Consider the following 57,671-nt stretch of genomic DNA (forward strand, 5'->3'; position numbering starts at 1 on the left):
GACCGACGTCACGGGCGTCTGCACGCTGCCGGAAGGAACCGAGATGGTGATGCCGGGCGACACGGTTCAGCTCCAGGTTACGCTGATCATGCCGATCGCCATGGACGAAGGCCTGCGCTTCGCCATCCGCGAAGGCGGCCGAACGGTCGGCGCCGGCGTCGTCAGCAAGATCACGGAATAGACGGAACAACGGCAGAAGGACGAGATCTGACTTTATGATGTCCGAACGCATTCGCATTCGCCTCAAGGCCTACGACCATCGTGTACTCGACCAGTCGGTGCGCGATATCGTCGACGCGGTTCGCCGCACCGGCGGCCGTGTCGCCGGCCCCGTCCCCATGCCGACCCGTATCGAGCGTTTCACCGTGAACCGCTCGCCGCACGTCGACAAGAAGTCGCGTGAGCAGTTCGAGATCCGCACTCACAAGCGGCTCCTCGATATTCTCGAGCCCACGCAGCAGACGATCGATTCGCTCGGCAAGCTCGACCTGCCCGCCGGCGTCGACGTCGAAATCAAGCTGCACTGAAGCAAGTAGCAGGAACGGAGAACGCAGATGCTCGGCCTCGTTGGCAAGAAAATCGGAATGACCCAGCGCTTTGTCGAAGGCGGCAACCTGGTTCCGGTCACGGTGATCGAAACCGGTCCGTGCACCGTCGTGCAGGTGCGCACCACCGGCACCGACGGCTACGAAGCGCTGCAGGTCGGATTCGGAACGCGCCGCGAAAAGAACCTGTCGAAGGCGGTTCGCGGCCACATGAACAAGGGCGGGCGCGCGACATTTGCCTCGCTCCTCGAGTTCCGTCTGCGCGAGCCTGGCGAGTACCAGGTCGGCCAGGAGATCCGTCTCGCCGACCTCTTCAAGGTCGGCGACCAGGTCGACGTGTCCGGCACGAGCAAGGGCAAGGGCTTCCAGGGCGTCATGAAGCGCCACAACTTCGGCGGACACCGCGCCACGCACGGTACGCACGAGTCGTTCCGCGGACCGGGCTCGATCGGCTGCCGCTCGTATCCGGGTCGCGTGTTCAAGGGCAAGCGCATGGACGGCCACATGGGCGCCGAGACCTGCACGACGCAGAACCTTCGCATCGTCGAAGTCCGTGCCGACGAGAACCTTCTGATGGTCAAGGGCGCGATTCCGGGAGCACCCGGCTCGCAGGTCGTCGTCAAGCCCGCCGTCAAGCGCCAGCGCACGCAGAAGCGCGTGATCGTCGCCGCCCAGTAAGGGCCGCGTAGAAAGTATCGGTTCAGTAAGAGGAAGAGATGGAAACGCCCGTCGTCAATCGCAACAACCAGTCCGTCGGCAACGTCACGTTGCCTGCGGCCTTCGACACCCGTGTCAACGACGCGGTGCTGTTCGACCAGGTGCTCGCGCAGCTGGCGTCGCGCCGTGCCGGAACGAGCGCCACCAAGACGCGCGCGTTCGTCCGCGGCGGCGGCAAGAAGCCGTTCAAGCAGAAGGGCACCGGCCGCGCACGCGCCGGCTCCAATCGCTCGCCGATCTGGAGAGGCGGCGCGACGATCTTCGGACCGCAGCCGCGCTCGTACGCGTACCGCCTGCCGGCGTCGACCCGTCGCAACGCGCTCGCGAGCGCGCTCGCGCAGAAGGCCCGCGACGGTGAAATGAAGGTCGTCGACAAGATCGAGCTCGCGCAGCCGAAGACCAGAGAGTTGCTCGCGCTGCTGGCCGGGCTCGCGGTGGCCGACAGCACGCTGGTCGTGATCGGCATCCGCGATCGCAACATCGAGCTGGCCGGCCGCAACCTGCCGCGCGTGCTCGTGCTGCCGGTCGAAGGCCTCAACGTGTACGACATCCTGCGGCACAAGAACCTCGTCGTCGCACAGGATGCGCTGGCGCTGATCGAGGAGAGGCTCGGCTGATGGCAAATCCGCTGCAAATCCTGAAGTCGCCGCTGATCACCGAAAAGGGAACGCTCGTCGCCGAGCACAACCAGGTGATCTTCCGCGTTCCGCGCAGCGCGACGAAGCACGAGATCCGCAGTGCCGTCGAAGCGCTGTTTTCCGTCAAGGTTTCGGCCGTGCGCACCTCGAACCTGCTCGGCAAGAAGAAGCGCGCCGGCAAGATCCTCGGCACGCGGCCGGCCTGGAAGAAAGCCTACGTGACGTTGGCGAACGGGCAGGCCGTCGACCTGCTCGAGAAGATTTAGGAGACCGAGGACCGTGGGAGTCAAGAATTTCAAACCGACCTCGCCCGGACGCCGTTTCATGACGGGGTTCGACTTCGAGGAGGTCACGCGCACTTCGCCGGAGAAGTCGCTGCTCAGCCCGATCAAGAAGAGCGGCGGCCGCAACACCAACGGACGCATCACGTCGCGCCATCGCGGAGGCGGCCACAAGCGCCGTTACCGCATCATCGACTTCCGCCGCATGAAGGACGGAATCCCGGGCAAGATCGCGACCGTCGAGTACGATCCGAACCGCTCGGCGCGCATCGCGCTGCTCGTCTACGCGGACGGCGAAAAGTCGTACATCGTGGCGCCCGAAGGCTCCAAGGTCGGCGACGCGATCTACTCGGGTCCCGATTCGGACATCAAGCCGGGCAACACGCTGCCGCTCGATCGCGTCCCGGTCGGCACCACGGTGCATTCGATCGAGATCAAGCCCGGCGCCGGCGGCAAGATGGCCCGCAGCGCAGGCTGCGGCGCGCAGCTCGTCGCCAAGGAAGGCGACTACGCGCTGCTTCGACTGCCTTCGGGCGAGCTTCGCAACGTGCGTCGCGAGTGCCGTGCGACGATCGGCCAGGTCGGCAACGCGCAGCACGAGAACATCCGCGTCGGCAAGGCCGGTCGTGCGCGCTGGAGAGGCGTTCGCCCGCAGACTCGCGGCATCGCGATGAACCCGGTCGATCATCCGCATGGCGGCGGCGAAGGCCGCGCCAAGGGCAATCATCCGCAGACCCCGTGGGGCAAGCCGACCAAGGGCGCCCGCACCCGTCACAATCCGCGCACTGACAAGTACATCGTCACGCGCCGGAAGAAGAAGTAACGAGGAGACGACGCAGTGCCGAGGTCAGTAAAGAAAGGCCCCTTCGTGGACGCCAGCGTGCTCAAGAAGATTTCCAATCAGAGCGTGGACGATCGCCGTCCGATCAAGACGTGGTCGCGGCGCTCGACGATCGTTCCGGAAATGATCGGCTATACGTTCTCGGTGCACAACGGCCGGCGTTTCATGCCGATCTACATCAACGAGAACATGGTCGGCCACAAGCTCGGCGAATTCTCGCCGACGCGCACGTTCCAGGCGCATTCCGGTGCCCGCAAGACCGAGTCGAAGAAGTAGGTTGGTGTCATGGAAGTGAAGGCCATCGCCCGTTACCAGAGCATCTCCCCGCGCAAGTGCCGGCTCGTCGCCGACATGGTGCGCGGCCAGGGTGTCGAGGACGCTCTCGCGGTCCTCGATTTCACGCACAAGAAGGCGGCGCGCTTCGTCGCCAAGACGGTGCGCTCGGCCGTCGCGAACGCAGAGAACAACAACAACCTCGACGTCGATTCGCTCTTCATCAAGACGATCATGGTCGATCCCGGGCCGACATCCGGACGCTTCCGTCCGCGTGCACAGGGCCGCGCAACAGCTATCCGCAAGCGAACCAGCCACATCACCGTGGTTGTGGATTCGCGCAACTAACGGAGCGAATTTTCGTGGGACAGAAAACACATCCAAGAGGCTTCCGCCTCGGCGTGACCGAAACGTGGGACTCGCGCTGGTTCGCCGGCAAGACCTACGCCGACCTGCTCCAGCAGGATCTCGCCATCCGCAAGTTCCTGAAGAAGCGCCTCTCGCACGCCGGCGTGCCGCGCATCGAGATCGAGCGCGCCGCCAAGAACGTGCGGGTGCACATCCACACCGCGCGTCCGGGCATCGTGATCGGCAAGAAAGGCGCCGAGATCGAGAAGCTCAAGCAGGACATCGTCAAGCTCGCGGGCAAGGACAGTTTCGTCGAGATCCACGAGATCCGCCGTCCCGACCTCGACGCGCAGCTCGTCGCCGAGAACATCGCGCTCCAGCTCGAGCGCCGCGTGATGTTCCGCCGCGCCATGAAGGAAGCCGTCGCGCGCGCCATGCGCATGGGCGGCCAGGGAATCCGCGTGCAGTGCGGCGGCCGCCTCGGCGGACACGAGATCGCCCGCACCGAGTGGTACCGCGAAGGCCAGGTTCCGCTGCACACGCTGCGTGCGGACGTGCATTACGGCACGGCCGAAGCGCGTACGACGTTCGGCGTCATCGGCGTCAAGGTCTGGGTGTATCGCGGTGACGGCACCGTGCGGCTCCAGGACGAGCGCAAAGATCGGCGCCAGGAAGCAATGTAGGAAAGCGCCATGCTGCAGCCGAAAAAGACCAAATTTCGCAAGATGCACAAGATGAAGGGCCGCAACAAGGGGCTTGCCTACACGGGCAATACCCTGGAGTTCGGCGACTTCGGCTTGATGTCCACTGCCTGGGGTCGTCTGACCGCACGGCAGATCGAAGCGGCCCGAATTGCGATCACGCGCCACATCAAGCGCGGCGGCCGCGTGTGGATCCGCATTTTCCCGGACCTTCCGATCACCAAGAAGCCGGCCGAAGTGCGCATGGGAAAAGGCAAGGGCTCGCCCGAAGCCTGGGTGTGCCCGGTTCAGCCCGGCCGCGTGCTGTTCGAGATGGAAGGCGTCGAGGTCGAGCTGGCCAAGGAAGCGATGCGCCTTGCGGCCCACAAGCTGCCGGTCTCGACCCGCTTCTGCCAGAGAGAGGATGCGCATCATGCAGCCCAGTGACGTTCGCAAGATGGGCGCCGACGAGCTCGGCAAGAAAGCAGGCGAGCTGCGCGACCGGGTCGCGCGCCTGACGCTCAAGCGCAACGCGCGCCGGCTGGATAAGCCGTCGGAGCTGATTGCTGCGCGTCGCGATCTCGCGCGGGTGCTCACGATCCAGAACGAGAAGGGCGGCGCAACGGTCAAGGCCGTCAAGCCTGCGAAGGCCGCCGCGCCGGCCAAGGCCACGAAGCAACAGGCGAAGCCGGTTAAGAAGGACAAGAAGAAATGAGCGACACGCAGGAAACCACTGCGACGCCGGACAGAGCGCGCGCGAAAACGCGCGAAGGCATCGTCGTCAGCAACAAGATGGACAAGACCGCGGTCGTCTCGGTGGCCCGACGTGTCCGTCACGGCAAGTACATGAAGACCGTCGTGCGTCACAAGCACTACATGGTCCACGACGAGCAGAACGAGTGCCGTCCCGGTGACCGCGTCGTGATCGCCGAGACGCGTCCGATGAGCCGCCTCAAACGCTGGAGGCTCCAGCGCGTTCTCGAGAAGGCCGTCCAGATCACCGTCGGGGTGAAGGACGTCGAGGGAGTGCCGTCATGATCGGCCAGGAAGCCGTAGTCGATGTTGCCGACAATTCCGGCGCTCGCCGGCTGCTGTGCATCCGCGTGCTCGGAGGCACGGGCCGCCGCTATGCGCGCATCGGCGACGTGATCGTCGGCAGCGTCAAGGAAGCGACGCCCGGCGGAAAGATCACCAAGGGTCAGGTCGTCAAGGCCGTCATCGTGCGGACGACGCGCGAGACGCGCCGGCCGGACGGATCGTACATCCGCTTCGACACGAACTCGGCGGTGATCCTCGACAACCAGGGCGAGCCGATCGGAACCCGCATCTTCGGACCGGTCGCCCGCGAGCTGCGCGCGAAGAAGTTCATGAAGATCATCTCGCTCGCGCCGGAGGTTCTCTGAGGGCGAGAGCCCGAGGAGGAATGGAAAGCCATGGCAAAAGCCAACATTAGAAAAGGCGACACCGTCATCGTCATCGCCGGCAAGGATCGCGGCAAGACCGGCAAGGTCGTCAAGGTGATCGCCGAGGACAGCAAGCTCGTCGTCGAGCGCATCGCCGTCGTCAAGAAGCACATGAAGCCGCGCGGCAACAATCCGGGCGGAATCTCGGAGATCGAAAAGCCCATTCACGTGTCCAACGTGATGCTGCTGTGCCCGAACGTGCACAAGCCGACGCGGGTCGGCCGCAAGCAGCTCGACGGCGGCAAGCGAGTCCGGGTAAGCCGCGTCAGCGGCGAAGTCATCGACGCGCGCTGAGCGCAGAAGAAGTGAGGGCGAGAGCCCGAACGTCAGATGTATGAAAAGTGAGGGCGAGAGCCCGAACGTAAGAGTGAGGGCGAGAGCCCGAACGCCAATTGGATAGAGGAAGAAGACAATGGCTGTAGAGAAACCGACGCTCCAGCGGCGCTATGAGGAGACAATCCGACCCGTGCTGCAGAAGGAGTTCGGAATGAAGAGCGTGATGGCGATCCCTCGTCTCGAGAAGATCGTCATCAACGTCGGACTCGGCGACGCGGTGCAGAATCCGAAGCTGATCGACGGTGCCGTCGAGCAGATCGGCCGCATCACCGGCCAGCGTCCGGTGATCACGCGTTCGAAGAAGGCGATCTCGAACTTCAAGCTGCGCGAGAACATGCCGATCGGCGTGGCGGTCACGCTGCGGCGCGAGCGCATGTACGAGTTCCTCGAGCGCTTCATCCGCGTGGCCCTGCCGCGCGTACGCGACTTCCGCGGCCTTCCGAACAAGGGCTTCGACGGCCGCGGCAACTTCAGCGTGGGTCTTCGCGAGCAGATCATTTTCCCCGAGATCGACCTCGACAAGATCGAGAAGATTCACGGGATGTCGGTAACGATCGTGACCACGGCGCGTGACGACGCGCAGGGTCGTGCGCTGCTCACGCAGCTCGGGATGCCGTTCCGCGAGCAGACCGCCGGCAAGCAGCAGCAGCAGTAAGGACGGAGCAGAAGCACGTGGCCAAGAAATCGATGATCATCAAGTCCGAACGGAAGCCCAAGTTCACCGTTCGCGGATACACCCGCTGCAAGCAGTGCGGACGTCCGCGCAGCGTGTACCGGCGCTTCAAGCTCTGCCGCATCTGCGTGCGCAACCTTGCCCTGCAGGGCCTGATTCCCGGGCTCGTCAAGGCGAGCTGGTAAGGAGGATTCGACGATGATGACCGATCCGATCGCCGATCTTCTCACCCGCATCCGCAACGCGTGCAGCGGGCGGCGCGACCAGATCACGCTTCCGCACTCGCGCACCAAGGAAGCCATCGCGCGCCTTCTGTGCGACGAGGGCTATCTTCGCGAAGTCGAAGTCACCGGCGAGGGCCCGAAGAGATCCATCGTGATCCACATTCGCTACGGCGAAGGCGGTGACCCCGTGCTGACCGGCATCCGCCGCGTGAGCCGGCCGGGCCTTCGTCGCTATTCATCGTCGGCCGATGCGCCGCGCGTTCGCGCCGGCCTCGGTGTGAGCATTCTCAGCACTCCGGTCGGGCTCCTGTCCGATCGCGAAGCGCGCCGTCGCCACGTTGGCGGCGAGGTAATCTGCGAGGTCTGGTAACGTGTCACGGCTCGGTAAAGTTCCTCTTCCCGTTCCGAAGGGCGTCAACGTGACGGTCGCGGGCGACGTACTGCGCGCCAAGGGTCCGCTCGGCGAGATGGCCGTGGCGATGGATCCCGCAGCGCCCGTCAAGATCGATTCGAATGGCGTGCTCGTCACGCGTGTCGCCGACGGCCGTCATGAGCGCGCGCGCCAGGGCCTGGTCCGGCGCATGGTCTCGAACGCGATGACCGGCGTCTCGACCGGGTTTACGCGCAAGCTCGAGATCACCGGCGTCGGATACCGCGCCGATGCACGCGGCCAGGAAGTGCACCTGACGCTCGGGTTCTCGCATCCGATCGTCTACCAGCTTCCACCGGGCGTGAAGGCGAGCGTCGAGAAGCAGGTGTCGATCACGCTGACCGGACCCGACCGCCAGGTCGTCGGCGAAGTCGCAGCCGGAATTCGCAAGCTCCGTCCACCCGAGCCGTACAAGGGCAAGGGTGTCCGTTACGGAGATGAACACGTCCGCCGCAAGGCCGGAAAAGCCGGCAAAGCCGGCGGTAAATAGGTCCGGCAAGGCGGGCGGGAAATAAGTCATGGATATTTCGAGAGAGAAACGCATCAGTCGCGGACACCGTCACGTTCGCGTTCGCAAGAAGGTTCGTGGAACCCCGGGACGTCCGCGTCTCGCCGTCTTCCGTTCGAATCGTTACCTGTACGTGCAGGTGATCTCGGACGACACCGGTCACACGCTGGCCGCGGCTTCCACGCTCGGCACCAAGGGCAACCTCGGCGCCGCGCAGCAGCTCGGCCGCGACATCGCCGAACGTTGCAAGCAGCTCTCCATCGCCGAGGTCGTCTTCGACCGCGGCGGCTACAAGTACCACGGGCGCGTGCGAGCGATCGCCGACGCAGCCCGCGAAGCCGGCCTCAAGTTCTGAGCCGGACGAAGACGGAACACAGGTAAACAGTGGCACGACGCGATTCTCAGCAAGGACAAGCCGCCGACTCCGAATTCAAGGAGAGGGTGGTGCACATCAACCGTGTGGCCAAGGTCGTCAAGGGCGGCCGGCGCTTCAGCTTCAGTGCGCTCGTCGTCGTCGGTGACGGCGGCGGACGTGTCGGCTACGGCGTCGGCAAGGCAAAGGAAGTGCCCGAGGCGATCCGCAAGGCGGTCGAGCGCGCACGCAAGGGCATGGTCCGCGTGTGGATGGCCAAGGGAACGATTCCTTACGCCGTGCAGGGCGAGTTCGGCGCCGGCAGCGTCTTCCTTCGTCCCGCTTCGGACGGTACCGGCGTGATCGCCGGCGGTGGAATCCGTGCGGTCGTCGAGCTGGCCGGCATCCAGAACGTGCTTACGAAGTGCCTCGGCTCGCACAACCCGCACAACATGGTCAAGGCGACGATGGCGGCGCTCGCGCAGCTCGAAGATCCGCAGAACATCGCGTCACGACGCGGCAAAGACCTCGCGCAGCTCACGCACTGACGAGAGCGGCAGGAAGAAACGGCAAAGAGGACATGGAAGTGGCGGACAAGATGGTAAGGCTCACGCTCGTCGGCAGCTATCGCGGGTGCACCGAGCGCCAGCGCGCAACGCTGCGCGGTCTCGGACTTACGCGCGTCGGGCGCACGGTCGTCCTGCGCGAATCCGCGCCCGTTGCCGGCATGATCACCAAGGTGCAGCACCTGGTGAAGGTAGAGGGCTAAAGCGATGCAGCTCGATTCAATGAAACCCGCACCGGGCTCGCGCACCAAGAGGAAGCGCCTCGGACGCGGCACCGGCTCCGGCCTCGGCAAGACGTCCGGCAAGGGCCACAAGGGCCTGCTCGCCCGATCGGGCGGCAACAACTCGCCCGGATTCGAAGGCGGACAGATGCCGCTCGCGCGCCGTCTTCCGAAGTTCGGCTTCAAGAACCCGAGCCGCGTACCGTTCCAGGTGATCAACGTCGGCGAGCTCGCCTCGCGCTTCGAGCCCGGCGAGACGATCGACCGCGAGTCGCTGCAGGCACGCGGCCTCGCAATCCGCGCGCTGCCGATCAAGATCCTCGGAAACGGCACGATCGACCGCGCGCTGACCGTTCGCGCGGACGCGTTCTCGGCTTCGGCAAAGGCTGCGATCGAAAAGGCCGGCGGCACCGCCGACACGATCGCCGAGCTCGCCGAGAGCGGAGACTGAGCGCGAGAGCGCCAAGACTACGCAAAGACGAGAGGTGTAAGCGATGTACTCAGGCTTCCAGAATCTTCCCCGCATCCCGGAGCTCCGGCGGCGTCTCGGCTTTACGCTGATGATCCTGGCCGTCTACCGGCTCGCGGTGGCGGTTCCGACGCCTGGCATCAACGGCGAGGCGCTGGCGGATTATTTCCACACCGCGTCGGCCAGCGTGTTCGACATGGTGAACCTGTTTTCGGGCGGCGCGCTCGAGCGGTTCAGCGTGTGCGCGCTCGGCATCATGCCGTACATCTCGTCGTCGATCATCCTGCAGCTCATGACGATGGTCGTGCCGGCTCTCGAGCGGCTGTCGAAGGAAGGCGAGCAGGGGCGCCGGCGCATCACGCAGTACACGCGCTACGGCACCGTGGTGCTCGCGTTCGTGCAGGGCTTCTTCATCTCGCTCGGCCTCGAGCAGATCACCAGCCCGACCGGTGCAGGCATCGTCTATGAGGGGGGCTGGGCTTTCCGGCTGCTCACGATGACTACGCTGACTTCGGGCACCGTGTTCCTCATGTGGCTCGGCGAGCAGATTTCCGAGCGCGGCATCGGCAACGGGATCAGCATGATCATCTTTGCCGGTATCATCGCGAACCTTCCGTCGGCGATCGGGCATACGCTCGAGTTTGCGCGCCAGGGCGAGCTCAGCCCGTTCAAGCTGATCGCGGTCGGCGTCGTGATCATTGCGACCATCGGCGCGGTCATCTTCGTCGAGCGCGGCCAGCGCCGCATTCCCGTGCAGTACGCCAAGCGCGTCGTCGGCCGCCGCATGATGAGCGCGCAGGCCACGCACCTGCCGCTCAAGATCAACATGGCCGGCGTCATTCCGCCGATCTTCGCGTCGTCGCTGCTGATCTTCCCGGGCACGATCGCGCAGTTCACGCCGTACGAGCCGGTCAAGCAGATGGCCACGCTGATCTCGCCCGGCAGCCTGCTGTACAACCTGCTCTACATCGGCGCGATCATCTTCTTCGCGTACTTCTACACGGCGGTCACGTTCGACCCGAACAACGTGGCGGAGAACCTCCAGAAGGGCGGCGGGTTCATCCCCGGCATCCGGCCCGGCAAGCGCACGGCCGAGTACATCGACCACATCCTGACGCGCCTGACGATCAGCGGCGCGCTGTACATTGCGGCCATCTGCGTGCTGCCGACGCTGCTGATCCAGCAGTTCAACGTGCCATTTTTCTTCGGCGGAACGTCGCTCCTGATCGTGATCGGCGTTGCGATCGATACGGTGGCGCAGATGCAGGCGCATCTGATTCAGCGCAACTACGACGGATTCCTCAAGAAGGGGAATCTGCGCGGAAGGCGGTAAGGTTGGCGAATGCGTGTGGTGCTCGTCGGACCTCCCGGAAGCGGCAAGGGCACGCAAGGCGATCTGCTTCAGAAGCGGCTCGCGGTGCCGCACATCTCGTCCGGAGACCTGCTGCGGGAATCGGCATCGACGGGCGCGACCGAAGGCCTGAAGGCCAAGGAGTTCATGGATCGCGGGCAGCTCGTTCCCGATGAGCTCGTGATCGGACTGATCAAGTCGCGGGTATCCGCGCCGGACTGCAAGAAGGGGTTCGTGCTCGACGGGTTTCCGCGCAATCCGGCGCAGGCCGAGAAGCTCCAGGAGGTTCTCGGCAACGGAGGCGTCGACCACGTGGTCGCGCTCGAGGTGCCGGAGCAGACAATCGTAGGGCGGCTCGGCGGCCGCCGCACGTGCAGCGTATGCGGCCGGCTGTACCACGTGAAGTTCAATCCGCCGCGCGTCGAGGGCCGCTGCGACAACTGCGGCGGAGAGCTCTTCGTGCGCGAGGACGACAGGGAAACGACGGTGCGCGAACGCCTCGCGGTGTACACGCGCCAGACAGAGCCGCTGATGGGTTACTACGCCGGCCGCGGACTGCTGCGGCGGATCGACGGCGCGGCCAGTACGGAGCAGGTGACCGAAAGGATCATGGCGGTGGTTCGTGGATGCGATGATTGAGCTGAAGACCGAAGCGGAGATCCAGCGCATGCGACGTGCAGCGCGCATCACCGCGGAGATTCTGGCGGCCCTTCGGGAGAAGGCGCGTCCCGGAGTCACCACCGGCGACCTCGATCGGGAAGCGGCACGACTGATCGCGAAGGCCGGAGCGCGCTCGGCGTTCAAGAACTACCGCGTCGGAAGCGCGGTGTTTCCCGCGGTGCTGTGTGCATCGCTGAACGACGAGATCGTCCACGGCATTCCGTCCGAAAGGCGGGAGCTCGCCGAGGGCGACATCATCGGTCTCGACTTCGGTGTCGAGATCGACGGTTACTTCGCGGACTCGGCCGTGACGGTGGCGATCGGAAAAGTCGACGAGGAGTCGGCGCGGCTGATCGAGGCAACCGAAGCGAGCCTTGCCAAGGGCATCGAGCACGCGTGCGAAGGTGCGCACCTCGGTGACATCGGCTCGGCGGTGCAGGAGCGGGCCGAGGCGGCAGGTTTTTCGGTGGTGCGCGATTTCGTAGGGCACGGCATCGGCCGCGCGCTGCACGAGGATCCCCAGGTGCCGAACTTCGGCAAGCGGGGACGCGGGCGCACGATCACGGCGGGCATGGTGCTCGCGATCGAGCCGATGGTGAATGCCGGCTCGCCGGCCGTTCGGGTCGACGAGGATGGATGGACGGCGCGAACGGCGGATGGACGCCGCTCTGCGCATTTTGAACACACGGTGGCCGTGACCAAGCGCGGCCCCGAGATCTTGACCAGAGTTTGAACGGGAAATGTCATGAAAGTCAGAGCGTCGGTCAAACCCATGTGTCGCGACTGCAAAGTCATCAAGCGCGAAGGCAAAGTCCGCGTGGTCTGCAAGAACCCGCGTCACAAGCAGCGGCAAGGCTAATCGGCGCGAGCCGGTAGAGAGAAGGTAACGGTATATGGCACGAATTGCTGGAGTCGATCTGCCGCGCAACAAGCGCATGGAAATCGCTCTGACCTACATTTACGGCATCGGCCGCACGGCGTCGCTCAAGATCCTGACGGCGGCGCGCGTCGATCCCGCCAAGAAGAGCGACGAGCTGACGGACGGCGAGATCAACTCGATCCGCGGCGCGATTGATTCGATCGCCAAGGTCGAAGGCGACCTGCGGCGCGAAGTGGCGATGAACATCAAGCGCCTGATGGACCTCGGCTGTTACCGCGGCGTCCGTCACCGCAAAGGCCTGCCGGTCAACGGACAGCGCACGCATACCAATGCCCGCACCCGCAAGGGACCGCGGGTCGCGATTGCCGGCAAGAAGAAAGCGACCAAGAAGTAGGTCAAGGAAACGTAGATTATGGCGACCAGACAGCAAGCGACCGCAGCCACCAGAAAGAAGAAGAGCCGCCGCGTACCGCCGGAAGGCGTGGCGCACATCCAGGCGAGCTTCAACAACACGATGGTCACGCTCACCGATCCGCAGGGCAACGTCGTATCGTGGGCAAGCGCCGGACAGACCGGCTTCAAGGGCTCGCGCAAAGGCACGCCGTTTGCCGCACAGCAGGCCGCCGAGAAGGCGGGCCGCACGGCTGTCGACATGGGCATGCGCACGGTGACCGTGCTGGTGCGCGGCCCCGGCGCGGGACGCGAGTCTGCGGTTCGTGCGCTCGGCGCAGCGGGCCTTCAGGTGATGGCAATCAAGGACGTGACACCGATTCCGCACAACGGATGCCGCCCGCCCAAAAAGCGGCGCGTCTGATCCGGTAACGGCGAACGGTTCCACAGGACAAGAGAAGATATGGCACGTTATACAGACCCAGTTTGCAGGCTCTGTCGCCGGGAAGGGATGAAGCTCTTCCTCAAAGGCGACCGTTGCTACACCGACAAGTGCGCGATCGAGCGGCGCAACTATCCGCCCGGCCAGCACGGCCAGGGCCGCCGCCGCAAGGTGTCGGAGTACGCGGTGCAGCTTCGCGAGAAGCAGCGCCTGAAGAGAATGTACGGCCTGATGGAGAGCCAGTTCCGCAAGTACTTCGAGATGGCCGAAGTTTCGCGGGACATCACCGGCGAGGTCCTGCTGTCGCTGCTCGAAAGGCGGCTCGACAACATGGTCTACCGGCTCGGCATGGCGAGCTCGCGCGCGGAAGCGCGCCAGCTCATCCGCCACCGGCATTTCACCGTCAACGGCCAGCGCGTCGACATCCCGTCGTTCCTTACCAAGACGGGCGACGCGATCATCGTGCGTGAAAAGAGCCGCGAGAAGGACGTCTTCAAGAAGGCGATCGAAATCTCGCAGCGACGTGGCGTTCCCGATTGGCTCGAGCTCGACGCGGCTGCCTTCGCCGGCAAGGTCAAACGCCTGCCGGCACGCGAAGAGCTGACCATGCCGATCAACGAGCGCCTGGTCGTCGAACTTTACTCGAAGTGATCAGTGGGCCCGGACGAGAGTTCCGAGCCGAATGACGGAGGCAGTCAGAATGTTGGACAACTGGAAAGATCTGATCCGACCGAAGCTGGATGTGCGCGAGCTCAACGAGCGTTATGGACGCCTCGAGCTCGAGCCGTTCGAGCGCGGTTTCGGAACCACGATCGGCAATTCGCTTCGCCGGATCCTTCTGTCGTCGCTCAAGGGCGCGGCAATCACCTCCGTGAAGATCGACGGCGTACTGCACGAGTTCTCGACGATCGACGGCGTGACCGAAGACGTCACCGACATCGTGCTGAACCTGAAAGAAGTGCGCCTGATGATCCACGAAGGTCAGCGGCACACGGGCATCGTCGAGCTGAAGGGACCGCGCGAGCTCAAGGCCGGCGATCTGGATTTCGGGCCGCACGTGACCGTGCTCAACCCGGATCACCACATCGCCACGCTCGGACCGAACGGTACGGTGCGCATGGAGCTGACGGCGCGCCGCGGCAGCGGCTACGTGACGGCCGATCGCAACCGCGAGGAAGACGCACCGGTCGGCACGATCCACATCGACGCGGTGTTCTCGCCGGTCCGCAAGGTGAACTTCGTCGTCAGCAGCGCCCGCGTCGGGCAGCGCACCGACTACGACAAGCTCATGCTCGAGGTCTTCACCGACGGCAGCGTGCGTCCGGATGACGCGGTGGCCGTGGCGTCGCGCATTCTCCAGGACCAGCTCGCCGTGTTCGTCAACTTCGACGTCGAGGCGATCGAGTCCGAGGAAGCGGCCGCCGAAGTCGAAGGCGAGCAGGTCAACGAAGGCCTGTACCGCTGCGTCGACGAGCTCGACCTCTCGGTCCGCTCGGCCAACTGCCTGCAGAACGCCGACATCAAGTACGTCGGCGAGCTGGTGCAGCGCACCGAGCACGAGATGCTCAAGACCAAGAACTTCGGGCGTAAGTCGTTGCTCGAGATCAAGGAGATCCTGACCGGGATGGGCCTCAGCCTCGGCATGCGCATCGCGAATTTCCCGGACCGGGAAACCCTCGACCGCATGCGGATCGAGCAGGACCGGTATTAGTCCGGATCAGTTCCGTTTAGTTCGAGGATACGAAGGAAAGTTCCATGAGACATCGCAATAGTGGCCGCAAGCTCAGTCGCAACTCGTCGCATCGGCACGCGCTGATGCGCAACATGGTCACGTCACTGATCGAGCACGGCAGCATCCGCACGACCGACGCCAAGGCGAAGGAGCTGCGCCGCTGGGCCGATCGCATGGTCACGCTCGGAAAGGCGGGTACGGTGGCGGCACGCCGCCGCGCGCGCGCGTTCGTGCAGACGGACGCGGCCGTTTCCAAGCTGTTTGCCGAAGTGGCGCCGCGCTTTGCCAACCGGGCGGGCGGCTACACGCGCATCATCAAGATCGGACAGCGGATGGGCGACGCCGCCCCGATCTCGATCATCGAGTTCACCGAGCTCGCGCCGGCGGCACCGAAGCCGATCAAGAAGACCAAGGCCGCACCGGCCGCAGCTGCGGCAGGCTGAAGCCTGAACTAGCCATCCCGAGGTACGGTCGATGAAAGCTCGCCTGCGAGGTCTCATCGACCGTGCTCTCGCCGACGCACGCGCGGCCGGCGAGCTCGCGTCCACCGAAACACCCGAATACGTCGTCGAGGTTCCCCGCGAGGAGGGTCACGGCGATCTTGCGACCAACGTCGCGATGATGCTCGCGAAGCCGGAGCGCAAGTCTCCGCGCGCGATCGCCGACATCGTCGCCCGTCATCTGGCCAGAGCCGAGCTCGTCGACCGTGCCGAAAGCGCGGGCCCGGGCTTCCTCAACGTCACGTTCGCCGACGCCGCATGGCGCACGCGCCTTCTCGAAATCCTGTCGGCCGGTGATGAGTTCGGCCAGACGGGCGGCGGACGCGGAAAGCGCATTCAGGTCGAGTTCTGCTCGGCCAATCCGACCGGGCCGCTGCACATCGGGCACGGCCGCGGCGCAGCAACCGGCGACGGCATCGCGCGGCTTCTCGAAGCCACCGGCTACGACGTCGAGCGCGAGTACTACATCAACGACGCCGGCGTGCAGATGGAGCGCATCGGCCGCTCCGTGTTCTATCGTTACCTCGAGCTTCTCGGCCGGCGCAGCCCGGATGATTTTCCCGAAGACTGTTATCCCGGCGACTACGTGACGATCTACGCGCAGGAGATCATCGACGTCGACGGCGAACGCTGGGCCGGGTTGCCCGAGCCGGAAGTCGTCGCGTATTTCGGCAAGCGCGCCGGCGATGCGATGCTCGAGAAGATCCGCGAGGACCTTGCGATCTTCGGCGTCGAGTTCGACAACTTCACGAGCGAGCGCGAGCTCGCCGAGTCGAGCCGAGTCCTCGACGCGATCGAAGAGCTGCGCTCGCGCGGCCACGTCTACGACGAGGGCGGCGCGACGTGGATGCGCACGACCGCGTTCGCCGATGACAAGGACCGCCCGGTCATCAAGAGCGACGGCTCGCTCACGTATTTCGCGAGCGACATCTGCTACCACCGCGAAAAGATGAAGAAGGGCTTCGACCGGCTGATCGACGTGTGGGGCGCCGACCATCACGGCTACATCTCGAGGACGCGCGCGTCGCTGCAGGCGCTCGGCTACGACGCCGATCGCCTGCGCGTCGTTCTGGTGCAGATGGTCAGCCTGTCGCGCGATGGCCAGCCGGTGCGCATGGGCAAGCGCAGCGGCGAGTTCATCACGCTGCGCGACGTGCTCGACGAGGTCGGTCCGGACCTGGCCCGCTTCTTCTTCCTGTCGCGACGGTCGGACGCGCACCTTGATTTCGACCTCGAGCTGGCGCGCCGCCAGACCGCCGAGAACCCCGTGTTCTACGTGCAGTACGCGCACACCCGCATTGCGGGCATCTTCCGCCAGGTGGCCGAGAAGGACCTTGCGGTTCCGGATGCGTCCGATGAGAGCGTCGCGGCCCTCGGCCATCCCGACGAGATCGCAATGGTCAAGCTGCTGGCCGAATTTCCGGAGATCGTGGCCGGTGCGGCAGAAGCACTCGAGCCGCATCGTGTGATATTCTATGCGCAGAAAGTCGCCGGCGAGTTCCACCGCTTCTACTCGAAACACCGTTTCGTAAGCGAGGACGCGGCCACGACCGGGGCGCGGCTGCTGCTCGCAAGGGCCGTCGGCCAGGTTCTCGGCAGGGCACTGAGACTGGTCGGGATCGCGGCGCCCGAGCGGATGTAGACGAAAGACCGGAACCGTCCGGTTTCATGAGGTGGGAGACGCGAGGATGGCAACGCGGCAGAGGCGACAGCTCCAGCTCACCGGATTCGAGATGGCGTTGATTGCGGTCAGCTTCGTGCTGACCGTAACCGCAGTGTTCTTCCTCGGGCTGTTCGTCGGCAAGAAAAACGCCAGCTACCACGCTTCCACCGAAGAACGGGTCGCCCGCATCCCGGTCGACGATTTCACGAAGTACAAACGCCCGGCGCCGATCGAGCGGCCGGAGAAGAAGCCGCCGCCGGTCGAAGAGGCATCGGCCGCATCGCCCGAGCCTGCGCATGCGTCTGCCGGCGCTGCCAAGGCGCCGATCGAAGCGCCAGCGTCTACGGCCGCAGCTCCTGCTGCCGCTCCTGCCGGGGCGCCCGTCGCAGTCGCTGCTGCACCGTCTGCCGCCGCAGCGACGCCTGCTGCTGCTTCCGCGCCCGCCGCCGTGCCGGCCTCCGCGGACGCAAAGAAGAAGTCACCGGAAGAGCTGGCCGCCGAGGCCGCTGCTGCCAAGGAAGCCGCGAAAGCGAAGGAGCTCGCGGCCGCCAAGGAAGCCAAGGAAAAGGAAAAGCAGAAGGCGAAGGAGCTAGCCGCCAAGGAAGCCGAGGCCGACACCGGCCGCGGCTACACAGTGCAGATCCTGTCGACCCGCAAGCAGGGCGAAGCCGACGCGCTCGTCTCCAAGCTGAAAGCACACGGCTACGCGGCGTACATCAAGAAAGTCAGCGAAGGCGAGGGCGCCTGGTATCGCGTGCGCGTCGGAAGCTACGGTGCGTTCGGCGAGGCGCGCGGCATGGCCGACAAGTGCCGGCGCGACCTCGGGCTCGGTCAGGCTTTCGTCAGCACCGAATAGCCCCGACTCTATTTCTGTCGCTTCTCCTGGCTTGCGAGGTCGAATAAGGGGTCACGTTCGATCGAACTGGTTTGGGGGTAGTGATGACGACCACTCGCAGGATCATTCTTGTTGTCGCGGTGATGCTCGCGTGTCGACAGGCGGACGCGGCCGCGCCGTCGTGCCTTGCGGCGAGCGTCGCGAGCGGGCCCGCTGCGATGTGTGCGCTGCGCGAGGATGGCGTCGCTTCGTGCTGGGATGACGCGGAATCCTATACGCAGATCCGTCAGCGTGCACTCGGCCAGTTCACGCAGATCTCCGTCGGATACGATCGAAGCTGCGGCCTTCGCAGGGACGGAACCGTCGCATGCTGGTACCACTACGACTTCATCCATTCGGAATCGCCGGCGCCGGCGCCCGAGGGAAGGTTCTCCATGCTCGCAGTCGAGCCGATGTGCGGTCACTACGCGGAATCCCTGTGCCTGGGCCTTCGCGACGACGGCACGCTCGTTCAGTGGGTCGCCGACGATCCCGCTGCAATCTCGAGCCCGCTCGCCGGAACCTTCGTCGAGTGGCAGGGGCCGTGCGGCCTCCGTTCCGACGGAACGGTCGAGTGCATCGACGGATGGACGGCGCCCGACGGACACTTCACGTCGCTGGGCAAGGGTGAGCTGCTATCGCGTTGCGGCATTCGCGATGACCGGGCGATCGCGTGCTGGACAAAGAATGCGAGCATCGAGTCGCCATTTCCTCCGGGCGAGTACGATGACGTTGCAATGGCGTACCAGAATGCCGGCTGCGCTCTCGAGAAAAACGGCACAGTCATCTGCCGGAACGGAGATATGGACGTTCCATTTCCGGCCGGAACTTATCGCGACATCACCACTGCACCGCTGCCGGGCTCGATGCGCATCTGTGCGCTCCGTGAAGATGGTGACCTCGTGTGCCTCGGCGGCTCGAACGTGCAGGGCGAATTCGGATTGCCGTACCAGGCTCCCGTCATCGGTTCTTTTACGCACGTCGCCGGCGGAGGCGATGCCAATCACCGCGCGTTCGGCTGCGTGCTCGACTCGGAAGGTGAAATTTCGTGTTGGGGCAACCTCGGCCAGTACGCGCCGTATCCTCCGCCCGCAGGACCGTTCGACCAGATTTCTCTCGGCACGTACTACATGTGCGGACGCAGGCCCGACCACAGTGTCGAGTGCTGGTCTTCCGTTCACACAGACCACTCGCCGCAAGGCTCATTCCGGCAGATCTCCGTAAGCTTCTTCGACTTCGCGTGCGGCGTCCGCGACGACGGAAAAGTCACCTGCTGGCGCGCCGATACAGGCGAGCAGTTGGACGGTCCCGGCGGGCAGTTCACCGAGGTTGCCGCCGGCGGCCTGTTCAGCTGCGGACTCAGGCCGAACGGCGATGCGCAGTGCTGGACGCATCCATTCACCGATGACCCGGCGAATCCCGTCGTTCCACCCGGGCCTTTCGTGCACATTGCCGGCGCGGGCAATCAGGTCGGCGGCGATACCTACGTCTGCGGCCTGCGTCCCGGCGGCGGGATCGAATGCTGGGGCGACGGACTGCTCGCTCTGCTCAATCCGCCGCATGGAGAATACCAATCGATTACGGCCGGCGCCGAGTTCGCGTGCGCGCTTCGGACAGACGGAGAAGTCGACTGCTGGGGCGCCGAGGTTTTTACCAACGCACCAAAAGGACCGTTCGTCGAGATCACCGCGGGCTACCGGCACACGTGCGCGATGAAGACCAACGGCAGCTTCGAATGCTGGGGCCACGATGCGACCGCATCGTTCTGCGCAAGCGATGCGGCGTGCGGCGACGGCGAGGCCGCGTTTCCCGAACAGTGCGACGACGGCGAGAGCAACGACGTCGGCCAGCCGTGCACGAACGATTGCGAGATCGTCCGCTGCGGCCGGCCGGTCAGCATCCGTGCGGAGAAGCCGCGCACCAGCGATGCACTGTTCGTGCTGCTCGCAGCCACCGGGGCGCACAGCTGCGCGGCGGCAGTGTGCGACGTCGACCGCAGCTCTTCGATCACCGCGAGCGATGCGCTGCGCGTGCTGCGCGCGGCGGTCGGGCTTGGCGACGAGCTCACCTGTCTATAAACTCGGACCACGATGCTCGAACAGAGGATCAGCCAGGTATTCGGCGACGAGGATCCCACCGGCTTCGGCACCGGCTGGTGGAGCGGCGTGTTGTCCGCATTCCTCGGGATGCTCGCGTTCGGCGCAGTCATCTGCCTGCACTTTCCACAGATATTGAGCTCGCCCGAGCTGCGCCCTCACTACCCGATGGCGATCATGCGGATGGTGATCCAGGGCGGCATCGTCGCGGCCATCGTTCTCGGCGTCATCTCCGCGATGCTTCGCAGGAAGAAAGTCCTCGGACTGACCGGGATGTTGTTCGCGCTCGGCGCCACGTTGCTGGGCGGCGCCAGCGTACCGATCAACGATACGCTGCACGACGGCCCGGCGATCGGTCTCGACTGGTTCCTGCTCGACCTGCTGCTGATGACGCTTATTTTCTCGCCGATCGAAGTGCTGTGGCCCGCGTATCCGAAGCAGCGCGTGTTCCGGCCGGAGTGGCTTCTCGACGTGGCATATTTCCTGTCCACGCATCTGCCGATCCGCATCACGTCGTTCCTCGTGCTGCTGCCCGCAACGCAGCTTACGAATCTGCTCGGCAATGCGCGTCTGCACGCGGCGACGGGCAGCCTGCCGTGGCTGGTACAGTTCTTCCTGGCCGTGCTGGTCGCGGATCTCGCCGAATACGGCATCCATCGCGCGCTGCACGAGTGGCCGGTTCTCTGGCGCTTCCACGCCATTCATCATTCGTCGAAGGCTCTCGACTGGATCGCCGGCTCGCGCGCGCACCTGGTCGACGACCTCATCATCCGCGGCATGATGCTGATCCCGATGATGTTCGCGTTCTCGCAGGACATCATCGTGGCCTACCTATTGTTCGTCACGATCCACGCGACGTGGGCGCACACGAACTTCGGACCGACGATCAAGTGGCTGGAACCGTGGATCATCTTCCCGCGCTTCCATCACTGGCATCACACGTCGCAGAAAGAAGGCATCGACAAGAACTATGCGATCCACTTTCCGTGGATCGACAAGCTGTTCGGCACTTACTACTACCCGGACGACCGGTGGCCGGACACGTACGGCCTCGACAACCAGCAGCTCCCCGCCGGCTTCTGGGGCCAGACGTTTTATCCGTTCAGAATTCGACGGAGGTGAGCGGCACTTCTGCCGGCACCACCCGACCTCTGTCGGTCGCCTGAACCAGGCCGAGCGCTTTCATTACCTTCACCGCCGTAAAGCCGAGGTCGTACTCCCAATCCTCGTGGCTGAGGCGCAGCAGGGCCGGGGAATGATGGTGGTTGTTCTGCAGGCACGCGCTGAACGTCGCGGTCACCGGCAGCCAGTCGCCGATGTTCATCGCGTTGTCGCGTTCGTCGTCATAGCGGCGATAGCCGAAGCGGCGATCGTGCGTCCAGTAGTTCTGGATCATGTTGATCCACAGCGCGAAGACCCGGAACACCACCCACATTGCGACGGCGAAGCGCACGTCGCCGACGAGCACGGACAACAGCCAGACGTTGAATACCTGCGAGACTACGACGAATACGGGGCTCGAGACGAGGCGGAACGACCACGACTGAAAGATCTCGTCCGTGGCCATGTTGGTCTCGCACCTGTACGGGATCAGGCACAGATAGAGCGTTCGCCAGAATCCGTCCGACGCGAGCTTGTTGGGATCGCCGGGTTGGTCGGCATGCCGGTGGTGCAAGCGATGCCGGCTGACCCACGTCGTCGGATTCACGTAGACGCCGAACGTGTTGTTCACGACCGTGATGGTCTTGATGAACCAGTCCTTGTAGTCGAGCGCGCGGTGGGCGATCCCCATGTGAATCACGCACGACAGATACACGCCCCCGACGAACCAGCAGACCACGAAATAAACCGCGCCGATCAGCAGGCCCATCCACGGGCCGAGCGCGGGCGGCGCGAAGCATATGCAGGTCAGCGCGTAGAGCGCGATCAGCCCGTAGCCGGAAGCGTTGTAGACCTTCACGAGCAGCGACCGATCAGAGGCGTTCGATGATGATCGCCGGCGCCATTCCGCCGGCGGCACACATCGTGACCAGCCCGGTCGAAAGATCGCGCCGCTCGAGCTCGTCGAGAATCGTACCGATCAGGATCGAACCGGTCGCCGCAATCGGATGGCCGAGCGCGATGGCGCCGCCGTTCACATTGCACTTTGCGGGGTCGATCTCGAGATCGCGCATGAACTTGAAGGCGACCACTGCGAACGCCTCGTTGATCTCGAAGAGGTCGATGTCGTCGAGCGTCATTCCGGCTTTGGCGAGCACCTTGCGCGCGGCCGGCACCGGCTCGTTCAGCATCAGCTCGGGGCTGCCGGCGGCGTTGGCCATCGCGACGACGCGTGCACGCGGCTTCCAGCCCTTGCCTTTGGCGTAGTCCGGCGACGACAGCAGAAGTCCCGCACTGCCGTCGACGACGCCGGACGAGTTTCCGGCGTGGTGAACGTGGTCGATTCTGATGTCAGGAAAGCTGCGGCGCACGAGATGGTCGAAGGTCTCGCCCCCCGCGTCCACGGGCTGATTCATGAAATTCGCGAACACCGCGGGAAGCTTCGCGAGGCCTTCGAGCGTGGTCTGCGGGCGCGGAAACTCCTCGTGCGCGAGGGCAAGGCTGCCGTCGTCGTTGTAGACCGGCACCACGCTGCGATCGAAATGTCCGCCTTCGATCGCGCGCTGCGCGCGGCGCTGGCTCTCGAGCGCCAGCGCATCGACGTTCTCGCGAGTGATGCCCTCGAGCGTCGCGATGACGTCCGCGCAGACGCCCTGGTGCGGCTGCGGATGCAGGTCGCGCAGGTGAAGATTGCCGGCGTCGAGAAGGCCCGGCGGCAGGGTTGCGGTAAACGACATCATCTCGACGCCGCCGGCGACGACGACGTCTTCCATTCCGGACATCAGGCTGGCGGCCGCGAGATTGACGGCGGTGATACCCGAGCCGCAGAAGCGGTCGAGCGTCACCGCGCTCGCGCGCGTGTCCCATCCTGCGTCGAGGACCGACATGCGTCCGACGCAGGCACCCTGGCGGCCGACCTGCGTGCTGCAGCCCCAGATCACGTCATCGACTTCCGCCGTGTCGAGGCCGTTGCGCTCGGCAAGCGCGCTGAGCACCGTCGCGCTGAGCCGCTGCGGATGAAGGTGCGACAGCGCGCCTTTGCCCTGCTTGCCGATTCCGCGCGGAGTGCGAACCGCATCGATGATCCATGCTTCGTTGGCTTGCTTCGACATCGTATCCTCCAAGCTGCGGCAACGGCCGGCGCGCGTCGCTTCTAGCCGCAGCGGCAGAAGCAGTCCAAACGCAAGCAGGGCCCCGCTGACCGCCGGATCCGGCAACGGCGTGCTCGCAGCAGCTGCTCGCGGCGGCTGCCTGCAGGGATCCCATCGGTCGCGTTCAACTACGCGACCGTGGCATGGAGCTGCATTCCGAGTGCCTTCGTGACCCTCAGGATCGTATCGAGACTTGGATTCCCGTCACCGCTGAGCGCTTTGTATAGACTCTCGCGGCTCAGACCCGTCTTGCGCGCAACCTGCGTCATGCCTTTGGCTCGCGCGATATCACCGATGGCGCGTGCGATTCCCGCAACGTCATCCGGTGCTTCGACGAGCCACGCATCGAGATAAGCCGCCATCTCTTTCGGCGTTCGGAGCTGCCGCGCAACATCGTATGCTGTCGTGCGGGTTTTCGACGCCCCCTTCTTCGATATCTTTGACACGATCACTTCTCCAAATTGCGGGCCAGCTCGATTGCCGTTTCGATATCATTCGCCTGCGACGACTTGTCGCCGCCGGCCAGCAGGACGATGCGCGTTTCGTGTAGTACACGCGGTAGCCTGGTCCGACATCGATCTTCAATTCGAACACTCCTTCTCGCGGGCACCGACTGGAACCAGGATTGCCGTGGACCAATCGATCGACTCGCACCTGTATTCGTGCACGGGTCGAGCGGTCACGAAGGCCATCGATCCAGGCAAGATAGATATCCGTGATCTGGACACGCACGACAGCGTATCCTATGGGCTACACAGGTCAATGCCCGCGCCTCCCAGCGGGGCCAAAGTCGCCTGCGGCAACCGTAGTGCCGCGGCGCGTTCTGAAGAGTGAAGATGGACCAGCTCGTGCACGCCGGATCGTTCCGATGCGCAGACCTACGCGCAATGCCATCGCCGGCATAAACGCGAGTTGCAAGAGTTGGTTACCGCGTCAGATGACTCGGCTTAGCGCGACAACCGGAATTACGCGGCTCGTCTTCTGCTTGTACTCGGCGAACTGCGGCATGATCGACGCCTGCTTATCGTACAGGCGCGTGCGTTCGGCCTCGCCCACGACTTCCGCGCGGACCTTGACCTTCTCGCTGCCGACCTCGATCTCGGTTTCGGGATTCGCGACGAGGTTGTGGAACCAGTCCGGGTTCGTCGCCGCTCCAGCCTTCGAAGCGATGATCACCCAGCGGTCGCCGTCGGCCAGGTAGACGAGCGGCGTCGTGTACGACTTGCCCGACTTCGCGCCCCTCGAGTGCAGCAGCAGCATCGGGGCGCCGGTGAACATGCCGCCGACCTTGCCGCCGTTTGCCCGGAACTCGTCGATGATCTTCGCGTTGAACTCGTTCATGGTCGTCATGGGTCTTCCTCCGTTTCGGTGGCTCGCATCCACAACGTTCCGACGCCGCAGTCAACGGTGCCGCGGAAATCGGGCGGTTTTCGCGCAATCCGGGGACGGCCGCGACCGGGCCATTCGTGGCGGGCCGCGTCAGGACCGCCGGCACTTTTCCCCCCGCATCCCCCTTCGGCTAAACAGGCCGGATGTCGCTTGTCCCTGACCTCGAAGGCTTCCGCCGTCTGGCGGCGGAGGCGAACACGATCCCCGTCTATCGGGAGATCGCGGCCGATCTCGATACGCCGGTGTCGGCTTTCCTCAAGCTGCACCGGGGCGGGCAGGGCTTCCTGCTCGAGAGCGTCGAGGGCGGCGACCGCTGGGGACGCTACAGCATTCTCGGCAGCGACCCGCTGATGACTCTTCGCGCGAAGGACGGCGTGATGACGGTCTCGCGCAGGAACGGCGCAGTCGAAACCATCGACGGCGATCCGGTCGATGCGCTGCGCAAGGTGCTCGCACCGTTCCGGCCCGCGCACGTGCCGGGACTGTCGCGCTTCGCGGGCGGATTCGTCGGGTACCTGTCGTACGATCTCGTGCGCACCGTTGAACGGCTTCCCGACGGTAACGTCGACGATCTCGGCGTGGCCGACGTTGCCGGGCTGATCGCCGACAATTTCGTGCTGTTCGACAACGTCACGCACACGATGAAGGTCGTCTCGCTCGCGGTGCTGGCCGACCACGGCAGTGTCGACGATGCGTACGCGAGCGCGTCGTATTCGGTCGAGCGCACCGTCGAGCGTCTGCGCACGTCGCGCGTTCCGCTTCCGACGCCGAGCCGGCACGAGCCGGTGACGCCGGTCTCCAACTGCACCACGAAAGAATACGAGACGTCGGTCGAACGCTCGCTCGAGTACATCGCCGCGGGCGACATCTTCCAGGTCGTCGTCTCGCAGCGCCTCGAGGCGCCGCTGGCGACGCATCCGTTCTCGATCTACCGCGCGCTGCGCACCATCAATCCGTCACCGTACCTGTTCTACCTCGACCTTGGCGCGGAGGTGGCGGTGGGGTCGTCTCCCGAGGTCATGGTTCGGGTCGAGAACCGGCGCATCACCGTGCGCCCGATTGCCGGCACGATCCGCCGCGGCGCGACGCCCGAGGAAGACGAGGCGCTGGTCGCGAGCATGCTGGCCGATCCCAAGGAGCAGGCCGAGCACATCATGCTGGTCGACCTCGGCCGCAACGACGTCGGCAGGGTCGCCGAGATCGGCTCGGTCTCGGTCGACGAGCGCATGGTGATCGAGCGCTACTCGCACGTGCACCACATCGTCTCGCTGGTCTCCGGACGGCTTCGCGACGGCATGGACTGCCTCGACGCGTTCCGCGCGACGTTCCCGGCCGGAACGCTCAGCGGCGCTCCGAAGGTGCGTGCCATGCAGATCATCGACGAGGTCGAAAAGACCCGGCGCGGGCTTTACGGCGGCGCCGTCGGCTACGTGGATTTCTTTGGTAATCTCGATACCTGCATCGCGATCCGCACCGTATTGGTGAAGAACGAGAAGACCTACGTCCAGGTCGGTGCCGGGATCGTCGCCGACTCCGTCCCGGAGCGCGAGCAGACCGAGTGCGGCGAGAAGTGCGGGGCGATGATGGCCGCCCTCGCGCATGCGGCCGAGATCGAGCGGTCATGAAAGGGGCGCTGGCCGCACTGGTCTCCGGCAAGGACCTGACGTCCGCCGAGATGACCGATGCGATGACGAAGATCATGGACGGCGTGGCGACGCCGGCCCAGATCGGAGCGTTTCTTGCCGGGCTTCGGGCCAAGGGCGAGACGGTCGACGAGCTCGTGGCCGCGGTCAGCGTGCTTCGCGAGCGGGCGGTCACGCTTCCGGCCGGCGGAGACGTCATCGACACGTGCGGCACCGGAGGCGACGGCCTCGGGACGTTCAACGTCTCGACGGCAGCGGCATTCGTCGCTGCCGCGGCCGGCGCAAAGGTCGCCAAGCACGGCAACCGCGCGGCGTCGGGAAAAGTCGGCGCCGCCGACGTGCTCGAAGCCGCCGGCGCAGTCGTCGATCTCGGTCCGGACGCGGCGAGGCGATGCCTCGACACGTGCGGCATCACGTTCCTGTTTGCACCGACGTACCATCCCGCAGTCCGTCATGTTGCAGCGGTACGCCGCGAGCTCGGCTTCCGCACGATGTTCAACCTGACCGGGCCGCTGTCGAATCCGGCCGGAGCGCGCCGGCAGGTGATCGGCCTGTACTCGCGCGAGTGGCTGGTGACGGTTGCCGAGGTGCTCCGCCGTCTCGGCAGTGAGCACGTGCTCGTCGTGCACGGCGGCGACGGCAGCGACGAGATCACGCCGGCAGGCGAGACATCCGTCGTCGAGCTCCACGGCGGCGAGATCCGCTCCTATCAGGTCTCGCCGGAAGACTTCGCGATGCGTCGCTGCTCGCCGGCGGATCTTGCCGGCGGCGATGCGGCCGAGAACGCGCGGCTGCTGCGCGCAGTGCTCGGCGGAGTAAGCGGGCCGCAGTCGGATGCCGCCGCGCTCAACGCCGGAGCGGCAATCTTCGTTGCCGGCATTTCGAAATCGCTCGCCGGCGGCGTTGCGCGTTCGCGCGAAATCCTCGCGAGCGGCGAGGCGGTGCAGGTGCTCGATGCGTTCGTCGCATGCTCGCAGCGAATCGCAAGCTCAGCGGCTGAGCCTGAAGCCGAAGCGGAAGTGACGCCGTGATTCTCGATCGCATCCTCGACAGCAAGCGGAAGGAAGTTGCCGCCGCCAAATCCGCTACGAGCGAGCGCGCGCTTCGCGAGCGGCCGCTGTATGCCGAAGGCCGCCGCGGGTTTCTCGACCAGGTGCAGGTCGGTGGCCGCACGATCATTGCCGAAATCAAGAAGGCCTCGCCGTCGAAGGGGCTGATCCGCGCCGACTTCAATCCGGCGGTGCATGCGCACCAGTACGAGCAGGCCGGCGCCCGCTGCATTTCGGTGCTGACCGACCGGCCGTTCTTCCAGGGGTGCCTCGCTGATCTCGAGGCGGTGCGCGCGGCGTCGACGATCCCGCTGCTGCGCAAGGACTTCATCCTCGACCCGTATCAGCTGACCGAGGCGCGCGCGTCGGGTGCCGACTGCGTGCTGCTGATCGTCGCCGCGCTCGGCGACGCACAGATCCGCGAGCTGGCGTCGGCGGCGGGCGAGCAGGGCCTCGACGTGCTCGTCGAAGTTCACGATGAAAGCGAATTCGAGCGCGCGATCGCAACCGGCGCGAGATTCATCGGCGTCAACAACCGCAACCTTCACACGTTCGAGACCTCGCTCGATACCACGCGCCGCCTGGCCGCGATCTGCCCCGACGACGTGACGCTGGTGTCGGAGAGCGGATTTCATTCGGCTGCCGAGCTGGCCGGCATGGAAGCGATCGGAGTCGATGCGTTCCTCATCGGCGAGTCGCTGATGAAGCAGGGCGATCCCGGCGCCGCGCTTCACGCGCTGGTTACGGGATAGCGGGCTGGCTGGATAGCGGTTGGCTCGGCCGGCGGCAAACGGAAATACGAGGAAGCGGCGACATGCCAACCTGGGTCAAGATCTGCGGCGTCACGCGGCCCGAGGATGCCAGGGCGGCGTTCGATGCCGGCGCCGATGCGATCGGCATCAACTTCTGGACCGGAAGCCGTCGCTGCTGCAGGCTGGAAGCTGCGCGCGAAATCGTCTCGGTGCTGCGGCCCGGCGAGCTCGCGTTCGGCGTGTTCGTTCGCGCGCCGCGCGACGAAGTGCGGCGCATCGTCGACGAGGTGAGCCTCGGCGGAGTGCAGTTCCACGGCGGCGAGAGCACCGATGATGTGGCCGGCTGGAACGTTCCGACCATCCGTGCGGTTGCCGTCTCCGACCGTCTGGCGGCCGAAGCGGCGCTTGCGATGCGCGATCGCTTCCTCGAGTCGCGCGGCGCCGGTTATCGCCTGCTCGTCGATCACGGAAGCGGCGGCGGAAGCGGCCTCGCGATCGACGACGAGATGCTCGACGGGCTCGATCTTGCCGATGCCATCCTTGCCGGCGGGCTGACTCCACGAAACGTCGCTGATAGGGTCGCGCGCTTTCGGCCGTTCGGCGTCGATACCGCAGGCGGAGTCGAGTCGGCGCCCGGCATCAAGGATGCGAACGCGATCGCGGAGTTTATCCGCGAGGCCCGGCGCGAGCAGTAACCTCGGGGACATGCACCGGATCCGAAAACCGGTGCCGGTCCCGGCCTTGGGTGAAGGCGGATTGGAGTAATAGAGGCCATGCAACCAGCAGCGACGAAACTTCCCGACGCACGCGGCAAGTTCGGCGAGTTCGGCGGACGTTACGTTCCCGAAACGCTGATGCCGGCTCTGCTCGAGCTCGAAGAGGCCTACGCGCGCTGGAGCGTCGACCCGGGCTTTCAGCAGGAGCTCGCGGCGCTGAACACCGGCTATACCGGACGTCCGACGCTGCTGTATCACGCCGCCCGGCTGTCGGATCAGCTCGGCGGCGCCGAAATCTGGCTCAAGCGCGAAGACCTCTGCCATACCGGCGCGCACAAGATCAACAACGGCCTCGGCCAGGGTCTTCTCGCCAAACGCATGGGCAAGACGCGCATCATTGCCGAGACCGGCGCCGGCCAGCACGGCGTCGCGACGGCGACGGTCTGCGCGCTGTTCGGAATCCACTGCGAAGTCTTCATGGGCGAGGAGGACATCCAGCGGCAGGCGCTCAACGTCTTCCGCATGCGGCTTCTCGGTGCGACCGTGCGGCCGGTCGCCAGCGGCAGCCGCACGCTCAAGGACTCGATCAACGAAGCGATGCGCGACTGGGTCACCAACGTCGCCAACACCTACTACCTCGTCGGATCGACGATGGGCCCGCATCCGTATCCGCAGATGGTGCGCGACTTCCAGTCGGTCATCGGCCGCGAAGCGCGCGAGCAGATGCTGACGGCGCGCGGACGGCTTCCCGACGTGCTCGTCGCGTGCGTCGGCGGCGGCAGCAATGCGATGGGACTGTTCTACCCGTTCGTCGGCGACAAGGACGTCCGGATCGTCGGCGTCGAGGCGGCGGGCCGCGGGCTCGATGCCGGCGCACATTCGGCGTCGATCACCAGAGGCAGCATCGGCGTGCTGCACGGCAAGAAGACGTTCCTGCTCCAGGACGAGCTCGGCCAGATCCTGCCGGCGCATTCGATCGCCCCCGGCCTCGACTATCCCGGAGTCGGACCGGAACATGCCTGGCTTCACGACACCGGCCGCGGAAGCTACGACGCGGTCGGCGATCAGGAATGCATCGAAGCGCTGCAGCTCCTTGCGCGCACCGAAGGCATCATCTGCGCGCTCGAAAGCGCGCATGCAGTTGCGTGGGCGATCGCCGAGGCACCGAAGATGAAAAAGAGCGAGATCATCCTCGTGAACCTGTCCGGTCGCGGCGACAAGGACATGCCGGCGGTTGCCGACTATCTCGGGCAGAAGCTCTGATCCGGGCACGCATCGCCGTACAACCAGGATCCGGGGAACAAGACGTGTCCAGACGCCTCAACGAAAAACTCGCTGCGCTTCGCGCCGACGGCCGTGCCGGCCTCGTGCCGTTCTTCTCGATCGGTGATCCTGATCTCGAGACCAGTCGCGACGCCGTGCTCGCCGCCTGCGAAGCCGGCGCCGACGTCATCGAGATCGGCGTGCCGTTCTCGGATCCGATCGCCGACGGCGTCGTCGTGCAGGAGTCGAGCCAGCGCGCGCTCGCTGCCGGTTCGTCGCTGCCGCGCGTGCTCGAGATCGTCGCATGGCTGCGCGCACGCACCGACGTGCCGATGGTGCTGTTCGGCTACTACAATCCGTTCCTTCACTACGGCGAAGAGACGTTTGCGCGCGACGCGGCGGCGGCGGGCGCCGACGCGGTGCTGTGCATCGATCTTCCTCCCGAGGAAGCCGCCGGCATGGTCGCCGCGTGCCGCAGGAACGGCCTCGCCAACATCTTTCTGCTTGCACCGACGAGCAACGACGAGCGCATGCGCGCAGTCGCCGAAGTTGCCAGCGGCTTCATCTACATGGTTTCGGTGACGGGCGTGACCGGCGCGCGGTCTTCGGCGCCGGCGGGAATCGAAACGCTCGTCGCCAAAGCGCGCGAGGCGACCGGGCTTCCGATCGGCGTCGGATTCGGCATCTCCTCGGCGGCCCAGGCAGCCGACGTTGCGCGCTACGCCGAGCTCGTCGTCGTCGGCTCCGCGCTGGTGCGCCGCATGTTCGATGCGGGGCGCTCCGGCGCCGTCGGTGCGGCTCGCGAGTTCGTCGCCGAGCTTCGCGCCGGCATCGACGCCGTGTCCCGCAACTAGGGCGGCGCGGGCGAACCGGTGCCCCGCACATACAAGGACACGCTGGCGTCCCTTTACGCTCTCGAAGCGAAGAAGGGCATGGACTTCCGGCTTTCGCGTCTCGATCCGGTGCTCGACGCGCTCGATCATCCGGAGCGTGCGTTTCGCGCCGTGCACATCGCGGGCACCAACGGAAAGGGCTCGACGGCGGCGATGATCGAGTCGGCGCTGCGGGCCGGTGGCTATCGCACGGGCCTTTACACGTCACCGCACCTGGTGTCGTTTCGTGAACGCACGCGCATCGGCGGCGTGCCGATTTACGAAGACTCCGTCGTACGCCACACCGAAACGATCGTGGGCGCAGCGTCGCGCGCCGGCGCCGAGCTGACGTTCTTCGAGATCGCGACGCTCGCGGCGTTCCTCGAAATGCGTGAGCGCCGCGTCGAGATCGGCGTCATCGAAGCCGGCCTCGGCGGGCGCCTCGACGTGACCAACGTGGTGCACGGCGACGTGGCCGTGCTGACGTCGATCGGGATCGACCATGTGGAGTTTCTCGGCGACACGATCGCCGGCATCGCGGCTGAGAAAGCCGCGATCATCAAGCACGGCGCGACCGCCGTGACCGGTGCCATGGACGAAATTGCCGATGCGGTCGTTGCCGCGCGCGTGGCGGAAGTCGGTGCGATGCGGCTGGCATGGGGCCGCGACTTCGGTCCGTTCGAGCCGCTGGTGGCGGCGCAGCGCGGCGCCGCCGCGAGCGATTCCGGTACGCACGTGCTGGCCGGAGCGCATCAGGCGCACAACGCGGCGCTGGCTGCTGCGGCGGTCTCGGCGCTCGCGCGTGAATTTCCCGTGGCACCCGGTACGCGCGACGCAGCCATCGTCAGTGCCCGCTGGCCGGGGCGGCTCGAAGTGCTCGCGCGCCGCCGCGGCAGCGGCCCGGTCGTGCTCGATGCCGCTCACAATCCTCAGGCCGTCGCGACGCTGGCGGCGTCGCTCGATGCGGTGGCTCCGTCCCGCCCGCGCGTCCTCGTGTTCGCCGCGATGGCCGACAAGGACTGGCGCGAGATGCTCCGGATGCTGGTACCGGCGTTCGACAAGGTCATCGTGACCGCTCTTCCGATGGCGCGTGCCGAGCGGCCGGAGAGCTTTCTTGCGAGCGCTCCCGGTGCCGTCGTCGCATCGGATCCGGCCGAAGCCCTCGAACGCGCCGAGCGCGAAGCGGCTGCGCACGGAAGCATCGTCGTGACCGGTTCCATCTTTCTTCTCGGGAACCTATACAGAGCGGCCGGTGGAAAACTTCTCGAAGAAGACCTCGCCGACTGATGCTTCCACACGACGGACGCTGACGCGCCGGCGGGCGATCGCGTGCTCGCTCGCCATCTGCCCGCTGATGCTCATTTCCGTGAGCCACGCCGGCGTCGAGACCGGCGGGGCGGGTGCTTCTCCGACGATCCAGAGTGCCACGCCGTCGACGTCCGGCGCGATCCCGGGAGCGACGCCGGCGCCGAGCGATGCGAAGCCGGCCGCGGAGGATGCGACTCCCGCAGCTCCGGCCGTCCACGGTAACGAGCCCGCCGCAGCGCCCGCGGCAACGACGCCGGCCGCAGGTGCCGGCACGCCGGCGAAGAGCCCGATCACGGTCGAAGCCGACTCCCTTGAAGTCGAGAAAGAGGGCGGCAAAGCGCACGCGAGCGGCAACGTGGTGGTCGAATGGGATACCTCCAGGCTGCGCGCGAACGACGTCCGCGTGAACCAGCGCGAGCGCGAGGTCGAGGCCACCGGCGACGTCGTCTACGAGTCCGACGAGTACCGGGCCACCGCGAAGAGCGCGAAGCTCGACGTCGACGAGGAAACCGGCCGGCTCGACGAGGTCGACGTCCACTTCACCGACGATCCCGGCCGCTTCGGCGGCTCGAAGGTAAAGAAGCTCGAAGGCCGTCACGTCGTCGTGCAGAACGGCTACTACACGACGTGCGATACCGATCTCGGCCATCCGCCGGACTGGGAGCTGCGCGGCAAGCACCTCGACGTACGCTTCGACGACTACGCACGCATGCGGAATCCGCACCTGGAGATCCGCGGCGTGCCGGTGCTGTACCTGCCGTACCTGATCTTTCCGACCAAGGAGACGCGCCAGTCGGGGCTGCTGCCGTTTTCGGTCGGCACGTCGACCAATCGCGGCTTCGTCTTCGATCTTCCGGCCTACTGGGCGATCGACAAGCACCAGGACCTGACGATGACCGCGGCGGTCGAAACCTCGGCGCGGCTCGGAGTCGACGGCATGTATCGCTACGCTCCGTCGCGCAAGCGCTGGGGCGAGCTGCGTGCGTCGTATTACAACGAGGCGATCCGCGGCGATCCGAAGGCCGGTTCGCCGGCGGTCGGCGTGCCGGAAAACCGCGGCTCGGTCGAGCTCGTTCATCGCGAGTATCTTTCGAAGTGGACCGGCTACGCCGACGTGATGTGGGTCGGCGACCAGCGCTTCCTGCGCGAGATCAACGTGATCGACAGCGATGCACCGTCGCGCGACGTGCGCCGCACGCTGCGCTACACGTCGTCGCGGATCGGAGCGTTCACGTCGCGCGGCTTCACGGCGGGCGGCGTCGAGACGGCCGAATACCAGGACCTGGTCGGCTTCACCGTCGAGGACGCCCGGCACCACGCCGTCGGCGATGGACACGGGCGCGACTCGTCGTCCGATCCGGTGCGGCGCGACACGGTGCAGAAACCGCTCAATGCGTGGCTGCAGACCGATCGCAACTTCGGCCCGGTCGCATTCGCGTTCGACTCGAGCGCCGCCGCGTTCGTGCGCGACAAGGGCGCGAGCGGAGAGCGCGTCGACTTCGTCTCGACGATGGCGCTTCCTCTGCTGACCGACGGTCCGGTATGGGCCAAGGCGTGGGCCAACGGGCGCGGCACCGCCTACGCGATGACGACGCGTACGGTTCTGTCACCGGACGAGACTCCGGAAGATCGTCTCGATCCGTTTCCGACGCGCGGCATCCTGTCGGGCGGCGTCGATACCCGCACCAAGCTCGCGCGCGAATACGCGTTTACGGATTCGTCGCGCTGGTCGGGCCTCTACCATTCGCTCGAGCCGTTCGTCGGGATGCGCTACGTGGCGCTCGGAAAATACGACGACATTCCGCTGTTCGACCGGCTCGACGCGATCGACGGACGCGACGTCGTCACGTACGGCGTCGATTCGCGATTCCTTCTGAAATACCTGCCGGGCACCGGCAAGGCGGGCCATGCTCCGTTCGAGTTCGGCCGGCTGTCGCTGTCCCAGACGTACAACCTCGGCCAGCAGGTCGTGAACTACGAGCACAACGAGAACGTGGTCGGCGAGCATTTCTCCGACATCGACCTGGCTGCGTTCGTACAGCCGTTTCACGGCTTCGCCGTGCGCACGCTGACCTCGTACAACGTGGGGGCGTCCGAGGTCCGCGGCGCGAACGCATCGATCTCGTGGGAAACCGGGCCGATCGGTCCGTTCCTGCGCGGCAAGAATTCGCAGATCGCCGCAGCCTACCGGTACGTGCGCAGCGATACCTCCGAAAACAACGTGCTGCAGTCGACCGAGATGCTCGCCCGCCTGGCGTTCACGAAGAATTTCGCGCTCGGGCTCAAGGGCCTCTACGACATCGCCGGCAACAAGTTCGTCGAAGAGGCGGTCGGCGTCACGTTCACGTCGTCGTGCGACTGCTGGTCGGTCGGGCTCGGTGTCGTCGACCGCGTCAATCCGGGAGCCTCGGGCCTGACCGGGCCGGGCGACAGGAATCCGAACGAGCTACAGGTACGTCTGGCGTTCGAGCTCAAGGGCCTCGGCGGGTTCGGAAGCGGCGTCACGCAGCGCAACTCGCCGGCGCTCGACAGCATCGAGTACGACGACATCGGCTTCTGGAGAGCCGGATGGTAAAGCGCGTCCTGGTCGCCAATCGCGGCGAGATCGCGGTTCGCATCCTGCGCGCAGCGTCCGAACACGGATGCGAGACCGTCGCGGTGTACTCGGCCGACGACGCGCGCTGCCTGCACGTCGCACGTGCCGACCGCGCGATCGCGCTCGGCGCCGCCGGCCCGAAAGCGTACCTCGACATCGAACGCATCGTGGCCGTCGCGCGCGAAGCTTCGTGCGACGCCGTGCATCCGGGCTATGGGTTCCTCAGCGAGAACGCGGCGCTCGCGATGCAGCTCGCCGACGCCGACATCGCGTTCATCGGACCGACGCCCGCGCAGCTCGCGCTGTTCGGCGACAAGGCGCGCGCCCGCCAGCTCGCGGAAGAGCAGGGCGTCCCGGTGATCCGCGGAATCTCGCACGCGGTCGGCGACGACGAAGCGCGTGAGTTCTTCGCCGCGCTGCCGTCGGGCGACTCGATGCTCGTCAAGGCCGTATCGGGCGGCGGCGGTCGCGGAATGCGAATCGTCCGCAGCACGGACGAGCTTGCCGACGCGCTCGCGCGCTGCCGGTCCGAAGCCCGATCCGCGTTCGGAAGCGGCGACGTCTACGTCGAGCGCCTGATCCCGCGTGCGCGGCATATCGAAGTGCAGGTCGCCGGCGACGGCCGTTCGGTGGTCGCGCTCGGCGACCGCGAATGCAGCCTGCAGCGCCGCCATCAGAAGCTCGTCGAGGCCGCGCCGAGCCCGAACCTTGCGCCGCGTCTCCGCGAGCGCCTGTTCGAGGCGTCCATACGGATGGCCGAGGCGTGTCACTACCGAAGTCTCGCGACGCTCGAGTTCCTCGTCGCGGCGGACGGAGGCACGGACGCGGAATGGTACTTCATCGAAGCCAACGCGCGCCTTCAGGTCGAGCATACGGTGACCGAAGCGGTGACGGGCCTCGACCTCGTGCGAATGCAGCTCGCGATCGCCGACGGCAAAAAGCTCGAGGATCTCGGTCTGGCGGCCGGGCAGGTGCCGCCGTCGCGCGGCAGCGCGCTTCAGCTTCGCATCAACATGGAGAGGATCGATGCCGACGGCTCGGTTCGGCCGGGCGGCGGAACGCTCGAGGTATTCGAGCCGGCCAGCGGTGCGGGCGTGCGCGTCGATACGTTCGGCTACGCCGGCTATACGACGTCGCCGTCATTCGACTCGCTGCTCGCGAAACTCATCGTGCACGTCGATTCGGCAGATTTCGCGTCGCTGGTTGCCGCGGCTCGCCGGCGGCTGTGCGAGTTTCGCATCGAGGGCGTTCCGACCAACGCGGGGTTTCTGCGGGCTCTTCTGTCGCAGCCGGATGTGATCGCCGGTCGCATGACGACGAGGTTCGTCGACGATCACGTTGCGGCGATCGTCGCTGCCGAAGCGTCGCTTCCGGGAGCGCTGTGGTTTGACGGTCGCGGGGCCGGGTTTTCCGCGGAGACTCAACCGTCGGCGAAGACTTCGACCGTCGGAGCGCGCGTGGACGCGCTCGATCCGCTCGCCGTGGTCCACCACGGAAAGGCGCAGGCGCCGCGCGCTGGAGCTGCGCCGGATAAATCGGGGACAGACACCGATTTCCGGAAATCGGTGTCTGTCCCCGATTTCGCGTCGGGCGGCGTCGACGGACCCGACGGTACGGTCGCCGTTCGCGCACCGATTCTCGGCACGATCCTTCAGGTTTCGGTCTCGGCCGGCGACCGGGTCGCCGCCGGCAGCGAGCTGCTGGTGATGGAAGCGATGAAGATGGAGCACGTCGTCACCGCGCCCGTTTCCGGCATCTGCCGCCTCGTCACCGTCGCTGCCGGCGACACGGTGTTCGAAACGCATCCGCTCGTGTTCCTCGAGGAGGCGCACGTCGAGGCAGACGCCGGCGATGCCGACGCGGAAGTCGATCCCGCGCACATCCGGCCGGATCTCGCCGAAGTGCAGGCGCGGCATCGGTTCGGCGCCGACGACGCGCGCCCCGAAGCCGTCGCAAAGCGGCGCGCGAGCGGCCAGAGAACCGCGCGCGAGAACGTCGACGACCTTTGCGATCCGGGATCGTTTGCCGAGTTCGGCTCGCTCGTGATCGCTGCGCAGCGCCGCCGCCGCGGTCTCGACGATCTGATCCGCCGCACGCCCGGCGACGGGATGATCTGCGGCCTTGCCAGCATCAACGGCGACCGCTTCGCCGCGGACAAGTCGCGCGCCGTCGTAATGTCGTACGACTACACGGTGCTCGCCGGCACGCAGGGGCTGCAGAACCACCGCAAGAAAGACCGCATGTTCGAGATCGCCTACGACCAGCGTCTTCCGGTCGTGATCCTGACCGAAGGCGGGGGAGGGCGCCCGGGAGACACCGACGGTTCGGGCGTCGCCGGTCTCGATTGCCGCGCGTTTCAGTTCTTCGGACGGCTATCGGGTCTCGTGCCGCTCGTCGGTGTCAACTCCGGCCGCTGCTTTGCCGGCAACGCGGCGCTGCTCGGCTGCTGCGACGTGGTGATCGCAACCGCCAACTCGAGCATCGGCATGGGCGGTCCCGCGATGATCGAAGGCGGCGGGCTCGGCGTGTTTCATCCGGACGAAGTCGGTCCGATGGCGGTGCAGACGCGCAACGGCGTCGTCGACATCGCAGTGGCGGATGAAGCCGAAGCGATCGCGACGGCCAAGCAGTATCTGTCGTACTTCCAGGGGCCGGCGACCGAGTGGAAGGCCGCCGATCAGCGCCTGCTGCGAAGCGCGATCCCCGAGAACCGGCTTCGCATCTACGACGTGCGCCGCGTGATCTCTACGCTCGTCGACGAAGGCTCGCTGCTCGAGCTTCGGCGCGACTTCGGCACGGGAATGGTCACGGCGCTCGCGCGCATCGAAGGCCGTCCGATCGGGGTGCTCGCCAACAATCCGGCGCATCTTGCCGGAGCGATCGATCCGGATGGTGCCGACAAGGCCGCGCGCTTCATGCAGCTCTGCGACGCGCACGATCTGCCGATGCTGTCGCTGTGCGACACGCCGGGCATCATGGTCGGGCCCGAGATCGAAGCGCGTGCGATGGTGCGACACGCGTCGCGCATGTTCGTGGTCGGCGCGAGCCTTACGGTGCCGTTCTTCACGATCGTGCTGCGCAAAGGCTACGGGCTCGGCGCGCAGGCGATGGCCGGGGGCAGCTTCCACGCGCCGATGTTCACCGTCGCATGGCCGACCGGCGAGTTCGGCGGCATGGGCCTCGAAGGCGCCGTAAAGCTGGGCTTTCAGAAAGAGCTCGCCGCCGTCGAGGATCCGGCCGCGCGCCGCGAGCTGTTCGAGTCGATGGTCGCGCATGCGTACGAGATCGGAAAAGGCGTCAGCATGGCGTCGTACTTCGAAATCGACGACGTGATCGATCCGGCCGAATCGCGCCGCTGGATCATGACGGCACTGCGCTCGGCTCCGCCGGTTCTGCCGCGCAGCGGGAAGAAGCGGCCGTGCATCGATGCCTGGTAGATAGAACCGGCGTTCCCCGGTGCGCGAATTCGTGTCGCCGACCTCTTCCGCGGCTACTGATCGGCCACTCCTCGTTGCAGACGATCGTTTCGAAGCCCGCGCGCGCGTGCTAATCGCCCCGGGTGGCGAAGGGTACCCGAGCCGAGCGGCGTCGCATTGCGCGGCCCGTGCCTGTCGCTGCATCCCCGAGGTCGGCTCCCGCACAGTCATCCGGGTCTCCGCCGCCACCTCCGCCGCCTGTCGGTCCGTCGCGCTTCGAGCTGCTGCTGACCGCGCGCTGGGTGCTTCCGGCCATTCTCGTCGTCGCCGCGATCTTTCGGCTGTGGCACGTGATGGCGCTCGCGAAGACGCCGTTTTTCGATCATCTCGGTCTCGATTGCCTCGTCTACGACGAGTGGGGCCAGCGCATCGCAGCCGGCGACTGGATGGGCAGCCGGATCTTCTACCAGGATCCTCTTTACCCGTACTTCCTCGGAGTGATCTACGCGATCTTCGGGCGTCACCTGATGCTCGTGTACCTGATCCAGGTCGGCTTCGGGGTTGCCACGTGCTGGCTTACGGCGCTCCTCGGAAAGCGTGTGTTTGGTGTCGCGGCCGGCAATCTTGCGGCGCTGATGGCGGCGGTGTTCGCACCGGCGATCTTCTACGAGGTGCAGATCGAGAAGACCTTCCTCAGCGTCTTCCTGGTTGCGGCGTTTCTCGTGCTGCTGTTCGGCCGTCGAATCGGGGTGCGCTTCGCTGCCGGTGCAGTGCTGGCGCTGGCCACGCTCACGCGTGCGAACCTGATCGTGTTCATCCCGCTGACGGCGCTGCTGCTGCTGTTCGAACGGCCGGATGACAGCGGCGAGCCCGAGCTATCCGGACAAGTCGAGGAGAATCCGACACGATTCGATTTGCTGCGCGTTCCGGAAGAGTGGGGTATGCGGCAGGCAGCGGCGTTCGTCGCAGGCTGCGCGCTGATCCTCGCGCCCGTCGCGCTGCGCAACCATCACGTCGAAGGCCAGTGGGTGCTGACGACCTCGCAGGCCGGACAGAACTTCTACATCGGCAACAATCCGCTCAACACGACCGGCAGCTATTTCGTGCCGCCGTCGATCCGCCCCGATCCTCGCTACGAGGAGACCGATTTCCGCGCGGAAGCCGAGAAGAAATCCGGACGCAAGCTCAAGCCATCGGAGGTTTCCGACTACTGGAGTCATCTCGCGTGGGAGCACATCCGCACGTCGCCGACGTTCGCGCAGATGATGTTTCTCAGGAAGTTCGTGCTGTTCTGGAACGACTACGAGGTTCCCGACAACCTCAACATGTATCTGCTCGAGCGCTGGTCGTGGGTGCTGCGGCTGCCGCTTCTCGGCATCGGCGTGATCGCGTCGTTCGCGCTGCTCGGCGCCGCCGCATCGTTCCGCCGCAATTCCCGCGTGCGGATTCTCGTCGGGTTCGTTGCGCTCTACTGCGCGACGGTGGTCGCGTTCTACGTATTCTCGCGCTACCGCATCCAGATCGTACCGGTGCTGATGGTGCTCGCCGCCTACGGCATCCTGTGGCTCGCCGATGCGGTGCGCGCGCAGCGATGGGACCAGGCGGGCGGCGGCACCGCGGCCGTCGTGATGGCAGGCCTTTTCTGTTTCCAGAGTTTCGAGTGGACCGACAAGGACAAGGCGATCGCGATCAGCCTGAACAACCTCGGCGCGCTCTACATGGAAATGGGCGATACGCCCAAGGCAATCTCGACGTACGAGGAAGCCGTCAAGCTCAGTCCCAAGGGCGTCATCGGCGCGATGCGAATCCTCGGCGACTACTACATGAAAACCGGCAATCTGGATCGCGCCGAAGATTTCATGCGCCAGGTCGTCACGTACAAGCCGGAAAGCCAGATGGGATGGAATGCGCTGGCGTCGCTCTACATGAAGCGGCAGGCGAACGGCGAGTCCGATCCGCTGCTCAGTGACAAGCTCGCGGCCGCGCTTCTTTCTGCCGGCCGCACAGCAGACGCGAGACGTGTAGTAGAAAACGCGCGCGCCTCCGGCACGCCGCCGAGCGCCGAGGTCGAGCGCAGGCTTTCGGCGGCGGAAGCCGGCAGGCGCTGAGATTAGACGCGACTCTTCGTTCGCGTCGCTGTTCGCTGCTTCGGTTCGATGCACGTGCTGGACGGAGCGCGACCCTGGGCAGAGATGCCGCTCGAGCCGCCGCTTGAAATCCCTCTCGTCCGCTACGGCGTCGTCGCGCGAAAGCGCGTGGCTGTATTGGTCGTCGCGACGGAGAACACGCTCGACCAGCACTTCGATGTCGCGTCGTTGAACATCTGGACCGTCACGCCCGAGTCCTGGTCGAAGAATTCGCCCGCGCTGAAGGCCGCCGGCATCGGAAGGTTCGGTCCCCTTGCATCCAGACGCATACTCGCGCGTCCGATGGCGCCCGATCCCAACTGCAGCTTGTGGACCCCGTCTTCGATTCCTGTGGAATCCTTGTAAGCCCAGCCGTCCGGATTTGCGTCGAGCCAGTGCTCGTTCGGATCGATCTCTACGTGACCGACGAGCGTCGAAACCCCGGCTGTCGAATCGTAGATGCAAAGCCGAAGGCTCGTATTGGTTGACGGATCACCGAGGTCTTGCTGGTCCACCCCGGCACCATCGGCCCATCTCCACACCAATCGGCGAGTCGCAGGCGATTCGTCCCGTATCCGTAGTGTCGCCTTGCGCCCCGCCGAGCACGTGGTGGCGGGCCGCGCCGGACAAGGGCTGACATAGGCATGGTACGCGTAGGTCGTGGGCAGGAGGAACACCGCGTGCCCTGCAATCTGGCCGGATTCGTTCATGGCCGAGGGACCGGCGTCGTAGTCGGCACCGTCAAGCGTACGGACCGCTGTCATGACGCCATCCGCGTACAGGAAAGTACTGGTGCCGGCATCGCCTTCCGTTGAAGCGATGCCTGAAGCGGTGCCCGCCACCTGGCCAGCATCATTGATCGAAACGGCCTGGCTCGAGCTTCCTCCGAGCGTCCCGAGATCTGTCATCACGCCGTTGCCGTAGAGAAACGCATGCGGGAAGAAAACAGTCCCTGTCGAACCGACGACCTGGCCGGAATCATTGATCGCATACGCACGACTGTGCGGGCCTCCGATCGTGCCGAGGTCTGTCATCACACCGTGGTCGTACAGAAAAGCGTGCGTGTCCCCGGTTGCAGTATCGGACCATCCAACGACCTGCCCGGCATCATTGATTGCACTCGCTTCGCTGCCGGCTCCGCCAAGTGTGCCAAGGTCGATCATCGATCCGTCGCTGTATAGAAACGCATGTCCCACGGCATTTCCGGCCAGGGAGGAATTGCCCGCGACCTGTCCGGCAGAGTTGATCTGGACGCCGCGGCTGTAGGTTCCGCCGAGTGTGCCGAGGTCGTTCATCACGCCGTTCGCGTAAATGAACGCGTGCTGCTCGGCGTCGCCGGTGGTATCGGAAGTTCCCGTGATCTGCCCCACGTCGTTGATTGCGGCAGGAGACGACGAGGTTCCGCCGAGCGTACCAAGATCGGTGGTCACACCGTTGTCGTAGAGAAAAGCATGGTGGAAGACACTGCCGGTGGACGTTGAAACCACGATCTGGCCGGCATCGTTGATATCCCAGGCCACGCTCGACGATCCTCCGAACGTACCGAGATCCGTCATCACACCGCCGCGATAGAGAAAGCCGTGATACGTCGCGTCTCCGCTCACGTACGAATAGCCCACCGCCTGGCCGGCGTTGTTGATCGCGGCAACGTGACTGGACGTCCCTCCGAGAGTACCCAGATCGACCACGGGCCCTGCCGCGGCACGCGTGGTCCCCGTTGCCATCAGCCCCACCACGACAGCTATCGCGTAACGAGATTGGATGACACCTCGCGTCACCGCTTCGGATCGAGAGGAATGGAAAGAGAGCAACGACTGGGTTTTCGTGGAGTTCATCACTTCCGTCTCTATCACCTCTTCCCGCGAGAGATCCTGATGGCTCGCTGATGAATCCGCGATGGATCCCACGGTCGGACGCAGAAGCAACCCGTTGCATCGCGGAGCAACGGACAGTACATCGCCACGACAACCGCCCGATCGGTTTGCGGTGCACAACGATCCCGTCATGAGCAGTCGCGAGCAGTCGATCTACCTTTTTTCCGATTTCGAGTTGCGCGCCGGCGAACGCATCCTGCTACGCCGGGGTCGTCACGTGGCCGTCGAGCCCAAGGTTCTCGAGGTCATGGTGCACCTGGCCGGGAACGCCGACCGCGTGGTCCCCAAGGCGGAGCTTCTTGACTCGCTGTGGCCCGGCGTCGCGGTCGTCGATGGCGTGGTGCATCGCTGCGTGTCGCGAGCGCGTCGCCTGCTCGGCGACGACGGCAACGGGCCGCGCATCATCGCGACGCGTGGGCGCGAGGGGTACCAGTTTGTCGCGAAAGTGTCGGCAATACGTCGTACGCTCGCCATCGAGCCGGAAAGCTCCGTGCCGTCCGCAGGCGCTGGCATACCCGCGCTCGTGCCTCGCGCAGATCTCATTGGCCGCACTGACGAGCTCCGCGTTCTGCATGCCATGCTCGCCGACCTCGAGGGCGCGCGCCGAGGTGGCGTCCTTTGCATTACCGGAAGTCCGGGCATGGGAAAATCCCGGCTGCTCGATACACTCGCCGATGACGCCGCGACGCACGGAGTGCGCGTGTTGCGGAGCGAGTGCCGGGAAGTTTCGGGCGCGCCAGCATTTCATCCGTGGATCCGGATTCTCGAAGACCTGGCGATGGGTTCCGACGCCGCCGTACTCCTCGACAAGCTGGGTAGCTCAGCCGCGGACCTCGGTGAGCTGGTGCCGGCTCTGGTTCATTCCCGCGCGTCGCACACCTCCAGGGCAAACCTCTCGCCGGACCTGCAGCGCAGCCGATTCCTCTCGACTGCCGAGCGGCTGTTGCGAATCGCTTCCGAGTCCAGGCCGACCGTCATCCTGATCGACGATCTTCACTGCGGCGATGATGCGACGCTCGCGTTCTGGCGGATTCTGACGCCTGCGTGCTCGCGAGTGCCGCTTCTGCTTGCGTGCAGCTATCGTGACGCGGAAGTACGCCGCCACGATACGCTGGCCACGATCGATGCCGAAGCATTCTCGAGCGAGATTGCAGTTCGCTGCCAGCTCGATGGTCTCGGCCCTTCCGATACGGAGGATCTCGTTGTTCCACTGCTGGAGCGAAGTCTGCCTCACCGGACGGCGCGGCGGATGGCACGAAGGATCCAGGAAAAGTCCGAGGGCAATCCGTTCTTCGCACTCGAGCTCGCACGGCACATGCTCGCGCTCGAGGCGAAGATCGGCGCCGAACAACTCGAAACGGCGCTCGATCGCAGCTCATCGTCGCTATCCAGCAGCATCCGTTCGGTCGTGGCGCTTCGCATGGATGCGATGCGCGCTTCGACCCGGCAGATCCTCGAAGCGGCGGCGACGATCGGGCGCGATTTCGACCTCGCTCGATTGCGCGCCGTCTGCGAGGGCGACGACGAGGCCGTCGACTCCGCGCTCGACGAAGCGGTAGCGGCCGAGGTTGTCGACAGCCGAAGCGATGCTCCGGGACAATTTCGCTTCCGTCACATCCTGTTCCGCGACGTTCTCTACAACATGAGCGCACCCGGCGTCAGACGTAAACGCCATTACCGCATTGCCACACATATCCTCGCTACCCATGGAGCGATGCTCGAGAACTACTACGAGGAGCTTGCGCATCACTTTCTGGAAGCCGCGCCCGACGGCTATGCCGACGAAGCCATTTCGTTTGCACTTCGCGCGGCCGCGCACGCCACGCAGCGGCTGGCTTTCGAGAACGCCGCACGCTCTTACGAGCGCGCGATCACCTCGCTGCGCCTCACGCGCGAGCCTTCGGACCGCCGGCTGTGCCAGTTCATGCTCGAGCTGGCAGAGTCGTGGAGCCGCGCGGGAAACGACCAGCGCGCGAGCACGGCGTTTGAAGAGGCGGCCATCGTCGCGCGCCGAATCGGCGACGGCGAGCTCTTCGCGCGCGCCGCGATCGGACTGGCCGTGCGCTTTGGCCAACCCGTCGACTTCGGTGTGCCTTCGCCTGCTACGCGCAACCTGCTCGAGGAGGCATTGATCGGGCTGTCGGAAAAGCCGGCCCCGACTCGCGCGCTGGTCCTGGCCTGCCTCGCGTTCTCCGCCTTCGCCGAATCCGCACATGCCCGGGCCGTAGAGCTGGCCACGAGGAGCGAAACCGAGGCACGTGCGAGCGGCGATCCGTTATCGACCTGCGTTGCGCTGGTCGCGCGCCACATGGTGTCGATGGAGCCCGGCAATCCAGCGCACGCCGCCGATATCGCCGACGAGCTGATCACGGTCGCCGAGAGCTCGGGCATGCAGGAGATGGTGCTCGTCGGACACACGTATCGCACGTTCCGTTACCTGGAGGACGGAACCGACTCGGCGAAACTGGACGCGACGGTTTCCGCACGCGCGCAACTGGCGGCGCACCTGCGACAACCCCAGGGACAATGGTGGAGTCGTGTCATCGCGGCGACGATGGCCATGATGCGCGGCGATTGGCGGCTCTGCGAGGAAGAAAGTCACGCCGCCCACGATCTCGCCCTGGGATCGCTCAACACGAACCAGGACCTAGCGTTTCGCACCCAGAAAGCCCAGGTGCTCATGCATCGCGGCGAAATCGGGGCGATGCTCGATCTCTCGCGCGAGACCGCGGAGCTCTACCCGCATCTTCACACCTCCTACGCTGCGCATTGCGTCGTTCTGGCCGCGGTCGGCGAGCGCAACGAAACCCGGGAATTTGCAAAAAGCTGGCACGGCAAAATCTTCTCCGAGTCGCTGCAGCCCTCAAACTGGCTGGTGGAAGCGGCGTGTCTGGTCGAGCTCGCGTCGATCCTGGACGATGCGGCGCTTGCCGAGCCGCTCTATCGTTTTCTGGAGCCTCATCGCGACCGCAACGTGATCGTCGGACAGGGAATCGCGTACAACGGAACGGTCGCTCGCCTGCTGGGACTCCTGGCCTGCGTACTCGGACGCTTCGATATCGCCGTCAACGAGTTCGGCGTCGCGCTCGCGCGCAGTAGCGACTTCCACGCGCTGCCGTGGATCGCCCGCACTCAGCTCAACTATGCACGGTGCCTTCGCAGGCGATGCCACGACGGCGACGAAGCCGAGGCCCGCCGGCTTCTGTCCGAAGCCCATGAAACCAGCCATCGAATCGGCGGCCTCGGCCTGCAGATGGAGATCCAGCTCGTCGAGAACGGCGCAATCTGAGGACTGCCAGGCGGCAGTCGTTTCCAGCGATCAGTGCCCCGGCGGCGGCCCGAGCAGATCGGCTTCGACAAACGCCTTGCGCGGCTTCCCGGTTCCGGTCGCCGCCGTACCCGGCACGAACAGCGGCTGCCAAACCTGGCCGCTTACCGTATCGGTAAACGGCAACCCGGCCGGCGCAAACTGCTGGCCTCCCCACGCCTTCGTGATCTCGGCGGACGCTGCCGACGGCAGCTCGCGCAGCGAGACATAGTTGCTTCCGACGCCGTCGAGCTGGAACAGCGTGTAGCCATCCACGCGCCGCGTGCCGGGCATGAGGCCTGTTGCGAGCACGGTCGTGTTCGCAATGCTGACCCATCCATAGCGCTTGTCGTCGCTGTATGGCGCGCCGTCTTCCGGCGTCTTCGGCCACGGCAGGTCGATCATGACGTAACCGGGTACGAGCTCGCCGTAGGAAACGTACTCCTGATCCTTGGCGAGATATGCCGCGGTTCCGCCCGTCACGCGGCCTCGCGATGCGACCGTGTCGGCGGTGATGCGGATGCGGTTTCGCGTCATGAAATCGCGCGGATCGAGATGCGTCTGCCGCAGCCCGTCGTCGCTTTCCGGAGTGCGGCCGATGAACGGATGGAACTTGCGGTAGTGTTCGATGCCGAGCTGCTGGCGCGTCACCGGATCGGCCAGATCCGCGAGCACGTCGAAGTGCAGCTGCACAGGATTGGTCACCGAGCCGCTGCTGCCGACCGTACCGATACGGTCCCCGGCAACGACACAGCCTGGAACCGCCGATACTTCGCCGAGATGCGCATACACGGTCGAGATGCCATCGCCGTGGCGCACGACAACGAAGTTCCCCCAGCCGGCGGCGCAGCTTCCGCTCGGAGGATTGACGACCGGATCGGCCGGCGATGGGCATGCTTTCTTGACGAGCACGACCTCGCCGTCGGCGGCGGCGTAGACCGGAAGCTGGTCGGCGGCGATCGGAAGCTGCGAGCGCAGGTCTGCACCCGAATGATAGCCGAGGTGGCCGCCGCTGAGCGGAACGGATCCGTAGCTCGCGTAGTCCTCGACGACGCGCACCTGTTCGATCGGCCATTCGAGCACCGGAGAAATTTCCGGATCGGTGCACGCGGGCTCCACGGTCAGGATCTTGCGGGCGATGTTGTTCGACGGAACACCGTCGCCGGAGACTCCGGTGGTATCGGCGATCGCCCAGACCACGTTCTCGCCGAGCGGACGGTTCTCGATCTGGACAGCGCAGCGCACGCTCGCGCTTTCGGTCGGCGCGAGCGCCGGAGTCGGACGCGCGCTGCAGAGCACTTCGTCGGCCGGGCTGACGTCGTTCGGATCCTGGTTGATCCGGAACGTCATCAGCGACGCCTTGGCTTTTTTGCTTCCGAGATTGTCGACGCGCGCGCGGATGACCACGCCCTGGCCGTTGCGGACCTTGCGCGGACGAACGACGAGACGGGTGATGGCAAGATCGGCCGCATCGGGAGCGAGAATCGTAAACGCGCGGCTCGCGCTGTCGTTGGTGCGGTTGATCTGCCCCGCGGTGTCGTCGACGTCCGCCGTGATCCACAGATATGCCGTGCCGGGTGCTTCGCTCGTCAGCGTCCAGGTGCAGCTGACCGGAATCGCCGAGCCCGCGACCAGTGCTTCGGTGGCGATCGCGTCACAGACGATCGGATCGGTTTCGAATGCGCCGTCGGCGTGCCTGCTGAGGCGGATGCGCGCGCTCGAAGCCGCCGCATTGCCGACACCCTGGTTGCGGATGATCGCGGTGATGGAAACCGCCCCTCCGGTTCCAGCTGAAGCAGGCGTTGCGACGATGCTGTCGATGACCAGGTCCGGCGCAGGCCCCGGCTCGACGTTGAGCGCGACCGAGCGCGTGTTGTTGTCGCGATTGGCTTCGCCCGTCAGCCCGGTCGCGTCGGCGACGGCCCACACGAAGCTCGGCCCGGCCGGAACGTCGGTCAGCGTCGGCTTGCAGTTAATGAGGATGCTCGAGCCCGACGACAGCGACGGGGTGTTGATCTGCTCGCAAAGGATGATGTCGCCTTCTTCGCCGACGCCGGCCGGATTCTGGTTGATCACGAAGCGTGTCTTCGAAGCGGGCGCGCCGGTCTTGCCGTCGTTCGCGATCCTTGCCGTCAATGTGACCATGCTGCCGCTGGCCGGGTTGCTCGGGCTGACCGTGACCGATTTGACGATCATGTCGGGCGTCGACTGCGGGTCGATGGTGAATTCGGCCGACAGCCTGTCGTTGGTGCGGTCGGACTGGCCGGCGAGATTCGTCGCGTCGGCCACGACCCAGATGTAGTTGACCCCCGCCGGCCGGCCGCTGAGCTCGGGCTTGCACGTGACGAGGGTGGTTTCCCCCGGGTCGAGAGACGGCGTGTCGATTGCTCCGCACAACGACGGATCGGTGCTCGACAGAATTTCCGGATCGATGCCGATGCGGACGCGCGTGACCGTCGCGGGCGCCTGGGCGGTTCCCTGGTTACGGATCACCGCAGAGATCGTGATCGATTTTCCGTTGGCTCCGATCGGCGGGTCGACCGTGACGCTGTCGACGACGAGATCGGTTGCTTCGCTGGAGACGGTAATCGACCCGCTCCTCCGGTCGTTGGTCGTATCGGACTGGCCGGCCGTCTTGTTCACGTCGGCGATGGCCCAGACGTAATTGGTGCCGGCCGGACGCGCGCTGAGCGTCAGCTCGCATCCGACTTCGACGCTCGCGCCGGCGGCGATCTGGGGTGTCAGGATGTTGCAGAGGATCGCATCGGTCGACAACACCGTGGCGGGATCCTGGTTGATGCGCACGCGCGTGGTCGAGCTCTGTGCGTTGGCAGTTCCCTGGTTCTTGATCGTCACGCCGATCGAAATCTCTTCGCCGTTGCGCAGCGACTTCGGCACGAGACTGAGGCTCGTGACGATGAGGTCCGGCGACTGGTTGCTGACGTCGAACGAGATGTGGCTGCGGTCGTTGGTGACGTTTTCCTGGCCCGCCGTCTTGTTCACGTCGGCAATGGCCCACAGGAAGCTCGTGCCCGACGGCCGTCCGCTGATCGTGGCCGAGCATCCGATCTGCGCGACCGACCCGGCCGCCAGGCTCGGCGTCGAGATATTGCACAGGATCGGGTCCGTCGACGTGACCGAAGAGGAGTCCTGGTTGATGCGTACGCGCGTGGTCGACGCGAGGGCGCTCGACGAGCCCTGATTCTTGATGTCCATCGTCAGGTGGACGACCGTGCCGTTGGCACCGCTCGACGGATCGACGGCAAGATTCTGGACCACCAGATCGGGGGCGGCCGTCGCTGGAGACGCGATCGCGACCGCAGCAAGCAGGAGGGCACCGCCAACGACGCGCAAGGAAGCGGACAACCGGCGGCTACGCCGCCCGAAGACCGCCAGGACGGCAGCGTAAGCCGCGGACTCATGTCTTTGTTTCATGGGGGCACGCGAAGTGTGCCAGAACCCGATCGGTCATAACAGTGACGATCGCGCGCCACTCGGCCCGCGAGCGAACACGGCCCGAATTGTCACAGCCGCCATAACCCGCAATAAGGGGGTCCATTTTACTGGCGATTTCGTGCTGGGAGCAGGTTCGCTCGAGGCTCTTTTTCCGTGACGACGAACACCCGACTGTCTCCGCTCGAACGCTTCCTTTCGACCTTCACCGATATCCGGCCGGGCGAGGGCATCACTGGCCTCGTGATGTTCGCGAACGTGTTCGTGATCCTGTGCGCGTACTATTTCGTCAAGCCGCTGCGCGACGCATGGATCGCGGTCTCGCACGTCGAGGGTCTTTCGGGCATGGAGCTCAAGGCGTACTCGAGCTTCCTGCAGAGCCTGCTGCTTGCCGGCATCGCGAGCGGGTTCGCGAGACTCTCGGGCCGTGTCGACAAGCGAAAGCTCGTCACCGGCAGCACGCTCGTCTGCATCTCCAACCTCGTCCTGTTCTGGATGGCGTATCCCGGCGTGATGATCGAGAACCTGCCGTTCGCGGGCGTGGTCTTCTATCTGTGGGTCGGAATGTTCGGCGTCTTCATCGTCGCGCAGTTCTGGACGATGGCGGCCGACATGTATGCGGGCGAGTCCGGCACGCGCCTGCTGCCGATGATCGCAATCGGCGCGACGGCGGGTGCGGCCTTCGGCTCGCTCGTGATCGGCCGGCTCGTCAGCAGCGGGGTGTTCAGCAGCGGCAGCTTCCTGCTGCTCGCCACGCTCCCGCTCGCGCTGTCCATTTGGCTGACGCACATGGCCGATGTGCGCGGCCCGGTCGGCACAGGTCCGCGCCCCGCGTCGGCGAGCACGAAGGCGACGCCGGCGGAAGTGAAGTCGCGCGGCAAGGGTGCGCTGTCGCTGATCTTCCGGACGCCGTACCTCGTCAGCGTCGCGGTCGTGATCCTGCTGTGCAACTGGGTCAACACCAACGGCGAAAACCTGATGTTCAGCGTGCTGCAGGACGCCCTCAGGGCGCAGGCCGCAGGCCAGGGCTTGACCGGCGACCAGCTGCAGAGCTTCATCGGCGACGGCACGACGATCTTCTACGGGAATTTCTTCATCTGGGTGAACGTGATCGCGCTCATCGCGCAGGCCTTCGTCGCATCGCGATTGCTGCGATACGGCGGCTTCGGTGCCATCATGATGCTGCTTCCGGTGGTCTCGACCGTGGCATACTCGACGATGGCGTTCCTGCCGATGCTCGGAATCGTTCGCATGTTCAAGACGGCCGAGAACTCGATCGACTATTCGATCAACAAGACCGCCCAGCAGGTGCTGTGGCTGCCGACGAGCTCGGAAACCAAATACCGGGCAAAGCCTGCCATCGATTCGCTGTTCGTGCGGATGGGTGACGGGTTCGCCGCGCTCACGGTCCTGCTGGGTGCGCGAATGCTCGACCTGTCGAACCGCTCGCTGTTCCTCGTCAACGTTGCGCTGGCCGTGACCTGGCTCGTCCTGTCCTTCGCGATTACCCGTACGTACGCGCGAATGGTGAAGGAGCACGAGCGCGAGGGGGCCTCCTGATCCCGATACGGCGGTTCGTGCAGCGGGCGCGCCGAGCGCTCGCCGTCGAGCCCGGCGAGACCGCGCTCGTCGCGTGGTCGGCGCTCACGCTGTTCCTGATCGAATGGGCTTCGGTCGCCGTCTCGAACGCGAGCGACACGATGTTCCTCAAGCGTGTCGGCGTCGATTACGTGCCGATCGTGTTCCTTGCCAATTCGCTGCTGCTCACGGCGACGACGCTTGCCGCCGGCAATCTCGCGGCGCGCTACGACCTGAAGCGCCTGCTGACAGGCACGTTCTGCGCGCTGTCGATCCTGCTGTTCGTGCTCTGGGGGCTCGTGCTCGCCGGAGTGCCGTCGATCCCGACCACGCTCGTCATCCTCTCCAAGCAGATCGACGTGATCGCGGCGCTGATGTTCTGGACGGTCGTGGCGGGCCTCATGACGAGCCGGCAGGGCAAGCGCCTGGTCGGCCTGATGACGGCCGGCGGCACGTTCGGAACGATCCTCGGAAGCTTCTCGTCCGGAATCTTCGGACGCCTGCTCGGCATTCCATCGCTGCTTGCGGTTGCCGGCGTCGCGTTCGCGTTCGCGACTCTCGCGTCGATCCCGCTCGGTGCGAGCGCGCAGCGCCGCCTCTATCGCCGCGGCGCGCCGCCGGCTCCCGACCAGGACCAGCGGCCGCACATCGTCGCGTTCTGGAAAGAAAGCTCGCTGTTTCGCGTGCTCGCGCTGACGTCGTTTCTGGCCGGCGTGCTCGGCCCGATGCTCTACTATTCGTTCTCGTGCGCGGCCGATCTCGCGACGCGCACGGCCGACGGCGAGCAGCGCCTTCTCAGCCTGTACGGTGCGCTGCGCGGCTGGATCAACGTGGGCGTTCTTGTCGTCCAGGTCGGCGGCAGCGCGATGCTGTTCCGACGCATCGGCGTGCCACTTGCCGCAACGGTCGCGCCGGCAGCGTACGTGTTCGGCCTTACCGGCCTCGGCGTCGCGTTCGGGCTGCCGACCGCGATGCCGGCGACGACCGGCACCGGCGTTCTCGACCACACGATTTACGAGCCGGCACAGCGGATCCTCAGTGCGCTGCTTCCGCTCAAGATCCGGGTAGCCGCGACCAGCGTCATCCAGGGGCCTGCCAAAAGAGCCGGAGCGGCGCTCGGAAGCCTGCTGGTTCTGGCGGTGATCGCGACCGTTCACGATCCGTCGTGGGTGGCCATCGTCGGGCTTCCGATTGCCGGCGGGTGGCTGCTGCTCGCGCTCAGCCTCTGGCAGAACTATTCGAACCTGCTGCTCGAGGCGGCGCGGGTACCGTCGTCGGATGCGAACGCGGAAGACGCACGCGCATCGCTGCTCGACACGTCGACGCTTCGCACCCTCGAACAGAACCTGGTCGGCAGCGACATCGCCCGCTGCCAGGCGGCGTGCGATCTTTTCGAAGACGCCCCGCCGGTGATCGCAATCGAAGCGTTGACGCGCGCGCTCTCGTCGGCACCGATGACGAATCATCCGATGCTGCTCGAGACGCTCGATCACGTGCTCGCCGATACGGCGGTGGATACGAGCGGCGGCGACGGCGACGGCTGGCCGGCGCTGCCCGGAGGCGCAGCCGTCGCGGCGGTGGCGCGCAACGTTGCGAACAACCTCGTGCGCGTGCTCGAGTCTTCCGATCACCTGATCCCGTCCGAACGCGCCAAGCTCCTGCATATTCTCGGACGCGCGTCGATCGGCCGCGCGGTGCCCGACACCGTACGCGAGGCGCTCGAACAGGCACGCACCGACCAGACGCCGCCGGTCGCGCTCGCCGCCGAGGTCGCGAACATGCGGGCCGGCCTCGTCGAATCGAATCCCGACCGCCTCGAGGAAATCGTCGGCGCGGCGCTCGAAGGCGACGATGCCGCCGCGCGAGCGATTGCGCTGGCCGAGCTGCGCTTCGAGCTGCTGCGCGGCGACGATCGCGAGTCGGTCTGGAACCGCCGTCTCAAGCTTCTGATGGATCACCTTGCGCGTGCGGCGGCATTGCCGGCATCACACGCGCCGGCAGGCAACGGCTCCAAAGAGACAACGTGCGCAGCGCGAGGCTGCGCGGAGGCGATCGACGCGCTCGCCGACGTGGCGCTCGGGCACCGTGAGGCGATCGCGCGCTGCGCACCGGTGGTGATCGCGCTGGCCGATGACGAGGACGTCGAGGTGCGACGCGCCGTGCTACGGTTCATCGGGAATTCCGGTCTTGCCGGACATGCGCGGCTGCTCGCCGAACGGTTGTCGTCGCGCAGCGCGGTAGAGTCGCAGGCCGCGCGCGAAGCCCTCGAGACGCTCGGTCCGGCGGCTGCCGATGCGCTGCTCTATGCGCTGCGCCACGGCAGCCGCAAGACGAGAGAGTACCTGCCGGCAATGCTTCGCGAGATCCGCGTCGACCGCGACGCGCTGAAGGCGGTCATCGACCGCGAGCTGCAGCGCAGTCACGAGCTGCTCATGCTGGTCGGCGTGCTCGAAGCTTCGGCCGTCTCCAAGCTCGTGCTGCAGCGGCTTCGCGAACGCGTTGACGAAAGCCTGCGCGTCGCTCTCGAGCTGGTCGCGACCACTCTCGAGGACGATCGCATCACGAATGTCTGCCGCTCCCTCGGACGCGCGTGGAACATGCGCGATCGCGCCGTGCTGCTCGAAGCGCTCGAAGCGCTCCTGCCGCCGGACGAGCGCAGCAGGCTGTTGCCGCTTCTCGAGGAACACGGCGCGCAGCGTCTCGCCGCTACCGCGGCCCACGCGCTCGGGCGACGTCTTCCGACGATGGAGGAAGCGATCGCGGCGGCTCTCGAGTCGCACGATCCGCTCACAACCGGGCTCATCGTCGCGACGGTCGATCATGAGCTGCTTGCGCGGGTGGCACCGTGGCTGGACCTCGATGCGGCGCTACGGGTATTTTCCGAACGACGGCCGCAACACGGGCCGGGCCGCGTCACAGTCGACGGCGCGACCGCCGGCTCGGCGGCCGAAGACGCCGGCACTGCAGGCGCCGGATCCGCGAGCGCCGGCACCGCGAGCGCGGGAACCGCGAGCGCCGGAATCGCGAGCGCGGGAACCGCGAGCGTCGGAGGAAAGGAGCGATTCATGCTGAGCCAGGTCGAAACCATGCTTCATCTGCGGGCGCTCGACCTGTTCGATGGGCTCACGACGCGCCAGCTTGCCGAGCTCGCCCGCGTCGCCCGCGAGATCAAGGTACCCGCCGGCAGCACGATCGTTGCCGAAGGCGAATTCGACGATCGCATGTACTTCATCGTCAGCGGCAACGTGCGCATCACGAAGGCCGGCCAGACCGTTGCCGAGCTCGGGGCGCGCGACTTCTTCGGCGAGATGGCGGTGTTCGACGGCGAAACCCGCTCGGCGACGGCAACCACCACAGAAGAAACCTGGCTGCTGCTGATCTCGCGCGACGACCTTTTCGAGGTCATGGAAGACCAGCCGGCGATTGCGATCGGGATCTGTCAGACGCTGGTGCGGCGCGTGCGCGCGATGCTCAACGAGCGCTCGGTAGCGTCGGCGACCTCGGTCTGAATACGCTGCGACCCGCTCGCGCTACTTCACCTTGATGCGACCCTTGTCGACGTCGGCAAGCAGCGTCTTCACCCGCTTCTCGAGCTTGTCGATCTCCTTGCGCGTCAGCCCGAACTGGATGTGACCATTCGGTTCGCGGACGCCCTTGGACGGCTGCAGGTCGGGGCCGGGCTGCACGACGTGGTAGACGCCGTCCTTGTCGAGCGCGACTTCGATGATCGTCTCGAGCTTGTCCATCCTGGCCCGGTCGATGGTGCGCAGCCGGTCGATGCTGCGGCGATTCAGATACGGCACGCGGATCTTGTTCCAGTTGGTCACGAAGAAATTCCACGGGAAGCCCTCGAACGCGATTCCGTTGTCGACGGCGAACACGCGAGGATCGGAGGGATCGGTCGACACCATCAGGTTGCCCTGGCGCCCGTCGCGATGGTCGACGAGGTACGTCAGCAGGTTGAAGTCGGCCATGTTGCGCGCGAACAGCGGGTCGGACTTGAAGCGCTCGGGGTTCCAGAACTTCAGCGGCGCATCGACGTCGGAAAGCCACACCGAGAGGATGCCGAGCACACACTTCGTGCCCTTGACGCTCGCCACCGGCGTCGGGGAGATCGCCTTGTACGCGTCGAGTGGAATGCAGTACGGGACCGCCGTCGGCACGACGTAGTCATTCTCGTCGAGGAACCACTTCTGGACTTCGTACGCGGCGAGCTCCTTGCGCGGCGAGTTGTTCCAGCCGTCGAGGCCTCCTGGCGGGACGGCTTTCCATTTGACCTTCACCTCGGCGCCGTCGGGAAACGCGATCTTCAGCTTGGACGCACCGGTGACGCCGCCGCCTGCGCTCTTGACCTCCTTGATCGTGAACTGTCCCGACTCGAGATGGTGCTCGATTTCCTTCGAGCCCATGGGCCAGTTGCGCGGGAGTCCTTCGGCGAACGCGCTGGAGACCGGCAGACCGGCGAGGAGCAAAGCGGGCAGAACGGAATGGACTACGGTGGAACGTTGAAGGATCAAGGCGGACCTCCTGCGGCTTTGCCGGCATCACCGAACAGATGATCGATCAGGCGTCGGGTCACAAGCGCGATGCCGTCGCCACGATACGGCGGGCTCGCGTCGGTAAAAAACGCCAGCACGAATTCGCGGCCGGAAGGGTCGCGCACGATCCCGGCATCGGCGTAGATCGGGCCCCATGTGCCGCTCTTCGAGTAAACTTCGACGCCGGCCGTCGACGACGCCCCTCCGGCAATCCGGTGCAGGAGGTGAGGCTGTTCACGAACATCGCGGCGCATGCGGCGGCGCACGGTCTCGGAGTCGGCCGGAGTGAGCGCGCGATCGGTGGCGAGAAGCGCGAGCAGGCGCGCGGTGCCGGAAGCGGTCATCGCCTGGCGGTTCGGAAACTCGCCGCCGCTTACCGCGAGACCTCCGGCCACGGTGCGATCGCGCAGGAACTGCTGGTCGCGGCCGAAAAGGTCGCCGCCGCCGTCGTATGTCGGACTGACCGCGTGCAGGTCGTCGATCCCGAGCTCCTGAAGCCATCCCTTCACGGCGAGTCGCCGGTCACGATATGTGCGGTATTCTTCGGCGCCGAGCTCGGGTCCCGGCTCGGTGCCTGTGATGCGCGAAAAGACTTTCTGCGTGGCCTTGTTGCTGCTTTCGCGGATCATCGCGGACAGCTCGGCGTCGAGCGCCGGATCGATACGGAGCCTGCCGCGTTCCTGCCACGCGTAGGCGGCCATCAGGTAGACGAACTTGACGACGCTTGCCGGGTAGACCTTCTGGTCGCCGCGCACCGCCGCCAGAACCGGAGACGACGGGTCGCGAAGGTCGATCACCGCGATCCTCGGTGCGGAGGCAAGAAGCTTCGCATCGCTGCGACCGATTTCTGCCAGGCTGCGGTCGAGGAACGACTGAAGCTCGGACGACGGCTTGATCGACGCGAGAAAGGCCCTGGCACGTCCAGCATCGACCGGGACGGAGGACGCGCCGGGATCCGCCGGCGGGGCGGACAAGGGCTCGGCCGCTGCTGCGACCGCGGTCGCAGCAAACAGACTCAGCACCGCTGCGGTGACGCGTCGCATGAAGGGTCGACTATAGCCAAGCCCGCGGATCTGCGAAATGAACGCCGGTCCTCGTACGGGGCTTCTTCGTGCGGCGATTCCGGGCTATCCAGCGAATGGGACGCGAATCGCACGCGATCGGTCACGCCACGACGAATGCGCAAGGTCGCGCAACGGACCCGCGAAGCAAGCGAAGCTGACCAACGTGAGCCGCGGGCAGCGGCCCACCGAAGGAGAACGAGATGGAGTGCAGGAAACGACGGCTTTCTTTGGCGATGGTGCTCGCTGTTGCGGCCGTCGTCCGTACGGCGGATCCGGCCGCAGCGATGCGCGCCCCGCAGTTGTCGCCGCAGGAGACGGCCGAGCTCAAGCGCGACTTCGCGACCAGTCTGTCGAAGCTCAAAGGGCCGTACACCGAGAACTTCTGCGTCTGTCGCGGCACCAACGCGAAGATCCCGGTGATGAACGCGCGCGGTGCGATCACGAGCCCGTGCGGAAACAATGAGCTGTTCTGCGCGGCCTTTCGCGCACCGTGGGCGGAGGCGCTCGCGAAAAACCGGGTGTGGATCGGGAACATCTTCTCCAGCGACCTGTGGCTCTGGCCGCAGATCCCGAACCATCACGACCTCGTGCGCGGTTACATCCTCGAGAAGTATTTCGTCGAGACCAATCCGAACAACAAGCTCGCGCAGTTGAAGGCGTACGGCGGCCTGTCGGGTTCGGAGTACGAGACCGGAGCATCGACTGCGTTTTTCGAGCGCTATCTTGCCGAGCCGGGCTTTGACGACAACCAGCATTTTCCGCTCGCGTACGAGCTGCAGCGACGCTACTTCGTTCGCGACGATCTCGGCCAGGTGCAGAAAGTCCGCAGCATGGCGGTGCGCATCCAGTCGGTGAAGCCCGACTTCAAGCCGCTGCGCGACGCGATCCACAACCAGCTTTCTCCCGGGATCATCCCGATCCTTGCCGCGTATCGTGACAAGCAGCCGCAGGGCAGCGTGCGCACCCAGGTCGAGGCTCTTCTGCTCGAGCTGTCGAGACTGACGGCTCTCGACGAAAGCGCGATGCGCTCGCAGCTCGACGAGATCGCCGATCCGGCCCTGCGCAGCCGCTTCACTGCGATGGTTCCTGCCACGAGCGCCGAGCCGATTGCCGCCATGCGCGCGCTCGGCCAGCTGATGCTCGAGGCGCGTCGCACCGTCGCGGCCGGCAAGGTCTCGCACGCCGACGCGAGGCGCCTGATCGACCTCGACATCACGGCGGCCGCCGTGCTGCAGCACCGCGGCCTCAAGCTGCTCGAAAGCGGCGCCAAGCTGGCGGTCAAGCAGGACCTCGAGCTGCTGTCGGCGCTGACCGACGCCGCCT

At 65.8% G+C, this 57,671-nt stretch carries 57 protein-coding genes (1 of these 57 running past the window's edge); 49 read left to right on the forward strand and 8 right to left on the reverse strand.

The window, feature by feature from the left end; all coding sequences use genetic code 11:
* The 35 genes from VN634_03475 to VN634_03645 form a co-directional block, all read left to right on the forward strand.
* Window positions 1-181, forward strand: a 181-nt coding sequence (locus tag VN634_03475; protein HXC49917.1) for an elongation factor Tu, incomplete at its 5' end; no start/stop codon positions are given.
* 34 nt (window positions 182-215) lie between these two features.
* Entirely contained in the window at window positions 216-527 is a 312-nt protein-coding gene (gene rpsJ, locus VN634_03480) for a 30S ribosomal protein S10 (protein HXC49918.1), read from the forward strand.
* 27 nt (window positions 528-554) lie between these two features.
* Window positions 555-1,223 carry a 50S ribosomal protein L3 gene (gene rplC / locus VN634_03485; GenBank protein ID HXC49919.1) on the forward strand — a complete coding sequence of 223 codons (669 nt, stop codon included), beginning with the start codon at window positions 555-557 and terminating at the stop codon, window positions 1,221-1,223.
* Between the two features lie 38 nt (window positions 1,224-1,261).
* Entirely contained in the window at window positions 1,262-1,879 is a 618-nt protein-coding gene (gene rplD, locus VN634_03490) for a 50S ribosomal protein L4 (GenBank protein ID HXC49920.1), read from the forward strand.
* Entirely contained in the window at window positions 1,879-2,166 is a 288-nt protein-coding gene (rplW, locus tag VN634_03495; GenBank protein HXC49921.1) for a 50S ribosomal protein L23, read from the forward strand. The genes rplD and rplW overlap by 1 nt, the downstream gene beginning before the upstream one ends.
* Before the next feature lie 13 nt (window positions 2,167-2,179).
* A complete protein-coding gene (gene rplB, locus VN634_03500) occupies window positions 2,180-3,004 on the forward strand; it encodes a 50S ribosomal protein L2 (GenBank protein HXC49922.1) in 825 nt (274 codons plus the stop codon).
* 15 nt (window positions 3,005-3,019) lie between these two features.
* The gene (gene rpsS, locus VN634_03505; GenBank protein HXC49923.1) at window positions 3,020-3,298 is read left to right on the forward strand and encodes a 30S ribosomal protein S19; all 279 of its coding nucleotides are present in this window, start codon (window positions 3,020-3,022) and stop codon (window positions 3,296-3,298) included.
* Between the two features lie 9 nt (window positions 3,299-3,307).
* Complete coding sequence (gene rplV, locus VN634_03510) at window positions 3,308-3,643, forward strand: 50S ribosomal protein L22 (GenBank protein HXC49924.1); 336 nt, start codon at window positions 3,308-3,310, stop codon at window positions 3,641-3,643.
* Between the two features lie 14 nt (window positions 3,644-3,657).
* Window positions 3,658-4,326: a 30S ribosomal protein S3 gene (rpsC, locus tag VN634_03515; GenBank protein HXC49925.1), complete on the forward strand. Its 669-nt coding sequence runs from the start codon at window positions 3,658-3,660 to the stop codon at window positions 4,324-4,326.
* Window positions 4,327-4,335: 9 nt separating this feature from the next.
* The gene (gene rplP / locus VN634_03520; GenBank protein HXC49926.1) at window positions 4,336-4,770 is read left to right on the forward strand and encodes a 50S ribosomal protein L16; all 435 of its coding nucleotides are present in this window, start codon (window positions 4,336-4,338) and stop codon (window positions 4,768-4,770) included.
* Window positions 4,748-5,038, forward strand: coding sequence for a 50S ribosomal protein L29 (gene rpmC / locus VN634_03525; protein ID HXC49927.1), 291 nt, complete (start codon window positions 4,748-4,750; stop codon window positions 5,036-5,038). Before rplP ends, rpmC begins: the two co-directional genes overlap by 23 nt.
* Window positions 5,035-5,361 carry a 30S ribosomal protein S17 gene (gene rpsQ, locus VN634_03530; GenBank protein HXC49928.1) on the forward strand — a complete coding sequence of 109 codons (327 nt, stop codon included), beginning with the start codon at window positions 5,035-5,037 and terminating at the stop codon, window positions 5,359-5,361. The genes rpmC and rpsQ overlap by 4 nt, the downstream gene beginning before the upstream one ends.
* Window positions 5,358-5,726, forward strand: a complete 369-nt coding sequence (rplN, locus tag VN634_03535; protein HXC49929.1) for a 50S ribosomal protein L14 — start codon at window positions 5,358-5,360, stop codon at window positions 5,724-5,726. The genes rpsQ and rplN overlap by 4 nt, the downstream gene beginning before the upstream one ends.
* A 30-nt stretch (window positions 5,727-5,756) precedes the next feature.
* The gene (rplX, locus tag VN634_03540) at window positions 5,757-6,080 is read left to right on the forward strand and encodes a 50S ribosomal protein L24 (GenBank protein ID HXC49930.1); all 324 of its coding nucleotides are present in this window, start codon (window positions 5,757-5,759) and stop codon (window positions 6,078-6,080) included.
* Between the two features lie 118 nt (window positions 6,081-6,198).
* Window positions 6,199-6,777: a 50S ribosomal protein L5 gene (gene rplE, locus VN634_03545; protein ID HXC49931.1), complete on the forward strand. Its 579-nt coding sequence runs from the start codon at window positions 6,199-6,201 to the stop codon at window positions 6,775-6,777.
* A gap of 17 nt (window positions 6,778-6,794) precedes the next feature.
* A complete protein-coding gene (locus VN634_03550; GenBank protein ID HXC49932.1) occupies window positions 6,795-6,980 on the forward strand; it encodes a type Z 30S ribosomal protein S14 in 186 nt (61 codons plus the stop codon).
* A gap of 13 nt (window positions 6,981-6,993) precedes the next feature.
* The gene (rpsH, locus tag VN634_03555) at window positions 6,994-7,389 is read left to right on the forward strand and encodes a 30S ribosomal protein S8 (GenBank protein HXC49933.1); all 396 of its coding nucleotides are present in this window, start codon (window positions 6,994-6,996) and stop codon (window positions 7,387-7,389) included.
* Between the two features lies 1 nt (window position 7,390).
* The gene (rplF, locus tag VN634_03560; GenBank protein ID HXC49934.1) at window positions 7,391-7,939 is read left to right on the forward strand and encodes a 50S ribosomal protein L6; all 549 of its coding nucleotides are present in this window, start codon (window positions 7,391-7,393) and stop codon (window positions 7,937-7,939) included.
* Window positions 7,940-7,967: 28 nt separating this feature from the next.
* Window positions 7,968-8,312, forward strand: a complete 345-nt coding sequence (rplR, locus tag VN634_03565; GenBank protein ID HXC49935.1) for a 50S ribosomal protein L18 — start codon at window positions 7,968-7,970, stop codon at window positions 8,310-8,312.
* 29 nt (window positions 8,313-8,341) lie between these two features.
* Window positions 8,342-8,857, forward strand: coding sequence for a 30S ribosomal protein S5 (gene rpsE / locus VN634_03570; GenBank protein HXC49936.1), 516 nt, complete (start codon window positions 8,342-8,344; stop codon window positions 8,855-8,857).
* A gap of 38 nt (window positions 8,858-8,895) precedes the next feature.
* A complete protein-coding gene (rpmD, locus tag VN634_03575) occupies window positions 8,896-9,078 on the forward strand; it encodes a 50S ribosomal protein L30 (GenBank protein ID HXC49937.1) in 183 nt (60 codons plus the stop codon).
* 19 nt (window positions 9,079-9,097) lie between these two features.
* The gene (rplO, locus tag VN634_03580; GenBank protein ID HXC49938.1) at window positions 9,098-9,547 is read left to right on the forward strand and encodes a 50S ribosomal protein L15; all 450 of its coding nucleotides are present in this window, start codon (window positions 9,098-9,100) and stop codon (window positions 9,545-9,547) included.
* A gap of 43 nt (window positions 9,548-9,590) precedes the next feature.
* Window positions 9,591-10,898, forward strand: coding sequence for a preprotein translocase subunit SecY (gene secY / locus VN634_03585; protein ID HXC49939.1), 1,308 nt, complete (start codon window positions 9,591-9,593; stop codon window positions 10,896-10,898).
* Window positions 10,899-10,907: 9 nt separating this feature from the next.
* Window positions 10,908-11,555 (forward strand): adenylate kinase, encoded by a 648-nt coding sequence (locus VN634_03590; protein ID HXC49940.1) that lies wholly within the window; start codon window positions 10,908-10,910, stop codon window positions 11,553-11,555.
* Window positions 11,548-12,309, forward strand: coding sequence for a type I methionyl aminopeptidase (gene map / locus VN634_03595; GenBank protein HXC49941.1), 762 nt, complete (start codon window positions 11,548-11,550; stop codon window positions 12,307-12,309). The genes VN634_03590 and map overlap by 8 nt, the downstream gene beginning before the upstream one ends.
* A 12-nt stretch (window positions 12,310-12,321) precedes the next feature.
* Complete coding sequence (rpmJ, locus tag VN634_03600; protein HXC49942.1) at window positions 12,322-12,435, forward strand: 50S ribosomal protein L36; 114 nt, start codon at window positions 12,322-12,324, stop codon at window positions 12,433-12,435.
* Between the two features lie 34 nt (window positions 12,436-12,469).
* Complete coding sequence (gene rpsM, locus VN634_03605) at window positions 12,470-12,850, forward strand: 30S ribosomal protein S13 (protein ID HXC49943.1); 381 nt, start codon at window positions 12,470-12,472, stop codon at window positions 12,848-12,850.
* Between the two features lie 18 nt (window positions 12,851-12,868).
* Entirely contained in the window at window positions 12,869-13,270 is a 402-nt protein-coding gene (gene rpsK, locus VN634_03610; GenBank protein HXC49944.1) for a 30S ribosomal protein S11, read from the forward strand.
* Window positions 13,271-13,309: 39 nt separating this feature from the next.
* Window positions 13,310-13,939, forward strand: coding sequence for a 30S ribosomal protein S4 (rpsD, locus tag VN634_03615; GenBank protein ID HXC49945.1), 630 nt, complete (start codon window positions 13,310-13,312; stop codon window positions 13,937-13,939).
* Between the two features lie 49 nt (window positions 13,940-13,988).
* Complete coding sequence (locus VN634_03620) at window positions 13,989-14,999, forward strand: DNA-directed RNA polymerase subunit alpha (protein HXC49946.1); 1,011 nt, start codon at window positions 13,989-13,991, stop codon at window positions 14,997-14,999.
* Window positions 15,000-15,043: 44 nt separating this feature from the next.
* Entirely contained in the window at window positions 15,044-15,463 is a 420-nt protein-coding gene (rplQ, locus tag VN634_03625) for a 50S ribosomal protein L17 (protein ID HXC49947.1), read from the forward strand.
* 31 nt (window positions 15,464-15,494) lie between these two features.
* Window positions 15,495-17,162 (forward strand): arginine--tRNA ligase, encoded by a 1,668-nt coding sequence (gene argS, locus VN634_03630; GenBank protein ID HXC49948.1) that lies wholly within the window; start codon window positions 15,495-15,497, stop codon window positions 17,160-17,162.
* Window positions 17,163-17,208: 46 nt separating this feature from the next.
* Entirely contained in the window at window positions 17,209-18,039 is an 831-nt protein-coding gene (locus VN634_03635) for an SPOR domain-containing protein (GenBank protein HXC49949.1), read from the forward strand.
* A gap of 83 nt (window positions 18,040-18,122) precedes the next feature.
* Entirely contained in the window at window positions 18,123-20,135 is a 2,013-nt protein-coding gene (locus tag VN634_03640) for an RCC1 domain-containing protein (GenBank protein ID HXC49950.1), read from the forward strand.
* A gap of 12 nt (window positions 20,136-20,147) precedes the next feature.
* Window positions 20,148-21,275, forward strand: a complete 1,128-nt coding sequence (locus VN634_03645; GenBank protein ID HXC49951.1) for a sterol desaturase family protein — start codon at window positions 20,148-20,150, stop codon at window positions 21,273-21,275.
* On the opposite strand, the gene VN634_03650 is transcribed toward VN634_03645, so the two are convergent.
* From VN634_03650 to VN634_03665, 4 genes are all read right to left on the reverse strand, one after another.
* Window positions 21,256-22,113 carry a fatty acid desaturase gene (locus VN634_03650; protein HXC49952.1) on the reverse strand — a complete coding sequence of 286 codons (858 nt, stop codon included), beginning with the start codon at window positions 22,111-22,113 and terminating at the stop codon, window positions 21,256-21,258. The genes VN634_03645 and VN634_03650 overlap by 20 nt on opposite strands.
* 13 nt (window positions 22,114-22,126) lie before the next feature.
* Window positions 22,127-23,365 (reverse strand): acetyl-CoA C-acetyltransferase, encoded by a 1,239-nt coding sequence (locus tag VN634_03655; GenBank protein HXC49953.1) that lies wholly within the window; start codon window positions 23,363-23,365, stop codon window positions 22,127-22,129.
* Between the two features lie 167 nt (window positions 23,366-23,532).
* Window positions 23,533-23,850, reverse strand: coding sequence for an addiction module antidote protein (locus tag VN634_03660; GenBank protein HXC49954.1), 318 nt, complete (start codon window positions 23,848-23,850; stop codon window positions 23,533-23,535).
* A gap of 487 nt (window positions 23,851-24,337) precedes the next feature.
* Window positions 24,338-24,754 (reverse strand): nitroreductase family deazaflavin-dependent oxidoreductase, encoded by a 417-nt coding sequence (locus tag VN634_03665; GenBank protein HXC49955.1) that lies wholly within the window; start codon window positions 24,752-24,754, stop codon window positions 24,338-24,340.
* Window positions 24,755-24,936: 182 nt separating this feature from the next.
* On the opposite strand from VN634_03665, the gene trpE reads away from it, so the two are divergent.
* The 10 genes from trpE (at window position 24,937) to VN634_03715 (ending at window position 40,516) form a co-directional block, all read left to right on the forward strand.
* Window positions 24,937-26,418, forward strand: coding sequence for an anthranilate synthase component I (gene trpE, locus VN634_03670; GenBank protein HXC49956.1), 1,482 nt, complete (start codon window positions 24,937-24,939; stop codon window positions 26,416-26,418).
* A complete protein-coding gene (gene trpD / locus VN634_03675; GenBank protein ID HXC49957.1) occupies window positions 26,415-27,467 on the forward strand; it encodes an anthranilate phosphoribosyltransferase in 1,053 nt (350 codons plus the stop codon). Before trpE ends, trpD begins: the two co-directional genes overlap by 4 nt.
* Entirely contained in the window at window positions 27,464-28,237 is a 774-nt protein-coding gene (gene trpC / locus VN634_03680) for an indole-3-glycerol phosphate synthase TrpC (protein HXC49958.1), read from the forward strand. Before trpD ends, trpC begins: the two co-directional genes overlap by 4 nt.
* A gap of 62 nt (window positions 28,238-28,299) precedes the next feature.
* Window positions 28,300-28,932 (forward strand): phosphoribosylanthranilate isomerase, encoded by a 633-nt coding sequence (locus VN634_03685; protein ID HXC49959.1) that lies wholly within the window; start codon window positions 28,300-28,302, stop codon window positions 28,930-28,932.
* Window positions 28,933-29,010: 78 nt separating this feature from the next.
* Window positions 29,011-30,216, forward strand: a complete 1,206-nt coding sequence (gene trpB, locus VN634_03690) for a tryptophan synthase subunit beta (protein ID HXC49960.1) — start codon at window positions 29,011-29,013, stop codon at window positions 30,214-30,216.
* 44 nt (window positions 30,217-30,260) lie between these two features.
* Window positions 30,261-31,070, forward strand: a complete 810-nt coding sequence (gene trpA, locus VN634_03695; protein ID HXC49961.1) for a tryptophan synthase subunit alpha — start codon at window positions 30,261-30,263, stop codon at window positions 31,068-31,070.
* A gap of 18 nt (window positions 31,071-31,088) precedes the next feature.
* A complete protein-coding gene (locus tag VN634_03700) occupies window positions 31,089-32,375 on the forward strand; it encodes a Mur ligase family protein (GenBank protein HXC49962.1) in 1,287 nt (428 codons plus the stop codon).
* Window positions 32,341-34,971 (forward strand): LPS assembly protein LptD, encoded by a 2,631-nt coding sequence (gene lptD / locus VN634_03705; protein ID HXC49963.1) that lies wholly within the window; start codon window positions 32,341-32,343, stop codon window positions 34,969-34,971. Before VN634_03700 ends, lptD begins: the two co-directional genes overlap by 35 nt.
* Window positions 34,965-38,429 carry a carboxyl transferase domain-containing protein gene (locus VN634_03710; protein HXC49964.1) on the forward strand — a complete coding sequence of 1,155 codons (3,465 nt, stop codon included), beginning with the start codon at window positions 34,965-34,967 and terminating at the stop codon, window positions 38,427-38,429. The genes lptD and VN634_03710 overlap by 7 nt, the downstream gene beginning before the upstream one ends.
* 167 nt (window positions 38,430-38,596) lie before the next feature.
* The gene (locus VN634_03715) at window positions 38,597-40,516 is read left to right on the forward strand and encodes a tetratricopeptide repeat protein (protein HXC49965.1); all 1,920 of its coding nucleotides are present in this window, start codon (window positions 38,597-38,599) and stop codon (window positions 40,514-40,516) included.
* A gap of 122 nt (window positions 40,517-40,638) precedes the next feature.
* Here VN634_03715 and VN634_03720 read toward each other — a convergent pair whose 3' ends face one another.
* Window positions 40,639-42,258, reverse strand: a complete 1,620-nt coding sequence (locus VN634_03720) for a hypothetical protein (protein ID HXC49966.1) — start codon at window positions 42,256-42,258, stop codon at window positions 40,639-40,641.
* A gap of 280 nt (window positions 42,259-42,538) precedes the next feature.
* Between VN634_03720 and VN634_03725 the strand changes: the two genes are divergently transcribed.
* The gene (locus VN634_03725) at window positions 42,539-45,697 is read left to right on the forward strand and encodes an AAA family ATPase (GenBank protein HXC49967.1); all 3,159 of its coding nucleotides are present in this window, start codon (window positions 42,539-42,541) and stop codon (window positions 45,695-45,697) included.
* Window positions 45,698-45,727: 30 nt separating this feature from the next.
* Here the strand turns inward: VN634_03725 and VN634_03730 are convergent, their stop codons facing one another.
* Window positions 45,728-49,081, reverse strand: coding sequence for a CARDB domain-containing protein (locus tag VN634_03730; GenBank protein ID HXC49968.1), 3,354 nt, complete (start codon window positions 49,079-49,081; stop codon window positions 45,728-45,730).
* Window positions 49,082-49,324: 243 nt separating this feature from the next.
* On the opposite strand from VN634_03730, the gene VN634_03735 reads away from it, so the two are divergent.
* On the forward strand, window positions 49,325-50,728 hold the full coding sequence (locus VN634_03735; protein ID HXC49969.1) for a hypothetical protein: 1,404 nt from the start codon (window positions 49,325-49,327) through the stop codon (window positions 50,726-50,728).
* A gap of 17 nt (window positions 50,729-50,745) precedes the next feature.
* Complete coding sequence (locus tag VN634_03740; GenBank protein HXC49970.1) at window positions 50,746-54,255, forward strand: cyclic nucleotide-binding domain-containing protein; 3,510 nt, start codon at window positions 50,746-50,748, stop codon at window positions 54,253-54,255.
* A gap of 21 nt (window positions 54,256-54,276) precedes the next feature.
* On the opposite strand, the gene VN634_03745 is transcribed toward VN634_03740, so the two are convergent.
* Window positions 54,277-55,155 (reverse strand): hypothetical protein, encoded by an 879-nt coding sequence (locus tag VN634_03745; GenBank protein HXC49971.1) that lies wholly within the window; start codon window positions 55,153-55,155, stop codon window positions 54,277-54,279.
* 104 nt (window positions 55,156-55,259) lie between these two features.
* Window positions 55,260-56,327 carry a serine hydrolase gene (locus tag VN634_03750; protein ID HXC49972.1) on the reverse strand — a complete coding sequence of 356 codons (1,068 nt, stop codon included), beginning with the start codon at window positions 56,325-56,327 and terminating at the stop codon, window positions 55,260-55,262.
* Between the two features lie 221 nt (window positions 56,328-56,548).
* Between VN634_03750 and VN634_03755 the strand changes: the two genes are divergently transcribed.
* Window positions 56,549-57,671, forward strand: the 5' end (the start) of a protein-coding gene (locus VN634_03755) for a PEP/pyruvate-binding domain-containing protein (protein ID HXC49973.1). The gene runs 1,928 nt beyond the window's last position; 1,123 of the gene's 3,051 nt are visible here — the first part of the coding sequence; it begins with the start codon at window positions 56,549-56,551; its stop codon lies off the right edge, out of view.

The organism is Candidatus Limnocylindrales bacterium, assembly GCA_035571835.1.
Classification (GTDB): Bacteria; Desulfobacterota; Binatia; order UBA1149; family CAITLU01; genus DATNBU01.

Coding starts and splice junctions, on each gene's coding strand:
- rpsJ (HXC49918.1), top strand. CDS start 216: ATGATGTCCGAACGCATTCGCATTCGCCTCAAGGCCTACGACCATCGT.
- rplC (HXC49919.1), top strand. CDS start 555: ATGCTCGGCCTCGTTGGCAAGAAAATCGGAATGACCCAGCGCTTTGTC.
- rplD (HXC49920.1), top strand. CDS start 1,262: ATGGAAACGCCCGTCGTCAATCGCAACAACCAGTCCGTCGGCAACGTC.
- rplW (HXC49921.1), top strand. CDS start 1,879: ATGGCAAATCCGCTGCAAATCCTGAAGTCGCCGCTGATCACCGAAAAG.
- rplV (HXC49924.1), top strand. CDS start 3,308: ATGGAAGTGAAGGCCATCGCCCGTTACCAGAGCATCTCCCCGCGCAAG.
- rplP (HXC49926.1), top strand. CDS start 4,336: ATGCTGCAGCCGAAAAAGACCAAATTTCGCAAGATGCACAAGATGAAG.
- rpmC (HXC49927.1), top strand. CDS start 4,748: ATGCGCATCATGCAGCCCAGTGACGTTCGCAAGATGGGCGCCGACGAG.
- rpsQ (HXC49928.1), top strand. CDS start 5,035: ATGAGCGACACGCAGGAAACCACTGCGACGCCGGACAGAGCGCGCGCG.
- rplN (HXC49929.1), top strand. CDS start 5,358: ATGATCGGCCAGGAAGCCGTAGTCGATGTTGCCGACAATTCCGGCGCT.
- rplX (HXC49930.1), top strand. CDS start 5,757: ATGGCAAAAGCCAACATTAGAAAAGGCGACACCGTCATCGTCATCGCC.
- rplE (HXC49931.1), top strand. CDS start 6,199: ATGGCTGTAGAGAAACCGACGCTCCAGCGGCGCTATGAGGAGACAATC.
- rpsH (HXC49933.1), top strand. CDS start 6,994: ATGATGACCGATCCGATCGCCGATCTTCTCACCCGCATCCGCAACGCG.
- rplR (HXC49935.1), top strand. CDS start 7,968: ATGGATATTTCGAGAGAGAAACGCATCAGTCGCGGACACCGTCACGTT.
- rplO (HXC49938.1), top strand. CDS start 9,098: ATGAAACCCGCACCGGGCTCGCGCACCAAGAGGAAGCGCCTCGGACGC.
- secY (HXC49939.1), top strand. CDS start 9,591: ATGTACTCAGGCTTCCAGAATCTTCCCCGCATCCCGGAGCTCCGGCGG.
- VN634_03590 (HXC49940.1), top strand. CDS start 10,908: ATGCGTGTGGTGCTCGTCGGACCTCCCGGAAGCGGCAAGGGCACGCAA.
- map (HXC49941.1), top strand. CDS start 11,548: ATGATTGAGCTGAAGACCGAAGCGGAGATCCAGCGCATGCGACGTGCA.
- rpmJ (HXC49942.1), top strand. CDS start 12,322: ATGAAAGTCAGAGCGTCGGTCAAACCCATGTGTCGCGACTGCAAAGTC.
- rpsM (HXC49943.1), top strand. CDS start 12,470: ATGGCACGAATTGCTGGAGTCGATCTGCCGCGCAACAAGCGCATGGAA.
- rpsK (HXC49944.1), top strand. CDS start 12,869: ATGGCGACCAGACAGCAAGCGACCGCAGCCACCAGAAAGAAGAAGAGC.
- rpsD (HXC49945.1), top strand. CDS start 13,310: ATGGCACGTTATACAGACCCAGTTTGCAGGCTCTGTCGCCGGGAAGGG.
- VN634_03620 (HXC49946.1), top strand. CDS start 13,989: ATGTTGGACAACTGGAAAGATCTGATCCGACCGAAGCTGGATGTGCGC.
- rplQ (HXC49947.1), top strand. CDS start 15,044: ATGAGACATCGCAATAGTGGCCGCAAGCTCAGTCGCAACTCGTCGCAT.
- argS (HXC49948.1), top strand. CDS start 15,495: ATGAAAGCTCGCCTGCGAGGTCTCATCGACCGTGCTCTCGCCGACGCA.
- VN634_03635 (HXC49949.1), top strand. CDS start 17,209: ATGGCAACGCGGCAGAGGCGACAGCTCCAGCTCACCGGATTCGAGATG.
- VN634_03640 (HXC49950.1), top strand. CDS start 18,123: ATGACGACCACTCGCAGGATCATTCTTGTTGTCGCGGTGATGCTCGCG.
- VN634_03645 (HXC49951.1), top strand. CDS start 20,148: ATGCTCGAACAGAGGATCAGCCAGGTATTCGGCGACGAGGATCCCACC.
- VN634_03655 (HXC49953.1), bottom strand. CDS start 23,365: ATGTCGAAGCAAGCCAACGAAGCATGGATCATCGATGCGGTTCGCACT.
- VN634_03665 (HXC49955.1), bottom strand. CDS start 24,754: ATGACGACCATGAACGAGTTCAACGCGAAGATCATCGACGAGTTCCGG.
- trpE (HXC49956.1), top strand. CDS start 24,937: ATGTCGCTTGTCCCTGACCTCGAAGGCTTCCGCCGTCTGGCGGCGGAG.
- trpD (HXC49957.1), top strand. CDS start 26,415: ATGAAAGGGGCGCTGGCCGCACTGGTCTCCGGCAAGGACCTGACGTCC.
- VN634_03685 (HXC49959.1), top strand. CDS start 28,300: ATGCCAACCTGGGTCAAGATCTGCGGCGTCACGCGGCCCGAGGATGCC.
- trpB (HXC49960.1), top strand. CDS start 29,011: ATGCAACCAGCAGCGACGAAACTTCCCGACGCACGCGGCAAGTTCGGC.
- VN634_03710 (HXC49964.1), top strand. CDS start 34,965: ATGGTAAAGCGCGTCCTGGTCGCCAATCGCGGCGAGATCGCGGTTCGC.
- VN634_03720 (HXC49966.1), bottom strand. CDS start 42,258: ATGGCAACGGGGACCACGCGTGCCGCGGCAGGGCCCGTGGTCGATCTG.
- VN634_03725 (HXC49967.1), top strand. CDS start 42,539: ATGAGCAGTCGCGAGCAGTCGATCTACCTTTTTTCCGATTTCGAGTTG.
- VN634_03745 (HXC49971.1), bottom strand. CDS start 55,155: ATGGGCTCGAAGGAAATCGAGCACCATCTCGAGTCGGGACAGTTCACG.
- VN634_03750 (HXC49972.1), bottom strand. CDS start 56,327: ATGCGACGCGTCACCGCAGCGGTGCTGAGTCTGTTTGCTGCGACCGCG.